48 protein-coding genes (1 of these 48 running past the window's edge) are annotated in these 57,671 nt (G+C 60.3%); 5 read left to right on the top strand and 43 right to left on the bottom strand.

The annotated features are described in order from the left end of the window. The 11 genes from HMPREF2836_RS01370 to infC form a co-directional block, all read right to left on the bottom strand. Positions 1–183 carry the start of a hypothetical protein gene (locus HMPREF2836_RS01370; protein WP_049345348.1) on the bottom strand. Its footprint begins 585 nt before the window's first position, so only the first 183 of its 768 coding nucleotides appear in the window; its start codon is at positions 181–183; its stop codon lies beyond the left edge, outside the window. Between the two features lie 192 nt (positions 184–375). Continuing rightward, positions 376–2,946, bottom strand: a complete 2,571-nt coding sequence (gene pheT, locus HMPREF2836_RS01365) for a phenylalanine--tRNA ligase subunit beta (RefSeq protein WP_070629143.1) — start codon at positions 2,944–2,946, stop codon at positions 376–378. A gap of 3 nt (positions 2,947–2,949) precedes the next feature. Next, entirely contained in the window at positions 2,950–4,077 is a 1,128-nt protein-coding gene (pheS, locus tag HMPREF2836_RS01360) for a phenylalanine--tRNA ligase subunit alpha (protein ID WP_070594156.1), read from the bottom strand. 237 nt (positions 4,078–4,314) lie between these two features. Further along, positions 4,315–4,836 carry a hypothetical protein gene (locus tag HMPREF2836_RS01355; RefSeq protein ID WP_049338512.1) on the bottom strand — a complete coding sequence of 174 codons (522 nt, stop codon included), beginning with the start codon at positions 4,834–4,836 and terminating at the stop codon, positions 4,315–4,317. A gap of 328 nt (positions 4,837–5,164) precedes the next feature. Beyond that, on the bottom strand, positions 5,165–5,647 hold the full coding sequence (locus HMPREF2836_RS01350) for a (deoxy)nucleoside triphosphate pyrophosphohydrolase (protein WP_070629141.1): 483 nt from the start codon (positions 5,645–5,647) through the stop codon (positions 5,165–5,167). A 16-nt stretch (positions 5,648–5,663) separates the two neighbouring features. Then, positions 5,664–6,479, bottom strand: a complete 816-nt coding sequence (locus HMPREF2836_RS01345) for a DUF421 domain-containing protein (RefSeq protein WP_049345309.1) — start codon at positions 6,477–6,479, stop codon at positions 5,664–5,666. 18 nt (positions 6,480–6,497) lie between these two features. Beyond that, a complete protein-coding gene (locus tag HMPREF2836_RS01340; RefSeq protein ID WP_005507873.1) occupies positions 6,498–7,418 on the bottom strand; it encodes a cation diffusion facilitator family transporter in 921 nt (306 codons plus the stop codon). 97 nt (positions 7,419–7,515) lie between these two features. Continuing rightward, positions 7,516–8,517: a TrmH family RNA methyltransferase gene (locus tag HMPREF2836_RS01335; RefSeq protein WP_005507128.1), complete on the bottom strand. Its 1,002-nt coding sequence runs from the start codon at positions 8,515–8,517 to the stop codon at positions 7,516–7,518. 116 nt (positions 8,518–8,633) lie between these two features. Further along, the gene (rplT, locus tag HMPREF2836_RS01330; RefSeq protein WP_005507127.1) at positions 8,634–9,014 is read right to left on the bottom strand and encodes a 50S ribosomal protein L20; all 381 of its coding nucleotides are present in this window, start codon (positions 9,012–9,014) and stop codon (positions 8,634–8,636) included. 114 nt (positions 9,015–9,128) lie between these two features. Next, positions 9,129–9,323, bottom strand: a complete 195-nt coding sequence (gene rpmI / locus HMPREF2836_RS01325) for a 50S ribosomal protein L35 (protein ID WP_004006287.1) — start codon at positions 9,321–9,323, stop codon at positions 9,129–9,131. 197 nt (positions 9,324–9,520) lie between these two features. Beyond that, a complete protein-coding gene (gene infC, locus HMPREF2836_RS01320; protein WP_005507875.1) occupies positions 9,521–10,222 on the bottom strand; it encodes a translation initiation factor IF-3 in 702 nt (233 codons plus the stop codon). A gap of 293 nt (positions 10,223–10,515) precedes the next feature. Here infC and HMPREF2836_RS01315 point away from each other — a divergent pair, with 293 nt between their 5' ends. Continuing rightward, the gene (locus HMPREF2836_RS01315; RefSeq protein ID WP_005507125.1) at positions 10,516–10,938 is read left to right on the top strand and encodes a DUF1844 domain-containing protein; all 423 of its coding nucleotides are present in this window, start codon (positions 10,516–10,518) and stop codon (positions 10,936–10,938) included. Between the two features lie 155 nt (positions 10,939–11,093). Here the strand turns inward: HMPREF2836_RS01315 and HMPREF2836_RS01310 are convergent, their stop codons facing one another. The 3 genes from HMPREF2836_RS01310 to HMPREF2836_RS09060 all read right to left on the bottom strand — a co-directional run bounded on the left by HMPREF2836_RS01310 (position 11,094) and on the right by HMPREF2836_RS09060 (position 13,419). Next, the gene (locus HMPREF2836_RS01310; protein ID WP_070614763.1) at positions 11,094–11,876 is read right to left on the bottom strand and encodes a HisA/HisF-related TIM barrel protein; all 783 of its coding nucleotides are present in this window, start codon (positions 11,874–11,876) and stop codon (positions 11,094–11,096) included. Then, positions 11,876–12,661 (bottom strand): type 1 glutamine amidotransferase family protein, encoded by a 786-nt coding sequence (locus tag HMPREF2836_RS01305; RefSeq protein WP_083309140.1) that lies wholly within the window; start codon positions 12,659–12,661, stop codon positions 11,876–11,878. The genes HMPREF2836_RS01310 and HMPREF2836_RS01305 overlap by 1 nt, the downstream gene beginning before the upstream one ends. Positions 12,662–12,780: 119 nt before the next feature. Beyond that, the gene (locus tag HMPREF2836_RS09060) at positions 12,781–13,419 is read right to left on the bottom strand and encodes a LysM peptidoglycan-binding domain-containing protein (RefSeq protein ID WP_083309139.1); all 639 of its coding nucleotides are present in this window, start codon (positions 13,417–13,419) and stop codon (positions 12,781–12,783) included. A gap of 817 nt (positions 13,420–14,236) precedes the next feature. Between HMPREF2836_RS09060 and lexA the strand changes: the two genes are divergently transcribed. Further along, entirely contained in the window at positions 14,237–14,911 is a 675-nt protein-coding gene (gene lexA, locus HMPREF2836_RS01295) for a transcriptional repressor LexA (protein ID WP_070614766.1), read from the top strand. A 150-nt stretch (positions 14,912–15,061) separates the two neighbouring features. On the opposite strand, the gene HMPREF2836_RS01290 is transcribed toward lexA, so the two are convergent. Beyond that, complete coding sequence (locus HMPREF2836_RS01290; protein WP_070614768.1) at positions 15,062–17,134, bottom strand: ATP-dependent DNA helicase; 2,073 nt, start codon at positions 17,132–17,134, stop codon at positions 15,062–15,064. 6 nt (positions 17,135–17,140) lie between these two features. Then, positions 17,141–18,853, bottom strand: a complete 1,713-nt coding sequence (gene hflX / locus HMPREF2836_RS01285; RefSeq protein WP_070614770.1) for a GTPase HflX — start codon at positions 18,851–18,853, stop codon at positions 17,141–17,143. Between the two features lie 143 nt (positions 18,854–18,996). Here hflX and HMPREF2836_RS01280 point away from each other — a divergent pair, with 143 nt between their 5' ends. Further along, positions 18,997–19,620: a class I SAM-dependent methyltransferase gene (locus tag HMPREF2836_RS01280; RefSeq protein ID WP_070629139.1), complete on the top strand. Its 624-nt coding sequence runs from the start codon at positions 18,997–18,999 to the stop codon at positions 19,618–19,620. Positions 19,621–19,744: 124 nt separating this feature from the next. Here the strand turns inward: HMPREF2836_RS01280 and dapF are convergent, their stop codons facing one another. The 4 genes from dapF to miaB all read right to left on the bottom strand — a co-directional run bounded on the left by dapF (position 19,745) and on the right by miaB (position 24,576). Continuing rightward, positions 19,745–20,680: a diaminopimelate epimerase gene (gene dapF / locus HMPREF2836_RS01275; RefSeq protein WP_070629137.1), complete on the bottom strand. Its 936-nt coding sequence runs from the start codon at positions 20,678–20,680 to the stop codon at positions 19,745–19,747. A gap of 161 nt (positions 20,681–20,841) precedes the next feature. Beyond that, a complete protein-coding gene (locus HMPREF2836_RS09055; protein ID WP_083309138.1) occupies positions 20,842–21,990 on the bottom strand; it encodes an acyltransferase family protein in 1,149 nt (382 codons plus the stop codon). A gap of 72 nt (positions 21,991–22,062) precedes the next feature. Beyond that, entirely contained in the window at positions 22,063–22,977 is a 915-nt protein-coding gene (gene miaA / locus HMPREF2836_RS01265) for a tRNA (adenosine(37)-N6)-dimethylallyltransferase MiaA (protein WP_070629134.1), read from the bottom strand. 84 nt (positions 22,978–23,061) lie between these two features. After that, positions 23,062–24,576, bottom strand: a complete 1,515-nt coding sequence (gene miaB, locus HMPREF2836_RS01260; RefSeq protein WP_005507114.1) for a tRNA (N6-isopentenyl adenosine(37)-C2)-methylthiotransferase MiaB — start codon at positions 24,574–24,576, stop codon at positions 23,062–23,064. 35 nt (positions 24,577–24,611) lie between these two features. On the opposite strand from miaB, the gene HMPREF2836_RS01255 reads away from it, so the two are divergent. Further along, positions 24,612–25,994, top strand: coding sequence for a hemin ABC transporter substrate-binding protein (locus tag HMPREF2836_RS01255; RefSeq protein WP_070629132.1), 1,383 nt, complete (start codon positions 24,612–24,614; stop codon positions 25,992–25,994). A 175-nt stretch (positions 25,995–26,169) separates the two neighbouring features. Here HMPREF2836_RS01255 and HMPREF2836_RS01250 read toward each other — a convergent pair whose 3' ends face one another. The 11 genes from HMPREF2836_RS01250 to dapB all read right to left on the bottom strand — a co-directional run bounded on the left by HMPREF2836_RS01250 (position 26,170) and on the right by dapB (position 40,599). Continuing rightward, complete coding sequence (locus tag HMPREF2836_RS01250) at positions 26,170–28,119, bottom strand: regulatory protein RecX (RefSeq protein ID WP_246822792.1); 1,950 nt, start codon at positions 28,117–28,119, stop codon at positions 26,170–26,172. Between the two features lie 229 nt (positions 28,120–28,348). Next, positions 28,349–29,452 carry a recombinase RecA gene (recA, locus tag HMPREF2836_RS01245; protein ID WP_005507111.1) on the bottom strand — a complete coding sequence of 368 codons (1,104 nt, stop codon included), beginning with the start codon at positions 29,450–29,452 and terminating at the stop codon, positions 28,349–28,351. Positions 29,453–29,841: 389 nt separating this feature from the next. Continuing rightward, a complete protein-coding gene (locus tag HMPREF2836_RS01240; RefSeq protein WP_005507110.1) occupies positions 29,842–30,063 on the bottom strand; it encodes a DUF3046 domain-containing protein in 222 nt (73 codons plus the stop codon). Positions 30,064–30,235: 172 nt separating this feature from the next. After that, complete coding sequence (locus HMPREF2836_RS01235; protein ID WP_005507109.1) at positions 30,236–30,643, bottom strand: helix-turn-helix domain-containing protein; 408 nt, start codon at positions 30,641–30,643, stop codon at positions 30,236–30,238. A gap of 283 nt (positions 30,644–30,926) precedes the next feature. Continuing rightward, the gene (locus HMPREF2836_RS01230; RefSeq protein WP_070629130.1) at positions 30,927–31,517 is read right to left on the bottom strand and encodes a CinA family protein; all 591 of its coding nucleotides are present in this window, start codon (positions 31,515–31,517) and stop codon (positions 30,927–30,929) included. A 100-nt stretch (positions 31,518–31,617) separates the two neighbouring features. Next, positions 31,618–32,265: a CDP-diacylglycerol--glycerol-3-phosphate 3-phosphatidyltransferase gene (gene pgsA / locus HMPREF2836_RS01225; RefSeq protein ID WP_049345100.1), complete on the bottom strand. Its 648-nt coding sequence runs from the start codon at positions 32,263–32,265 to the stop codon at positions 31,618–31,620. Between the two features lie 200 nt (positions 32,266–32,465). Next, a complete protein-coding gene (locus tag HMPREF2836_RS01220) occupies positions 32,466–35,663 on the bottom strand; it encodes an FtsK/SpoIIIE family DNA translocase (protein ID WP_070629129.1) in 3,198 nt (1,065 codons plus the stop codon). A 256-nt stretch (positions 35,664–35,919) separates the two neighbouring features. After that, positions 35,920–37,635: a ribonuclease J gene (locus tag HMPREF2836_RS01215; protein WP_070616866.1), complete on the bottom strand. Its 1,716-nt coding sequence runs from the start codon at positions 37,633–37,635 to the stop codon at positions 35,920–35,922. A 392-nt stretch (positions 37,636–38,027) separates the two neighbouring features. Beyond that, positions 38,028–38,963, bottom strand: coding sequence for a 4-hydroxy-tetrahydrodipicolinate synthase (gene dapA / locus HMPREF2836_RS01210; RefSeq protein WP_070629127.1), 936 nt, complete (start codon positions 38,961–38,963; stop codon positions 38,028–38,030). A 193-nt stretch (positions 38,964–39,156) separates the two neighbouring features. After that, positions 39,157–39,819 carry a tetratricopeptide repeat protein gene (locus tag HMPREF2836_RS01205; protein WP_070629125.1) on the bottom strand — a complete coding sequence of 221 codons (663 nt, stop codon included), beginning with the start codon at positions 39,817–39,819 and terminating at the stop codon, positions 39,157–39,159. 9 nt (positions 39,820–39,828) lie between these two features. Next, positions 39,829–40,599: a 4-hydroxy-tetrahydrodipicolinate reductase gene (gene dapB, locus HMPREF2836_RS01200; protein WP_005507897.1), complete on the bottom strand. Its 771-nt coding sequence runs from the start codon at positions 40,597–40,599 to the stop codon at positions 39,829–39,831. Positions 40,600–40,851: 252 nt separating this feature from the next. Here dapB and HMPREF2836_RS01195 point away from each other — a divergent pair, with 252 nt between their 5' ends. After that, positions 40,852–42,798: an acyltransferase family protein gene (locus HMPREF2836_RS01195; protein WP_070629123.1), complete on the top strand. Its 1,947-nt coding sequence runs from the start codon at positions 40,852–40,854 to the stop codon at positions 42,796–42,798. A gap of 240 nt (positions 42,799–43,038) precedes the next feature. Here the strand turns inward: HMPREF2836_RS01195 and HMPREF2836_RS01190 are convergent, their stop codons facing one another. The 12 genes from HMPREF2836_RS01190 to infB all read right to left on the bottom strand — a co-directional run. Beyond that, complete coding sequence (locus HMPREF2836_RS01190; RefSeq protein ID WP_070629121.1) at positions 43,039–44,370, bottom strand: M16 family metallopeptidase; 1,332 nt, start codon at positions 44,368–44,370, stop codon at positions 43,039–43,041. Between the two features lie 200 nt (positions 44,371–44,570). Continuing rightward, a complete protein-coding gene (locus HMPREF2836_RS01185) occupies positions 44,571–46,790 on the bottom strand; it encodes a polyribonucleotide nucleotidyltransferase (protein ID WP_005507901.1) in 2,220 nt (739 codons plus the stop codon). 392 nt (positions 46,791–47,182) lie between these two features. Further along, positions 47,183–47,452, bottom strand: coding sequence for a 30S ribosomal protein S15 (gene rpsO, locus HMPREF2836_RS01180; RefSeq protein WP_005507098.1), 270 nt, complete (start codon positions 47,450–47,452; stop codon positions 47,183–47,185). 283 nt (positions 47,453–47,735) lie between these two features. Beyond that, positions 47,736–49,145 (bottom strand): amino acid permease, encoded by a 1,410-nt coding sequence (locus HMPREF2836_RS01175; protein WP_070629119.1) that lies wholly within the window; start codon positions 49,143–49,145, stop codon positions 47,736–47,738. Positions 49,146–49,397: 252 nt separating this feature from the next. Further along, positions 49,398–49,736 (bottom strand): hypothetical protein, encoded by a 339-nt coding sequence (locus tag HMPREF2836_RS01170; RefSeq protein ID WP_005507096.1) that lies wholly within the window; start codon positions 49,734–49,736, stop codon positions 49,398–49,400. Between the two features lie 218 nt (positions 49,737–49,954). After that, complete coding sequence (mtnN, locus tag HMPREF2836_RS01165; RefSeq protein WP_070629118.1) at positions 49,955–50,848, bottom strand: 5'-methylthioadenosine/S-adenosylhomocysteine nucleosidase; 894 nt, start codon at positions 50,846–50,848, stop codon at positions 49,955–49,957. Next, positions 50,848–51,306: an S-ribosylhomocysteine lyase gene (locus tag HMPREF2836_RS01160; RefSeq protein ID WP_005507094.1), complete on the bottom strand. Its 459-nt coding sequence runs from the start codon at positions 51,304–51,306 to the stop codon at positions 50,848–50,850. Before HMPREF2836_RS01160 ends, mtnN begins: the two co-directional genes overlap by 1 nt. Before the next feature lie 240 nt (positions 51,307–51,546). Beyond that, entirely contained in the window at positions 51,547–52,563 is a 1,017-nt protein-coding gene (locus HMPREF2836_RS01155; RefSeq protein ID WP_005507093.1) for a bifunctional riboflavin kinase/FAD synthetase, read from the bottom strand. A 262-nt stretch (positions 52,564–52,825) separates the two neighbouring features. Then, the gene (locus HMPREF2836_RS01150) at positions 52,826–53,578 is read right to left on the bottom strand and encodes a DUF4345 domain-containing protein (protein WP_070629116.1); all 753 of its coding nucleotides are present in this window, start codon (positions 53,576–53,578) and stop codon (positions 52,826–52,828) included. 221 nt (positions 53,579–53,799) lie between these two features. Next, positions 53,800–54,897: a tRNA pseudouridine(55) synthase TruB gene (gene truB, locus HMPREF2836_RS01145; protein WP_070616845.1), complete on the bottom strand. Its 1,098-nt coding sequence runs from the start codon at positions 54,895–54,897 to the stop codon at positions 53,800–53,802. Further along, positions 54,898–55,338: a 30S ribosome-binding factor RbfA gene (gene rbfA / locus HMPREF2836_RS01140; protein WP_005507090.1), complete on the bottom strand. Its 441-nt coding sequence runs from the start codon at positions 55,336–55,338 to the stop codon at positions 54,898–54,900. 173 nt (positions 55,339–55,511) lie between these two features. Beyond that, positions 55,512–57,671, bottom strand: a 2,160-nt coding sequence (gene infB / locus HMPREF2836_RS01135; RefSeq protein WP_246822791.1) for a translation initiation factor IF-2, incomplete at its 5' end; no start/stop codon positions are given.

Raw genomic sequence — 57,671 nt, 5'->3', positions numbered from 1 at the left:
ATCCAGCTCTTCCTCACTCATCGCGAAAAGGGAGGAGTTCTCTTCCTCATCGTCGTAATCCTCGTACTCGTCGTACTCCTCATATTCAGAATCCTCGTACTCAGAATCCTCAAAGTAGGTTTCTTCGACCTCAGTAGACTGCGACAGCTCATCCTGTTCGCGCGAGTTCTCTCGATTAGCCATTACTCTCTCCCTCACTTCATCTATCTTCTAGGGTACCCATAACCACATGAGTTCACCACTGAAAGCGCTTATCAACGCTTCATAAACCAACCCAACAGGTAAACCCACCACGCAACGCCAAAAGCTACGGGGTGGGAGCCAACAACTCCCACCCCGTCAGCACTAGGCATTACGCCTTAGGGTTAGACCCGGTTAGACACGCGGTTCCGCACCCAGCTGCTCAACAGTCGCAGCCACAGCAGCCTCACGAGCAGCCGATGCCTCATCAGCAGTCAGCGTACGATCCGGCGCGCGGAAACGCAGAGCAAACGCCAAAGACTTCTTCGACTCATCAATACCGACACCGCGGTAATCATCAAAGACGCGGATGTCCTCCAGCAGCTCGCCAGCGCCCTCACGCAGAACACGCTCCACCTCAGAAGCAGGCAGATCGCGGTCCACCAGAAGCGCCACATCCTGGGTAGCAGCCGGGAAAGTCAGCACCGGAGTAGCCTGATGCGCCTCAACACGACCAGCAAACAGCGCCGAGAAATCCAACTCAAACGCGCAGGTACGCTCAGGTAGGTTCAGCTCCTGCAGAAGCTTCGGGTGCAGCTCACCAGCAAAACCAACACGCTCACCGGCAGCGTTCAGAACCTCAGCCACACGGCCCGGGTGGAACGCTGTATGCACACCGTTACGCACCTGAATCTCAGCCGAAACAGCATCAGCAACCAGACGCACAGCGTCCAGAGCGTCACGCCAATCGTAAGCGCGCGGAGTAGCACCCGGCATCGCCTCGTGCTCAGTACCTACAAACAGACCAGCAATGAAAGTGGGCTGCTGCGGAATACCGGCATTCAGATCAGCCAGAACCTCATCCGAGGGGCGAGCTCCCAGCGGCGGAATAGACTCGGAGCCCAGCTGCTCACCCGGAATGAACACATGACCCGACTCAAAAATAGCCAAGTTCTTGAAACCACGAGACAGGTTACGCTTCAGAACCTCAACCAGACCCGGCAGCAGCGAGCGGCGCATCCAGCCCTCAGCCGAAGAAATCGGGTTCTCCAGGCGAATCGAAGGAACCTCAGTCACCGGGTTCTCGGGGGTGCTCGCCCACGGAGCCGACCACAGGTTATTCGCATCAGCCGACACGAAGGGGTACGCAAACACCTCAGTCAGACCGGAAGCAGCCAGCGCGTTCAGCGCACGACGCTTACCCGCCTGCTCCGGAGTGTAACCGCGACCCGCAGGAGCCACCGGCAGAGTCGAGGGGATGTTCTCGTAACCGTCAATACGTGCGATTTCCTCAGTCAGGTCCTCCTTCGCACGCAGGTCAGTACGCCACGACGGGACAGTCACCGCGTAACCAGACTCGGTACGCTCCACCGAGCAGCCAATCTCACGCAGGCAAGACTCAATCTGCTCCGGCGAGTAATCCACGCCAATACGACCAGCAGTGTAATCAGCGGGCAGGTCAATCACGACCGGCTCGTAGCCCAGGGACACGTCGGTCACGCCCGGCTCAACCTGAGCGCCAGCCAGCTCAACCAGCAGCTCAACCGCACGCTGAGCGGCAGCAGCCTGAATCTGCGGATCCACGCCACGCTCAAAACGCTTCGAAGACTCAGAAATCAGCTTGTGACGGCGAGCAGTACGAGCCACCGACACCTCATCAAAACGAGCAGACTCCACCAGAATGCGGGTGGTCGAATCGGTCACCTCAGTCGAGGCGCCACCCATCACACCGGCAAGACCAATCACGCCGGAATCATCAGCAATAACAATATCCTCGGGGTGCAGAGTACGCTCAACACCGTCCAGGGTCACCAGCTTCTCGCCAGCAGCGGCGCGACGCACCACAATCTCACCCTGAACCTTGTCAGCATCGTAGAAGTGCAGCGGCTGACCGGTCTCCAGCATCACGTAGTTCGAAATATCCACCGGCAGCGACAGCGAGCGCACACCCGCCAGACGCAGACGCGAAGACATCCAGGTCGGAACCGGCGCGTCCGCCTTCACGCCCGACACCTCACGCATCACGAAACGAGTGCATGCGGGGTTACCGTGAATCGGGGCCTCATCACGCAGAGAAACCGGGTGACCGGACTCGTTCGCCTCCGGGGCGCGCTCGCCGTACGCCAGCACAAAATCCTCAAAGGAAGAACCGGTAGCGTGGCACCACTCGCGAGCAATACCGCGCAGAGAGAACGCGTAACCGCGGTCCGGGGTCACGTTCACCTCAGCAGCCTGATCGTACAGGCCCAGCAGCTCCATCGCGTCGGTGCCAAGCTCCGGGTCCAGGCCCAGGGTCGAAAGCACCAGGATGCCGCCGTGATCATCGCCAATACCCAGCTCACGAGTCGAGGCAATCATGCCAGCCGACTTGTGACCGTAAGTCTTACGAGCGGTAATCTCGAAACCGCCGGGCAGAACAGCACCGGGCAGGGTCACAACAACCTTGTCGCCGGGTTTGAAGTTGTGGGCACCACAAATAATGCCCTGAACGCCGGAAGGCTCAATGCCCTTACCGGTCAGAGTCTGCTCCTGGCCCTCCGGAACCACACGCACCTGGCACCAGTTCACGGTCTTGCCGTTCGAGTGGGTCTCCGGCTCCATAGAGAGCACCTGGCCAACCACAATCGGGCCGGACAGCTCATCAGAGGGGCGGTGAACGTCTTCTTCTTCCAGGCCAACCTTCACCAGGGTTGCCATCAAATCTTCAGCCGAAGCATCCTCGGCTACAGGCACGAACTCGCGCAGCCATGACAGGGGTACACGCATAATTTAGATCTCCATCCCGAACTGCTCAGAGAAACGGATGTCGCCTTCAACCATGTCATGCATGTCAGCGACGTTGTTACGGAACATGAGGGTACGTTCAATACCCATACCGAAAGCGAAGCCCGAGTACTCCTCAGGATCAATACCCGCAGCACGCAGAACATTCGGGTTCACCATGCCGCAGCCGCCCCACTCAATCCACTGCGGGCCGCCCTTAGCGTTCGGGTGCCACAAATCCAGCTCAGCGGAAGGCTCAGTGAACGGGAAGAAGTTCGGGCGCAGGCGAATCTTAGCGTCCTCACCGAACATGGCGCGTGCCATGTACTCCAGGGTGCCCTTCAGGTCAGCCATGGTCAGGCCCTTATCCACGGCAAGGCCCTCAATCTGGTGGAAGACCGGGGTGTGGGTCGCGTCCAGCTCATCGGTGCGGTACACCTGACCCGGGCACACAATGTACAGCGGCAAATCACGCGAAAGCAGCGAGCGCATCTGCACCGGCGACGTGTGAGTGCGCAGCAGCAGGTGAGCGTTCTTCGGCTCAACGTAGAAAGTGTCCTGCATTTCGCGTGCCGGGTGATCCGGCTTAATGTTTAGAGCGTCAAAGTTGTACCACTCAGACTCCAGCTCCGGGCCGTCAGCAACTTCCCAACCCATACCGACGAAAATATCAGTCAGGCGCTCCTGCATCAGAGCAATCGGGTGGCGGCCGCCCAGGGAACGGCGAGGCGAAGCAGCAGAAACGTCCACAGCTTCCTCAGCCAGGATGCGAGCCTCACGCTCAGCCTCCAGCTCAGCGGTACGAGCCTCAATAGCCTCAGTCAGCGCCGCACGAGCCTGACCCATCAGCTTACCCACCGGGCCCTTGTGCTGGTTCTGAAGATCACGCATCTGGCGGTTAGCGATGCTCATGATGCCCTTCTCACCGAAGAAGCTCAGGCGCACCTCCTTGAGGCTGTCAAAGTCCTTAGCCTTCTCGCGAATCTCCTGGCGGGCGCGCTCACGCTCAGCCTCAAAAGCCTCACGGATAGCGTCCAAACCGTTCTCGGGGTTCTCCTCCAGAACCTGCGCAATGCGGGCGAGAACCTGAGCCGGGCCGTTAAGACCCTCGTGTTCCTGCACGGAATCGGTCATTGTCACTCTTCTCTGCATACCACCGGCACTATGCCGGCTGGCTCGTTATACACCTTAGGTAGCACCGTCTGCTCTCCCCCGGCTACCCACACAGGGTGCGGAACAGGGGTAAGGCGACGGGCGCATATCCTATCCATTTTAGACCAGAGAAGGAAGCGCAAACAGCAGAACGCCCGGATAGTCCATCCGGGCGTTCTAGAGTATATCTTTTCAACAACAGGGTTGAAGAGGGTACTTCTACTTCAGAGCCTGCTTCACAGCCGGGTCAAAAGAAGCACGAATCCACAGCACGTTCGCAATGAACCATGCCGCGTACAGGGGCACGAAGCCGTAGCGCTGAGCGTCAATGACATTACCAATCAGAGACAGAATCGCCACGAACGCACCCAGAATCGCAAAAATCAGACCAACAGTCAGGCCCAGACGCTTGCCCTTCTGAATTGTGAAGTACACCCAAATGTACACAACCGCAGAAACAACCAGCAGGCCGATACCGCCTGCAACGCCGAACTCCGGCAGACCCTTCAGCGGGGACAGGTTATCCGGTGCGAACGAGGAAATAACACCGTGGATCAAGCAGAGCAGCGCGGAGACAATCATAATCTCCTGCAGACGCAGAATCTTCGGGTGCTTGGTCGGCGAGTGGAACAGAATTCCGCGCGGCTCAGCGCCGCCTTCCTGAATATAAATAGCTTGAGTGTCCGAGGGAACCGCGTCGGAGCGGTAGGCACCCGGATCAAACGGGGGTTGAGCAGTCATCATTGTCTCCCAATACGTATGTGATTTCTCCCTCAATACTACCCGCCTACCGATTGGTTTCCAAAGTATGTATCCGTGTCGAACCCATATATGACAAAATCCCCTCCCCAACAAATACACAAGTCAGAATCACCTGGCGCATAAATCACCCTCAAAATATGAATAAAGGCGGGACTCCCCACAGGGAATCCCGCCTTCAAACAGTGTCACAAAAGATAGAGAAAATTTATCCTGTTACCGCCGCGAACGTGTCACACAACGGCGAATTAGCCTCGCAACGAACTAACGCTGAGAACTAACGCAGAGTCTTAGCGCCACAGCACCAGGATTACGCCTCACCAGTGCCAGTGTCCTGCAGCTGCTGCAGGAGCGCTTCCACAATCGGCAAATCCGCCGGAATCCACGGCAAACCCAGCAGGTCATCGTGCGCCTGCGTGTCATCCTTAGACTTCGGCAACGGCATCCACCGCAGAGCACTATGATCTTCCAAAGTATCCGGAGTACCCGAAAGAATCTCCGCGAAGAACACGCGCATCGCCAGACGCTCGCTCAGACGCCAACCCTGCGGGTACGCGCCGGGCACCTCAGCACCCAAACGCGCCTGCACCCCCAGCTCCTCTTTCAGCTCACGCACCAGCGCCTGCTCGAAGCTCTCCCCCGGCTCGACCTTACCGCCCGGGAACTCCCACATACCGGCAACAGTCTGCGGCTCAGAACGCTGAGCCACCAGCATACGGGTCGGAGCCACCAAAGAATCGACCACGGCGGCGCCAACCACCTGAACCTCAAACGAGGGCGACACTTCACTCATCTTTCTCTACCTTCTTCTACGCTTTAGAATCCTTCATCGGATGCGCATCTTCAGCAGCGTGCTCCGCTACTTCCTTCTCTGCATCCTCAGTATCCTCAGGCTCAGGAGCTTCCTCCACGCCTTCCTGCCACTCTTCTTCCTCATCATTCATATTCGAGGCTTCTGCCACCTCACGGCGAATATTAGTGCCGTCATTCAGCAGAATCAGAAGGCGGTTACCGTTCTTGAACTCCATGAGGAAGACATCCTCAAGCTCGACCTCAGCGGCACGCAACTGTAGGTACACCCAATCCTCGGTCTTGTGCGCATCCGCGATATCGCGAGTGACCAAGCTACCCTTCACAATCAGAGCAAAGTTCGGCACACCGTCACCCTTACGGATCACGCTCAGCGCACCGTTCGGTTCAATCTGAGCGAACTCAATGTCTTCCAGGTCGTAAATACCCTGCGCACGAAGGTCAGCAATCAGGCGCATCGGATCAAGAACCACATCTGCCTGCTGGAAGCTCTTAATATCGATATCACCATCCGTAATGACCGGCACGCGCTGCTCACGCACCGCCATATGCAGAAAACGAATCTTCGTGGTCGCCACGTTCAGCAGCTGAATCATGCACAGCGTAAACACCATGTAGATGACAAAGTAGAACAGGCTAATCTGCTCGCTGTACAACACGCCACCGAACACACCACCGATGACAAAATTACCAATGGTGTCAATCGGGGTCTGGTGCCCCGCCTGAGAACGGTGAGTCAGACGCAGGTACACCAAAAGAATGATCAGGCCAACGAAAATCTTTAGCAAACGATAAACGATCATCTCAACGGTCATAACAAAAATCTCCTAGAGCTAGGCCCGGAAAATATCCGGTTCCAGATAAATGATGCGCGCCGCAGGAACAGCCTCGCGAATACGCACCTCAGCCGCGTCAATCTCATCAGCTACCGCACGACCAGTATCAGCATCATGAATACGAATCTTTGCCGCCACCAGAATCTCCTCAGGACCCAGGTGCACAGTCTTAATGTGGATAATGCGCTCGCTATCGCCGTCCTCAATCGCCGCACGAATCTTCGCCAAATCCTCCGGCGAAGCAGCCTCACCCAAAATTAGGGACTTCATCTCCACCGCAAGGAACACAGCGATAAAGACCAGCAGCACACCAATAGCCAGAGTGCCGAACGCATCCCACAGACCATTACCGGTCAACAGAGTCAGACCCACGCCAAAAAGCGCGAAAATCAGACCCAGCAACGCACCCGCATCCTCCAGCAGAAGCACCGGAAGCTCCGGGTTCTTCGAAGTACGCAAGAAACGCATCCAGCTCTGCTTGCCCTTCAGATCACGCGACTCCTTCACCGCCACGCGGAACGAATTACCCTCCAGCAGAATCGAACCCACCAGAACAGCCACCGGAACCCACTGCCACTCAGTAATACCGTGCGGGTCATGCAGCTTCTCATAACCCTCATACAGAGCGAACAAGCCACCCAGGGCAAAGATAATAATCGAAACAATAAACGCGTAAATATAGCGGTTACGGCCATAACCAAACGGGTGCTCCTCATCAGCCTGCTTCTGCGAAGCGCGACCGCCCAGAAGAAGCAAAAGCTGATTACCCGAGTCAGCCACCGAGTGAATAGCCTCCGCCAACATCGACGAAGAACGAGTCAGCGCAAAAGCCAAAAACTTCAGCACCGCAATACCCAGGTTCGCACCCAGCGCGGCAATAATCGCGCCCGAACCCGAATGACCAGAAGGAGCAGACATAATTTCCCTTTCTCAGCCCTAAACTAAAACTCTAAAACCATGAGGCGAAGGCGGCCCGCCGCTGCACAACAGCCGTGAACCGCCCAACCTAGAAAAACTAGCGGGACACGCCGCGCTGAGCCATCGCCGAAGCATACAGGCACACAGCAGCAGCCGTACCCACATTCAAAGACTCAGCCGAACCATAGACAGGAACAGCCACGCGCATCGTAGCGGCAGCCTTCTCTTCAGCGTTCAAGCCCTGCGCCTCATTCCCGAAAAGCCACATCGTCGGCTTAGAAAGATCAAAATTACCCTTCACACCGGAAGGAGCACTCGCCTCCACACCGGCACGACGAGCCGCAGTGTACTCGCTCAGCTCCTGCAGATTCACCGCACCATAGCCGTCAGCAGCCAGCACAGCAGTACCCTGAGACTTCACATCCTCCGCGAAATCCTCCAGCTGCACGCCCTGAATAATCGGCACATGGAACAGCGAACCCGCAGTAGAACGCACCGTCTTCGGGTTATACAAATCCACCGAGCCCTTAGTCGTAATCACCAAGTCAGCACCGGCTGCATCAGCCACACGAAGAATAGTGCCCGCATTACCCGGATCCTGCACACGAGACAGCACAGCAATCAGCTTCGGGTTCAACGCGCCCTCACCCCACAGCAGCGAGAACGACGCATCCACCATAAAGGAAACCGCAATAATACCCTGCGGGCTCACCGAATCAGCCATCGCCTCCAGCACTTCATCGGTCACCACACGCATAAAGACGCGGCGGCCCTCCTCCGGGGTGGGAGTGCCATACACCTGCTCCAGCAGCTCAGCAATATCCTCATGACGGTCAAAAGCCGCCTCCGTAACGTAGACAGCATCCAGAATCGGCTTCTTCAGATGCGCCTTCAACGCCTCACGCACAGCCTGCGGGCCTTCCACCAGGAACTGGCCCTTCTTCGTGCGGGCAGCGCGGGTACGCAGCTTCGCAATATCGCGGACACGATCTGCCTGCGGATTGGACATCACAACGGGGGTACTAATACGTTCAAAAAAGTTCACTCTTAAAGGGTACAGGCAAAGGCACACCCAAAAACACGGAACAGCCACAAGCACAACCCCAGATACGCAGAAAGCGGCCGCCCACACTCAAAGTGCAGACGGCCGCTCACGACGCTTAAGCATCCTACCCCGAACCTAGATTTTCGAGGTAAGAACACAACCTAGGCTAATTAAGCCTTGGGAGCCGAGGTGTCCTCGGGCAGGTTGTTCTTAGCAATCTCAACCAGTGCGTTGAAGGCAGCGGGCTCGTTAACAGCCAGCTCAGCCAGCATACGGCGGTCAACCTCAACACCAGCAGCCTTCAGGCCCTGGATGAAGCGGTTGTAGGTCAGGCCCTGTGCGCGGGAAGCAGCGTTGATACGCTGAATCCACAGGCGACGGAAGTCACCCTTCTTCTTACGACGGTGGTCGTAGCTGTAAACCAGCGAGTGAGTGACCTGCTCCTTAGCCTTACGGTACAGGCGAGAACGCTGACCGCGGTAGCCGGATGCACGATCGAGAATAGTACGGCGCTTCTTGTGCGCGTTAACCGCGCGCTTCACACGTGCCACGTGTGTCTCCTTCGTCTTATGTCCTGAACAGCTCACATATCACGCTGAACAGGAGCGAGTCTTTAATCAGTGCGCACCACTATCGGTGCGCCAGGTGCAGAGAGTAAGCGTTGCTTACTTACCCAGCATCTTCTTGACAACCTTTGCCTGGCCGCCGGTAACGATCTGGTCAGAAGCCAGACGACGGGTCAGACGAGAGGACTTGTGCTCCAGGTAGTGGCGACGGTTCGCCTGCTGGCGCTTAACCTTGCCGCTACCGGTGAGCTTGAAGCGCTTCTTAGCACCAGAGTGGGTCTTCTGCTTCGGCATAGCTGCCGTTCTCCTTACATTCATCCCCCGCCACAACGGCGGGGTAGCTTAGTGGGGTTGAGCGATACACGCATCAGCCCCAAGGACCAAAGGTGAGGCACCCCCAACGAGGTGCCTCGGAACCGGCACCGGGTGAACCCGCAACACCCACCCAACGGTGGAGGCGCGTGCCCATCCTAAAGTGACGACCCGGTTCCCTACTCGGCGGAAGCCTGTGCCTTCAACTCGGCAGGCATAGCGTCTGCCAAAGAATTAGTTACGGGCTTCGCCTTGGTCGTGTCAATACGCTCGCGACCCTTGCGACCGCCGGCGCCCTGCTCACGGCGAGCCTCTGCCTTACCGCGAAGCGGAGCCAGAACCATCACCATGTTGCGGCCATCCTGACGGGGGCGAGACTCAACGGTGCTCACCTCAGCCAGCTCAGCCGCCAGACGCTCCAGCAGACGCACACCCATCTCGGGGCGCTGCTGCTCACGACCACGGAACTGAATCATTGCCTTGACCTTGTCACCACCGGAAAGGAAACGACGAGCGTGTCCAACCTTGGTTTCGTAGTCGTGGGTATCAATCTTCAGGCGGAAACGGATCTCCTTCAGAACGGCATTAGCCTGCTTCTTGCGGGATTCACGAGCCTTGATTGCGGCTTCGTACTTGTACTTACCGTAATCCATGAGCTTGCACACGGGCGGCTTCGCGTTCGGGGCAACCTCGACCAGGTCGAGTTCGGCGTCCTCAGCCAGACGCAGAGCGTCCTTCAGAGGGACAACGCCTACCTGCTCGCCACCGGGACCGACAAGACGGACCTCGGGAACGCGGATACGATCGTTAATGCGTGGTTCGCTAATGACTAGCTCCTGTGCTCTGTGGGTTTCCCCGTGAATACTATCCGTTGCGGGCACTAAAAAAGCCCCCGCAGTTACACAAGCGGAGGCACAAACCAGCGTACGCCGAAAGCGGCGGACGAACCCGTTCACCTCAAAACTCGCAAACAAACGCCTGCGGCGGTCAACCGGGTGGGAGGCATGCTCCACTTGCAAACTGCCTACAACCATACCGCAGAATCCCCGACAGACGCAAGGAAATAGACGCAAAACACCATAAAAATTGCGGGGACTCCTCCAGAAAGTCCCTAGAAGTGCCCACTCTTAAGGACGCATTTACCGAAACAAACGAAATATGAGATTCTAAGACTATGAGCACTGAAAACACGAACTTCCGCTTCACCGCGGAAGAAGAAACCCCCGTACACGGCCACACCGAACTCACCGAAGAGCAGGTCGAAGCCGTCAACGAACAGCTGCGCGACATCGCAGACGTACCCGCCATCGAAATCATCAGCTCCGCAGCCATCCACATGATGAGCGCTGCAGCCGTCAAGTGCGGCCTAGCAGCAGACGAAAACGCCGACGACCTCAAGGACCTCGACGAAGCACGCAAGCTTATCACCGCACTGGCAGGCCTCGTCACCGCCGCAGCACCCGAAATCGGCTCCCAGCACGCAGCGCCCCTACGCGACGGCCTGCGCACCCTGCAGCTCGCATTCCGTGAAGCATCCCCCTTCCCGGACGAGCCCGGCAAGGGCCCCGGCGAAAAGCTCACCGGCCCGGTCTACTAAACCAGCACGTGTACTAAACCAGGACGCACGCTAAACCAGCTGGTCCACTAAACCGCCCCTGGTTTATGTCATCACGAAGCCCCGTCTCCCTCACGCTGAGGAAGACGGGGCTTCGTCATATATAAAGTCCGTTCGGGTTAGCGGGAACGGTAGCTTTAGCGGAAGCCAGCAGCCTCAAGAGCCTGCTCAAAACTAAAGTTACCCACATACAGCGCCTTGCCAAGCACCACACCCTCCAAACCATGAGGCACCATGGAACGCAGCTTCTCAAGATCAGCCAGCGACGCCACACCACCGGACGCCACCACCCGGCAGGCAGTCTGCGCCAGCACCTCATCCAGCAGCTCCGCACCGGGACCCGCCAGAGAACCGTCCTTGCTCACATCCGTGACGATATAGCGGCGCACGCCCGCGCCCTCCAGCCACGCCAGCGCCTCCGCCAGATCAGGGCCCGACCAGTCGGTACCGCGAGCCACCGTCACCCAGCCCCGCTCAGGGTTATAGCGGGCATCGAGACCAAGAGCCAGAAGATCAGAATCGGCGTAACGAGCCAGAGTGCCTTCAAGCCAGGAAGAATCCGTCAGCGCCGCACTGGTCACGTTCACGCGGTCCGGATTCAGACTCAGGGCACGCTCCAGACTCTCAGCATTGCGCACACCGCCGCTGACCTGAATACGAACCGGAGCGGAGCCGCGGGCATTCTCTGCACGGACGGCGGCAACCACCTCAGCCAGAACCTCAGTATTCGTGCCGCGACCAAATGCCAAATCAAGGTCAACCAGGTGAATCCAGCGGGCACCAGACTTCACCCAGGTCAGAGCCGACTCAACAGGGTCGAGGCGCTGCTCACCACCGGACAGGGTGCCACCCACCGGGCGCACCGCGTAGCCTTCAGAAATATCAACAGCGGGCAGAAGTTCAAGAACGGGTGCAGACATTAGTTACCTCCCGCAGCAGTAGCGGAGTCTCCAGAAGACAGAGACTCAGAAGACAGGCGACCGGTCACCGCCAGGGACGCAACCCAGCGGCGCATAAACTCCGCCCCCAGCTCGCCAGAGCCCACCGGGCAGAACTGCACCGCCGTCAGCGGACCGTTCTCAACCGCCGCGATATAGGCGGGCTCGGTGACAGTCCAAGTCACCGCCGGAGGGGCAATATATTCAATGCTCTGATCAAAAGCCCACTCAAAAACGCCGTGCTCAGATTTGAAGTGAGCCTCGCCCTCAAGATCCTTGAGCAGCGTACTATCGGCGGACGGGCGCAAAGTAGCAACACCGGGAGTTACCTCGCGGGTAGAAAGCTCCACGCCCTCGCCGGGCCACTCCCCCATGCCCTGCACCTGAACCTGCCCCATCTGCGGATGCTCCACCATAATAGAGTCAAAGAGGCAGCTCAGTGCCGCACCGGCAACCAGCACCGGACGACCACCGGCAACGCGGCGGCCAATCACACGCTCAGCGTCCTTAGCTTTCAGGTCTTCGTACGCCTCAAGAGAGCTCGCACCGCCGGTAACCACCATGCCGTCAGCCTCACGCAGCTGATCGGGCACAGCGGTTACGATCACGTCCGCCCCCGCATCCTGAAGAAGCTTCACCAAGGCGCCACGAGTTCCGGGTTCCCCCAAAACAGCAACCACAGGACGAGCAGTCTGAGCATTCTGTACAGATTCAGTTTCCTGTGCAGATTCAATTTCGGTGAGTGTGGGTTCAACGGGAACAGGCATCGGTGCGCTCCTATTTCATAGGCTCAAGAATTCGGCTCAAGCGCTCTAGCTTGAGAGATGAAGGATTCGGAGTCAAGACATCAACCTCATGCAGAAGCCAACCACACACGGGTCCGTACTTAGCGCTGAGTCTGAGGGATTTCCAGACGCTGACCGGCATCAACAGAGGTGCTGGTCAACGAGTTCAACTCCATAATACGAACCACAGTATCACGGGTGTCACCTTGCGGATTCACCGCCTGAGCAATATCCCACAGGGTCTCGCCGTGCTTGACCACAATGACGGTTCGAGTCACCGAAGCGTTCTCCACGGAGGCAGAAGCCGCCGGGCCAAAGAAGCTAATAGCGCCGAGCACAATCAGTGCCGCCAAGGTCAGCAGAGGCAGGCCCTTCAGAAAACCGCGCACAGTGCCAAGACGACGAATAGAACCGGGAACCGAGCGCAGAAGCTCGCCGCCCTTAGCCAGAAGAACACTCTTCGCACTAGGCGCCTGAGCCGCAGAAGATGCCTGAGTAGAAACAACAGGGGTAGAAACGGCGGGAGCGTGAGCGGGCTGAGCCTCCTGCGCGGGACGGGGTGCATGAGCCGCACGAGAAGAGCGAACAGACTGCGAAGACGCAGGCACACGAGAACGCCCCTGCACGGTGCTGGCGGACACGGTGCTGGCGGACGCTGTGCGGGCGGGGTGAAGTACCACCAAACCTGCCGGAAGGTGTGCAGAAGTGCCGTGAGAAGCAATAGGTGCTGCAGTAGTCATTGTGGTTCCTTTCTCTCAGCTCGCCCGGGGTTGCCCCGCGGGTCTAGCAATGCCGAGCGATACCCGCTCGGAGGTCCTAGTTGAGTGATAACTATGGAGTGGTGATTGTTAGGCGATAACTATTGGGTAGCTAGTCCCTAGTAGTTAGGTCAGAGCATTCGGATGCACCGGGTTGATTTGGGTACCCCAGTTTTGAGCCCCCCATCCCCCGCGCTCTCTCTTCGCCAGATGCTTCCTAGAGCATCCGAGGTAGATCATGCGAAGAGAGAGGCAGAGGATTCGAATACATTCGAACACTCATTCGCTCTCGTCTCCCGGAAGACTCCGGGTCGAATCTTCGAATATTTTTCGAACATTCGCCCGCAAATCCCGAATTTCAGGAGAGATTCAAGAGTATATACGAACTCTTGTTCTAAAGTCTAGCAGAGATGTGCTAAAAATTTCTTCGAGTTTCGAAGAAAAAATCTAGAATATTTGTTTGAGTTTTTCGGTGCAGTGTTCTACACTGGTGTCAAGAGACGTTCCACACGCTCCTGATGAGTCCTACTCACAGCAGGTTTCTGTACCCGTTACAGCTTGGTTCTGTATCGAATGCAGGTGCTGCTGGCTGAGTTTTATAGGGCGGAGGCGCATACTCGTTGCCTGTGTATCGCTTCGGTATCGCTTCGGCACGGATAGAATTCCTCCACCCCCTGACGAGATAAGACCCATTTCGGCAGAACCAAAAAATTTTTAGGACACCATCAGAAAACGTGTGAAGCACCCATCCGTGCCCCGACCGGGATACAAGGTCGGAGTACAGACCGAAGGAAAAGAAATGGCAACAGCACCCCGTCCGGCGCTGACCGCGCGCCAGCAGAAGATTCTTGACGCGATCCGCACCGAGATTGAACAAAAGGGTTACCCGCCGTCCATGCGCCAGATTGGTGACATGGTGGGTCTTGCGTCCCTATCCTCGGTCACTCACCAGCTTGGTCGCCTCGAGACTATGGGCTATATTCGCCGCGATCCCAAGCTCCCCCGCGCCATTGAGGTGCTGGATGAGAACGGCGTCGGCATCCACGGTAGCTCCTCCTCGTCCCTGCCCGAGCTGCCGAACTTCGAAGTTGGCGATGAGGACCTCGTACCCGTTCCCCTGGTTGGACGAATTGCAGCGGGCGGTCCCATCACTGCCGAGCAGTCCGTGGAGGATGTGCTCGCCCTGCCCCGCCAGTTGGTCGGTAACGGCAAGCTGTTCATGCTCAAGGTCAAGGGCGATTCCATGATTGACGCCGCAATCTGCGACGGCGACTGGGTGGTTGTCCGCGAGCAGCACACCGCGGACAACGGCGATATCGTTGCTGCTCTGCTCGACGATGAAGCAACCGTGAAGGTGTTCCGTCAGGTCGACGGCCACACCTGGCTCATGCCGCGCAACTCCAACTACGAGCCGATTATGGGCGACCGCGCAACCGTCATGGGTAAGGTCGTCTCCGTGCTGCGTAGTCTCTAAAAGATGCAGTCTCTAGAGACATAACCGCTAGGCTTTTAGCTCTATATAAAAATCACCCCGGTGACACGTGAATGTTCACGTGTCACCAGGGTGATTTCTATATTTCCAAAGCGGAAGGTGCGGTGCAGCCAGGAATGGAATCCACCCGAGCTAACGCTCAATACTCGCCGAAAGACGAGCCAGCGCGCCAATTACGGCTGCCTTATTCTGGGTCGACCACATCGGCGGCATAGCCTTCATCAAGAAACCGCCGTAACGCTTGGTTGCTACACGAGAATCCAGCACAGCCACCACGCCGCGGTCAGACACCGAACGGATTAGGCGACCGGCGCCCTGCGCCATACGAATCGCCGCGTGGTGAGCAGAAACCGCCATAAAGCCGTTACCGCGGTGACGGTTCACTGCCTCCGTACGAGCCTGCGCAATCGGGTCATCCGGGCGGGGGAACGGGATGCGGTCCATCACCACCAGGCGGCAAGAGTCACCGGGAACGTCCACGCCCTGCCACAGGCTCATCGTGCCGAACAGGCACGAATCGACGTCCTCGCTGAACTCTTCCACCAGAGCCTTGAGCGAAGACTCGCCCTGCAGAAGAATGTTCAGGTCGCTGTGCTCACGCATGTATTCGGCGGCACGCTCGGCGGCACGCTTCGAGGAGAACAGGCCCAGGGCACCGCCTTCCGACGCCTCGCACAGCTCACGCAGACGCTCCAGCTGACCTTCATGCACACCGAATCCCGGAGGTTTCAAATCCCCGGCGACGTACATGATGCCCTGCTTGCGGTAGTCGAAAGGCGAACCTACGTCGATGCTCGTCCAGCGCGGCGCGCCCTCACCCTGCAGTCCCAGGGCACCGGCGGCAACGTCAAAAGAGTCACCCACTGTCAGGGTCGCACTCGTCAGAATCACGGTGCGGTCAGCGAACAGACCGTCACGTAGCTGCAAACCGACGCTCAAGGGGGCGATGTTCAGGGTCGCCGGGTCGGTATCGGAAGCAGCCACATAGCGGCCGTTCTCCCAACCACCCTGACGAGAAATCCACAGCACGTCCTGCTCGCCCGAAGCCTCCAGGATGCGGCTACTCATATCGTGTACCTCAGAGACACGCGAGCGCGCCATCTGCAGGCCGGCGTCAACGTCCTGACCGTCCGGTTTGGTATCGGACAGGGCGGTGCGGGCGGCATCATTGACCGCAGAAATAGCAGTCAAAAGGCGACCGTCCAGGCCCTTCAGCAGGCCTTCGGCAAGACCCTCGAACGCGGTCTCCAAGGTGCCGGCAGCCATTTCCAGTGCGCCGGAATCAGCCTTCGAATGCTTCTTTACGCTACGCGCCGCACGGCGAACCATCGCAACCGTCAAAGAACCAGACACGGCACCGGTCACGCGGTCCACCAGCTCATGAGCCTCATCAATAATGACCGTCTCATGTTCGGGCAGAACCTTCATGCCCTCGAAAGCGTTAATCGCCAGCAGGGCGTGGTTCGTGATGACGATATCAGCTTCAGCGGCACGGCTACGCGCCATCTCGCTAAAGCACTCTTCCACCAGCGGGCAGCGGCGGCCCAGACACTCGGCGGCGCTCACCGATACCTGAGCCCATGCGCGGTCAGAGACGCCGGGCTTCAGCTCGTCACGGTCGCCGGTCTCCGTGCGGTCGGCCCACTCGCGCAGGCGCACCACTTCCTCACCCACGCGGGAGGTCGAAGAAGGCATGTCAAAGAGAGCATCCGGCTCGTCTTCCGGGTAGCCGCCCTCCAGCTTGTGCAGGCAGAGGTAGTTATTGCGGCCCTTGAGCAGAGCCACCTGCGCCTGCGATTCAGGGCGCGGCTCCAGCGCTTGTAGAAGACGCGGAATATCGCGGTTCACGATCTGCGCCTGCAGGGCAAGGGTCGCCGTCGCAACCACAATCGGCTGGTCCGACTCCCCCACCCGCGCCAGGGCAGGAACCAGGTAGCCCAGGGACTTACCGGTACCGGTACCCGCCTGGACCAGCAGGTGACGCTGCAGTTCAAGAGCCTGCGCCACATGCGCCGCCATGGTGCGCTGACCGGCACGATTCTGACCGCCAGTGGCGGCAACCGCCTCATCCAGCAGGGTCAGGGCGTCCTTCGCACCGGGCAGGGTCTCAAGCTCCTGCCCGGTAAATCGGGTGCCGTCGGTTGCCGGTTCGGGTGCAGTTCCCGGGGCGTTTTTAGGCGCGTTGATGCTCTCGGTCACGCTCATCCGCCCTTAGAGAGCCTCAGAGGTAGAGGGCTGCTCGGAAACAGATGCGGTCGCTTCAGCCAGGGCGTGTGCCTCCGCAAGTTCCTCTTCCAGAACCTCCAGCAGGTCGCCCTCCAGCACATACTCGGACAGTTCGGAGGCGACATCCTCACGAACCAGCGCCACCACGAAGGTGCCGTCCGATACGAAATCGGTGCTCTTAATTTCGGCGTCCCACTCGTGCAGGCGCGAAATAATCTCACCGTGCGAGTACGGAATCAGCAGCTTCACCTCAATGGAGGGGCGCGGAATGGTGTCCGCAATCTTCTGCTTCAGCTCCTCAATACCCTCACCGGTACGCGCCGAAACAATCACGTGCTCCGGCTCGCGCTGGCGCATACGCTCCAGCACGAACGGGTCGGCGGCATCCGCCTTATTCAGCACAATGATCTCGGGGATATGGCGGGCGTCGACCTCCGCGATGACCTCGCGGACAGCACGAATCTGCCCCTCCGGGTCCGGGTGCGAAGCATCCACCACGTGCAGGATAACGTCAGCGTCAGCGACCTCTTCCAGGGTGGAGCGGAACGCCTCCACCAGCTGGGTCGGCAGCGAACGCACGAAACCCACCGTGTCAGAGAGGGTGTAGCCGATACCGTCCGGAGTCTGAGCCTTACGGACGGTCGGGTCCAGGGTCGCAAACAGCGCGTTCTCCACGAGCACGCCGGCGTCGGTCAGGCGGTTCAGCAGGGAGGACTTACCCGCGTTCGTGTACCCGGCGATAGCCACCGAAGGCACGCGGTTACGGCGACGGTTCAGACGCTTCGTCTCACGCGCCGGCGCCATCGCAGCAATCTCACGCTTAAGCTTCGCCATGCGAGCGCGCAGGCGGCGGCGGTCCATCTCAATCTTGGTTTCACCGGGACCACGCGAACCGATACCCTCACCGGCTGCGGCGCGGCCACCCGCCTGACGGGACAGGGAGGCACCCCAACCACGCAGACGCGGCAGCATGTACTCCAGCTGAGCCAGCTCAACCTGCGCCTTACCCTCGCGGGACTTAGCGTGCTGAGCGAAAATGTCGAGAATCAGGGCGGTGCGGTCAATGACCTTGACCTTCACGATATCTTCGAGGGCACGACGCTGCGAGGGAGCCAGTTCGGAGTCGACAATGACGGTGTCGGCGCCGGTCGCCTCGACAATGTCCTTGAGTTCCAGCGCCTTACCGGAGCCGAGGAAGGTGCCGGGGTCCGGCTTGAGGCGGCGCTGAACCAGGCCGTCCAGAACCTCGGAACCTGCGGTTTCAGCCAGTGCCGCGAGCTCACGCAGGGAGTTCTCTGCGTCCTCTACGGTGCCTTCAGTCCACAGGCCAGCCAGCACCACGCGCTCCAGGCGCAGCTGGCGGTACTCGACCTCGGTGACGTCTTCAAGTTCGGTGGAGAGGTTCGCGATACGGCGCAGTGCGCGGCGCTCAGCGAGATCTTCCTGGTCACCGTCATATTCGGAGTGCTCGCGCTGAACGTCAGAAATTTCGCGCGCACGAGTATCCAGCACACGGCGGCTATTGTTGCCGTGGGTGCTGGAAGAATTATCGCTGTGATGCGCGGTACCGGCGGCGTCATACGTCGTGACAGAGGCGGCCGCCTGGGAGCGGCCCAGAACGCGGTCTACGGTGCGGCGTAGCTGCTCATCGCTGGGCAGCTTTTCGGTATCAGATACGGGGGTGTTCTTAGAATTCATACGACTCTAATTCTACCGCCGTTGCCCGCATCGGGTAGGGGGTTCGGTCGCCTGTGCGCTCAGGGCGTGCAAGCTGCTGACCTGCCCCGTGCATTCTCTGCCCGTGTGCGGCGGGTTCTTGCCCTACCGGTACACTGGATAGCATGAGCGAGCAGCATTATTTCTCTGAAACCCCCGAGACCGAGTTCAAGCCCCGCCCCGTGCAGGTGGAGCTTGCCGGCCGCAAGGTCACCGTCACCACAGCTAACGGCATTTTCAGCCCCTCCGGCATTGATAAGGGCACCGCTATTTTGCTGCAGGAAGCACCCGACCCGCAGGGCGAACGCATGCTCGACATCGGCTGTGGGTGGGGACCCATCACCCTGACTTTGGCGATGCTCGCCCCGCAGGCGCAGGTGCACGCGGTGGATGTGAACTCCCGCTCCATTAGCCTGACCGAACGCAACGCCGCCGCTCTCGGCCTGTCCAACGTCACCGTGGGAACCCCCGAATCGGTTGACCCCGAACTGCGTTTTGACACCATCTGGTCGAACCCGCCGATTCGCGTGGGCAAGGAGGTTCTGCACGAGATCCTGCTGACCTGGCTGCCTCGCCTGGCGCCCGGTGGTAACGCCTACTTGGTGGTTCAGAAGAACCTGGGCTCCGATTCTTTGCAGAAGTGGATGGACGCGCAGCTTGAGGAGCTGCACCCCGGCGAATTTGAAGTGTCGCGCTATGCGACCTCGAAGGGTTTCCGTATTCTGCAGGTGCACCGCTACGAGGACTAAAACCTCTAGCGCTAACTGCTTAAAACATAAAAGCGGCGGGTGTTTTCTGAATGTGTTGTCAGAAAACACCCGCCGCTTTTGTCTATAAAATCTCTGGTCTAGGACTGCTCGCTACCGCAGCAGACTATCGCAGCACGACGGTCGAAACCATCTGCGCCGGACCAGCCAGAACAACATGCTCCAGGTCGTCCGGACCCAGCACGAAAGTCACCGCGAGGGTACCGCCGGGCACATGCACCAGCCACTCATCCGGTGCTTCCTCGCCGCCCCAGAAACGGGTCGCCGCAGCCGCCGCACACGCGCCGGTACCGCACGACAGAGTCTCGCCCACGCCGCGTTCGTGCACACGCATACGGATAGCGCCCACATGCGCGCCGCTCTCAACGTCCAGGTCGACCGGCACCACAAACTCAACGTTCGTGCCGTTGACCGGGGCGGGGTTCACCTGAGGCAGGCTGTGCAGGTCCAGGCCGTCCAGCTTACCGTCGGAGCCGAGCATCACCACGGTGTGCGGGTTACCCATCGAAATGGACAGGCCAGCACGCGGAGTCTTCAGACCGCGAGCAGACACCAGGCAGTCCTCGCCACCCTCGCGGGCAGCCTCACCGTGAATGAAGCTCCACGGACCCATATCAATCGCGTAACCCTCTTCGGTGCGCGCCACAGTCTTCACGCCGGCACGGGTACCGATCTTGACGGTCTCGCCCACCTCAAGCTCAATCAGGCCCTCAGTGCGCAGGTACTCCACGAACGCGCGCACACCGTTGCCGCACATTTCAGCGATAGAGCCGTCACCGTTGCGGTAGTCCATAAACCAGACAGCGTCCGGGTGCTCCTCGAGCAGCTTCTGGCCCGCGCGGGAGGCGGTGCTGCGGGCAGCACGAATGAAGCCGTCCGCACCAATGCCGAAGTGTCGGTCGCAGGCGCGGGCTACCAGCTCGGGGGTGAGAGCAATTTCTGCGTTCTCGTCCGTCAGAAAGATGAAGTCGTTACCGGTGCCGTGACCCTTGGTGAGGGTCAGGCCTGCCAGCTCGCCCCAGGTGGAAGGGTTCTCGCTCATATGCTGTCCTTAAGGTTGGTGACCTGTCCGTTTATGATTTTACCGCGCCAGATGGTGAACCAGGCATTCTTCCTCGGAAATACTTCTGCGGCTCCCGGTTCACTTGATGAGTTCGTCAAGATTACCGAAAGCCGCAGAAATAGGCGGGATACTTTACCGGTTTATGAAGATGCCGCTACGGTGTCTGTGGGACGATCGCGACGAATGCGCAGAAGCTTGCGATCCTTCAAAGCCAACGCAGGTTTCTCAACATACAGCCAAGACAGCCACGCCAGACCAACGGTGATAGCAAAAGTGATGATGGCGTTCAGAACCCAGCCCAGCGATGCACTACCGAAAATTGTCAACAGAATCTGCACCGGGAATGCATAGATGTACACGCCGTAAGAAATATCGTTATGTCGGCACAGGTCGGTCTTAATCGCAGCGCTGAGAGCCAGGATTCCGTAAGCCACGGGCAGGTGCATGTACTGGGCAATACCAGGTGCAAACCATTGCAGAGCAAATCCTAGAATCGTGACCGCAATAGCCACAGTAGCGTTATAGCGAATACGCTTACCCCACATGTAGAGAATGACACCTGCGAAAAAGTAAGGATGCAGGCGAAGAATATGCTCTACAAAACGATTAGGTTCACGCCCCATCAGTTCAAAAATCTGGTGCCCGAAAAATAGCCCAGCATAGATGACAGGAACCAACCATTTTGCGTTCTTACGAATAAACCCAATGTAGAAAATCGGGATAAGTGCTAGGTAGGCGAGGAATTCAAAACCCAGGGTCCAGGCTGACCCATTCCATGCGTGGGTGAAAGGGATGCCAATGGGACCGCCAAAAAGGGGGTATTGCAGATTGAAAAGGTCAAAATTGCGCGCTATGTATCCGCCTGCGCCCTTCAGTGAATAGGGCTCTGCCGTGTGTCCGGTGGCTACAGCAATCGGTGCACACAGGAAGACAACAAACAGGATAGATACCCAGTAGCCGGGGAAAATTCTTAGGGCACGACGCTTAACATAGCCGGAGATAGTACCCCGTTGCGCGCTATGAGCAATCAGGAATCCTGAGATACAAAAGAACATGTTCACAGCCCATTCACCCAAAGTGCCGATATGTTCGGGAACAGGAATTCCGAGAATTCCAGCGTTAAAACCGACAAGAGGGGCAGCATGGGCCACGATAACTAACGAGGCCAATGAGAGGCGAAGAAAGTTCAGTGAATTCGTTCCGCCCAGAATGGCATCGTAGAGGGAACGCCGAGTGGATTCTGCCGCGGACAGAGTGGCAGAATTTTTCGTATGTGATGTGAGTGACATATTTCCTCTATAGTTGAGTTCAATATGTCCCTAGAGTAACCTCAATTTCCCAGCTTTAGTACGTCCATTTGCTTATTTTTGCAAAATTGTAGCCAACGCCTCATCTGCAAGGGTGGGTGAGAGCGCATCTAGCCACTGCACGCGCGGGTCCGCACGGAACCAGGTCAGCTGGCGGCGCGCAAACTGGCGGGTCGCAATGGTCGTATCCTCAATCGCCTGCTCCACGCTGTAGTCTGCATCCTCAAGGGCGCGAGCGAACTGCGCGTAACCAATCGCGCGGGAGGCAGTCTTACCCTCCTGCAGTCCCTGCTCGTTCAGGGTACGAATCTCATCGAGCAGACCCTGCTCGTGCATCAGCTCCACACGGCGGTGCAGACGCTCGTGCAGCAGGGCACGATCCATATCCAGACCAATCTGAATACTCTCCGTCACGTACTCGCGCACCGGCATGAACGCCGAGAACGGGCGGCCCGTCACCTCGAACACCTCCAGGGCTCGAATAATGCGGCGCTCATCCTTCACGCGCGCCGCCGACTCCGGGTCGACCTCCGCCAAGCGGGCGTGCAGAACACCAATACCCTCGGTACGCGCTTGCTCCTCCAGGCGCTCACGCACCCGCGCATCCGTGCCGGGAAACTCCAACTTATCCAGGGCGGCACGCACATACAGACCGGAACCACCCACCAGAATCGGGTAGCGGCCGCGGGCGCGAATCCGCTCGATCAGCTCGCGGCTGCGCTCCTGAAACTCCGCTACGGAGGCCTCGTCCCGCACGTCCATGATGTCCAGCAGGTGGTGCGGAACACCGCGCATCTCCTCCGCCGTGATTTTTGCGGTGCCGATATCCATGCCCCGGTAGAACTGCATAGAATCAGCGTTAATGCACTCACCGTTCAGACGCAGAGCCAGCTCAATGGCGAGCGCGCTCTTACCGGTGCCGGTCGGGCCCACAATAGCGATAACGGGCAGAGTTTCGGAGATAGTCATGCGCCCCATTCTACCGGTTCCCCCACCCCCACTTGCGGTGGCGGCAAGAGCCCGAAGAACAGGGCGCATGATTCGATATAGGTTTTAGGGGCGCAGACCGATGGTCGGCATGCCCAGACCCACCGGCGCACCGGGCACCTGGGTGGTGCCGGTACCGCAAGAGTCAGCCTGGGAGCGGTCCCACGCGTCACCGGCACGGGTGCGGCGCAGCTGATACTGCTCGGCGGTCGGGTCAGAAATCAGGTGGAAGGAACCAGCCTCGGTAATCGGCACGGTGACCATGTCGCCGGGGCGGGGAGTCTCGCAACCCTCGGGCACAGAGAAGTGCACGAGGCGCTGGTCCGGGCCACGACCGGAGAGGCGGTGAGTCTGGTCAGCCTTACGACCTGCCTCCGCAACGACCATCAGCTCAACGGTCTTACCGAGCTGCTTGCGGTTCTCTTCACCGGCGATGCGGTCCTGCAGGGCAATCAGACGCTCGTAGCGTTCCTGCACGACCTCCTTCGGGATCTGGTTCTCCATGGTCGCCGCCGGGGTGCCGGGGCGAATCGAGTACTGGAAGGTGAACGCGGAGGAGAAACGAGCCTGCTCCACAACCTTCAGGGTGTCCTGGAAGTCCTCTTCAGTCTCGCCGGGGAAGCCCACAATGATATCGGTGGTAATCACGGCGTTCGGGATGCGCTCGCGCACCTTGTCCAGAATGTTCAGGAACTTTTTGGAACGGTAGGAGCGGCGCATGTCCTTGAGCACCTTGTCGGAGCCGGACTGCAGCGGCATGTGCAGCACGGGCATGACGTTCGGGGTCTCCGCCATCGCGTCAATCACGTCGTCGGTGAACATTGCCGGGTGCGGGGAGGTGAAGCGTACACGCTCCAGGCCCTCAATCTCACCGCAGGCACGCAGCAGCTTGGAGAACGCCTGGCGGTCGCCGAACTCCACACCGTAGGAGTTCACGTTCTGGCCGAGCAGGGTCACCTCAATAGCGCCATCATCGACCAGCGCCTGAACCTCAGCGAGAATGTCGCCGGGGCGGCGGTCCTTCTCCTTACCGCGCAGAGACGGCACGATGCAGAAGGTGCAGGTGTTGTTACAGCCAACCGAGATGGACACCCAGCCGGAGTACACGTGGTCGCGCTTAGTGGGCAGGGTGGAGGGGAAAACTTCGAGGGATTCAAGCAGTTCTGCCTGCGCCTCGTGGTTGTGGCGGGCACGCTCCAGCAGGGTGGGGAGGGCACCAATGTTGTGGGTGCCGAACACGACGTCCACCCAGGGCGCCTTCTCAATGATGGCGTCCTGGTCCTTCTGCGCCAGGCAGCCGCCCACAGCGATCTGCATGCCCTTGTGGGCGCGCTTGACCGGCGCCAGCTGACCGAGGTTGCCGTACAGGCGGTTGGAAGCGTTTTCGCGGACCGCGCAGGTGTTGAAAACCACCAGGTCGGGCTGGGTGCCTTCCTCAGCGCGAACGTAGCCGTTAGCCTCCAGCAGGCCGGACATTCGTTCGGAGTCGTGCACGTTCATCTGGCAGCCGAAAGTGCGCACTTCGTAGGTGCGGGGGCTGGTTTCGGGGGTCTGGGCGGAATCGCTGAGGGTCGAAGTCATGCCCTATAGGGTATCCGATGGGGGATAATGGCTCTATGCAGGTTTCCCTTAGTAGCAACTTTCCGGCTCTGTCACCGAACGATTCTTCCGCCCCCACCCCTGACGGGGAGCTTCTGAACACCCTCATTGAGGAGGCGATTGCCGCCTACTCCCCCGTGCCGCCTCAGGCGAGCGCTGATTCTGCCTCGATGCGTCAGACCCTGATGCAGCTGCTCAGCTGGGCGTATTCTTTGGAGCAGGTGGCTGGCCGCGCGGTGGAGCGTGTGCAGATTCTGGGCACCGGCATGCGTTCCGTTGTGGTGCGTGTAGCGTATGAGCCTGCCGCCGAGTCTGCGCAGTCTTTCGAGTCTACACAGTCTTTGCCGACCTCGATTATTGTGAAGCGTTACCGCCGTAAGGATTCGACGGTGAACGCCGGCGGTTTCGGGTACCTGCGTGAGCGCTACGGTTTGGAGGCGCTGAACCGGCAGGTTCCGGGTCTGTTCCCGCAGCTCTATGGCGCGGACGCTGAGCTGCGCGTGCTGGCGCTGGAAGATGTGAGCGCCGGAACCGTTGAGGGCGAGCAGTATTCGGTCGCCCACGCCCTACTGGAGGGCACCGAACAGCAGGCGCTGGACGCGCTGAACTACTACATTGAGGCGTACCGTTCCCTTGCCGCCAGCGGCATTATGGGTGAGGCGGTGGAGGATTACCGCCTGAACCTGGCGCGTGCCGACCGCAAGGCACAGTTCCCGGGCGCTATTGCCTCGCCGGGTTTGGCCGAGCGCGGTTTGAAGAAGCTGTACGGTGTGGCTGACGAGGCGCGCACCCCCGAGCACGATGCTGACAGCCCGGCTTCCAGCTCTGCCGCGCATGAGGACGCGCCCGTTCTTCCCGCCGCCGTTGAGGAGCTATCTTTCCGTTTCCGCCGCGTTCTGCAGCCTTTCTTTACCAAGCGCCCGCCGGTACCTGAGCAGTTCAAGCTCAACCGCGGCAGGGTATATATGCTCTCTTCGGGTGATTTTTCGCCACAGAACGTGCTGATCGGTTCGGCGGACGGCGCGCAGGTGCGCATGGTCGATGCGGAGGGTACCTGCCTGCACCACCGCGGCTTCCCCTTCGTTGAGGCGATGCTGGGCTTCCCCTCCTCGCCGGAGTACCCGCGCTACCGGGTGGAGCGCAAGAAGGCGCTGCCTGCGCTGTACTCTGCCCTCTTTGAGGACGCCCCGCTGGATGAGCACCTGGCGGAGGATTTGGCGGTGTGCACGGCGGTAACCGTGTGTGCCCTGCTGGAGCTGTACTCTTCTTCGGCGCGTTCCGATCTGTTGCCTCGTATTCGCCGTGAAGGTGCGCAACTGATGCGCCTGCTGCTTGAGATTGCCGGTTCTCAGGATGCAACCCTCGCCGAGTTCGCGAACCGTCTGGGAGCCGCTGAATAAGCAGCAGAGTAAACAGCGGATATAGCCTCCGACAAGGCTTTTTATAAAGATCAAAAACATAAGGGTGAGCCCGCCACAGAGTATGTCTGTAGCGGGCTCACCCTTTATTGTGCCTATTTTTACGGTCACCCCAGCATGGGTCTATCCGTGCGTGCGGACCGTCTTTATTCACCCTCTACCAGAGCTCGTCCTCCGCACCGTAGGCGGCAAGTTCTTCACGAATCACCGACATCGACACCGAGGAGGAGTACCCGCGGCGAGCCAGCATCCCCAGCAGTCGGCGGGTCACCCTATCCTTTTCAGCGCGGTCACTCAAATCCATGCCGGGGCGCAGCTTCTTACGCACCAGCTCGGCGGCGTCCTCACGTTCCTGCTCGTCGGTGCGCTGAGCCAGCGCGCTCTCCGCCTCTTCACCACGCACCCCGCGTTCAGCGAGCTCACGGCGTAGCGCGGCGCGGGAGAGCTTCTTGGTGCGGCTCTTCTGCGCCACAAAGCTTTGGGCGTATTCGGCATCGTCAATGAGTTTTGCAGCCTCGAACTTATCGAGCAGCGGCTCAATGAGCTCCGCGTCGAATCCTTCTGCCTGGAGCTTCTTACGCAGCTGACCTCGGGTTTTTGCCGAGTACGCCAGCTGGTTGTACACGATGGTTTTAGCGCGCGTGTAGGGGTCTGTTTCTTCCGCGGCTCGGGCGGCACGTACCTTCTGCTTCCAGGAGGTCACAGCGCCTTCCGCCTGTGAGGAAGCGCTTCCCTTCTGAAAACCGCGTGTCGGAGAACCGCCCTTTGGGGATCCAGCCGAAGCGGCACGGCGCTTTCCGGTACCGTCGCCCTGCGCCTCCTCCTCGGCAATACCGCGAATGAGTGCTTCTTCGGCGGGGGTGAGTTCTTCGTTCAAGCTACTTCCCTCCCTAAATAGGTTGCTCCCCGAGCCGCGGCCCGCAGGACTCTTGCGGGTTTCCTCGTCGTCACTTCGAGCCCCGAAGGCGGGCGCGTAGGGCGAACGGCTCCGCATTTTCTCTTGCTGCGCCGCACTCATGCGGCGGAACCCACGCTTGTAGTCGGTGTTCTTGGAGGCACGCGAAGACTTGCGTTTCTTCTGCTTAGCCCGCTGAGCGGCTTGCCTCTCGATCTCTTCCTTCTCTTCGGCAGTGAGCCCCGATCCGATGGAGGCGGCACCCGCTCGACTCATACGGCCAGCCGCCATAGGGCGCGGCTCGGCACCGCCGGGGGTGAAGGCACGAATGGGCGCTTCGTCAATGGAGACGGCGGGCAGGTTCGGGTCAACGAGCAGGCTGCGGCGCGGCGATTCGCCGCCTTCCTCAGAACTGCCATCTTCAAAGTTGGCGGGCACAGCCTGCAGGGGCAGCTCGGGTACGCGGAACTCCCCGGCGTAGTCGCCGCCGTTATCGCGGGCGATGCTTTCTTCAACAAAGCCGTGCGCGGCGGGGTGCCAGTCCGGGAACTCCTCAGCGGATACCGAATCCGCGGCCCTGTTCCGCACCCACTTTTTGGGTGCGTTTTCTGTGGCCGCTGACTTCTTCTTAGGCGCTGGCTTCTTCTTATGTGCGAGCTTTTCAGCCTGCCGCGCTTTCGGCTTGGGTTTCTGGGGTGCGGTTTCTTGGCCCCCACGCTGCTCCGCTATCGCTTCTGCGGGTGCCGCTTCGTCCGAGGGTACCCAATATTCCCCTGCATAATATTCCCCTGCGTACTCTGTTTCAGGGTACAAAGGCTCTGCCAGATACGGAGGTTCATCCTCGTAGGGAGGTTCGCCCTCATAGGGAGGCTCATCAGGGTATGGGGGTTCATCAGGGTATGGGGGCTCATCCTCATACGGGGGCTCTTCAACAGAAGGAGGTGCAACAGCGGCAGGCACCTCCCAGCTGAGGGTGGGCTCAGCCAGGGGCGCGGGTGCCTCAAAATTGAGGGCCTCGAAGCCGTCTACCTCAACCGGCGGGGCAACAGGCTCAAAGGAAACAAAGTTACCAAGCGCTGAGGAACCGAAGTGCGGTTCGGTCGCCTCCAGCGCCGCAAAACCGGCGTCGCCGTCACGCGCGCTGTTTTGCTCACGCTCTTCATGACCGTTCTGTTCCGTCATGCGCTGTTCCATCATGCACTGCTCCGTCATGTTCAGTTCCTCCTCTCCCCTGTGTTGGCGCTCGCTTGATGACCCGTGCGCCCGGCTATACAGCGCTCCCCCATTGTAACGAGGCGTTGTCCCGGCGCCCCCTGATACTCCCCTTAATGCGCACCCGTTAACGTGTTTCTTCCGTTAACGACAGATTGCCGTGCACCGTGCGGAATGCACAGCACACGGCAATCAGTCGTGGCGTTAGCAAGAAGCTACGCGAGCCGGTTTAGAACTCCTCAGCCAGCTCGTCCAGCGGGTCGTTACCCTCGGACTCAGCAGCTGCCTGCTCGTCAGCTTCTTCCTCAATGATGCCCAGCTTCACCAGAACCTTGTACTGCAGTTCTTCGGTGAGCTCGGGGTTGTCCTTGAGCAGCTTACGAACGTTCTCGCGGCCCTGGCCCAGCTGCTCACCGTCGTAGGTGAACCATGCGCCGGACTTCTTGACGATGTCGTTCTCCACCGCCAGGTCCAGGATGCCGCCCTCAACGGAGATGCCCTCACCGTAGAGGATGTCGAACTCAGCCTGCTTGAAGGGCGGAGCCATCTTGTTCTTCACGATCTTGGCGCGGGTGCGGTTACCGATCGGGTTAGCGCCGTCCTTGAGGGTCTCAATGCGGCGGATGTCGATACGAACCGAAGCGTAGAACTTCAGCGCCTTACCACCGGTGGTGGTTTCGGGAGAGCCGAAGAAGACACCAATCTTCTCACGCAGCTGGTTGATGAAGATTGCGGTGGTGCCGGTTGCGGAGAGGCGGCCGGTAATCTTACGCAGAGCCTGGCTCATGAGGCGAGCCTGCAGACCCACGTGGGAGTCACCCATGTCGCCTTCAATTTCGGCGCGGGGTACCAGTGCGGCAACGGAGTCGACGACCACGATATCAACGGCGCCGGAACCAACCAGCATGTCCATGATTTCCAGCGCCTGCTCACCGGTGTCGGGCTGAGAGACCAGCAGCTGGTCGATGTCCACGCCCAGCTTAGCCGCGTAGATCGGGTCCAGTGCGTGCTCGGCGTCGATAAACGCTGCCACGCCGCCTGCCTTCTGGACGTTCGCTACAGCGTGCAGTGCAACGGTGGTCTTACCGGAGGACTCGGGGCCGTAAATCTCGATGACGCGGCCGCGGGGCAGACCGCCAATACCCAGAGCGGCATCCAGAGCGATAGCGCCGGTGGAGATAACCTCGGTCTTGGTGATTTCCTTATCGCCCAGGCGCATGACTGCACCCTTGCCGTAGTTCTTGTCGATCTGTGCCATCACGGCTTCAAGTGCCTTGGCGCGACCCTCTTCGGGAACGCGAGCTACGCTCTGAGACTTGGTGTTCTTAGCCACGGTAGTACCTCGTTCTTTGTGTTGTCAGTGGTTGACGGGAGTAATGTTTCTTCGGAATCGGTGGGACTCGTGATCGAGACCTTGAAGGTTTTGGCCTACCGGTTCCTTCTGAGACTACTCTAGGGTCACAGCCTGACAGGATAAGGCCATTTTTTAAAATCTGTGGAAAACTTTGAAGATTTTCCGAAAAATTCCTGATGTGGAAAAGTCTAGCACGAGTCGAACAAAATTACGACCCTGTTTCGAATAAATCGGATAGGGTTTCGGCATATATTTTCGAAAAACCCCGGATTATCGGCTAATTATTCGAAAATACCTCCCGCGCAGGCGCTAGCACTCGAACAAACGGCAGGCCCCGCCCCTACGCGAGAAAGCGCCAGACTTACCGACTAGCGCAACGGCTCCTTATCGGGTCCCAGGCGGCGCTCCTGCGGAATCTCCTGCTCCTCACAGATCGCAAGCCACACATCCTTCGGGTTAACGCCCTGGTCCAGCGCCTCCGCAGCGGTCACATGACCCAACGAGCCCAGCACCAAATCACGCGCCAGCACCGGAGCATACCCGGCACCGAACTCATACTCCATGCACGCCCAAAATTCGCTCAGCTTCACAAGCACTCCTTACGCTTCACCGCTAGTTCGCTTCATAATTCGTCACATCGCCCACATCTCGCCCGAGAGTACCCCCCCCCAGAATAAACCCGAGAATAAGCGATGCCGCACACCCACCTTACGGGGATGCACGGCATCGCTTCACGTTTAGCGCGGCATGTGCCGCTTCTCGTTACTTCGAGAGAATGTAGTAATCGCTCTTGTACTGCTCAGACATTTCAGCCGGAACAGTATCCGGAATCTGAACGCCCTCGAGAACCGCCATACGGTCGGCGACCTCACGCAGCATCTGGGACATCGGAATGTCCAGAGCCTGGCAAATCCACGCCAGCAGTTCGGAGGATGCTTCCTTCTGACCGCGCTCAACTTCGCTCAGGTAACCGAGGGAAACACGGGCACGCTGGGAAACCTCGCGCAGGGTGCGGCCCTGACGCTGGCGAACATCGCGAAGAACCTCACCGATTGCCTGTCGCAGGGGAACAACCTTAGCTTCCTCAACGACCGGGGCGACCTGTCGGGGGGTCTCCTCGATTTCCTTCCACTTAGTAATGCCATTAATCGATACGCGCTGCTTAGCCATGAGCTTCTATATCACTTTCCTGAGTAGGTATTCCCGACCTGCGGGACTGTACAGAGTTAAGCCTAACTGATTTTTGGAGCGTGAGCTAGGGGCCCCGCCATTTTCGTCCTCTTCTTATGGCTTGTATCTATTCAAACAGGCGAACCTATGCCTTTATTCCTGCGGAGCTGAAAGAACCCTGTGAATATATTTGAACCGTAAATTTTTTTAGGTAGGCGCCGCACCGACGACGACACAGCCGTTCCAGGCACCGCACAGCCCAGCCCAGCCCAGCCCTAGCACGCTACGCCAGCTCGTCCTTCAGAACCCCACCGGCGCCGCCGCGCACCGCACGCGCCAGCAAAGCAATCGCATCCGCGCTCGCCGCCGCACGAATCTGCGCCCGATCTCCCGAATAGTGGCGCTCAAACACCTCAGAACCGCCAGGGGAACACACGCCGATATAGACCGTACCCACCGGCTGGCCATCCGCAGGATCAGGACCGGCAACACCCGTGGTAGACACCGCATAATCGGCACCGCACACACGCGCCGCACCGACCGCCATCTGCACCGCCACCGCAGGATGCACCGCACCCTCACGCGCCAGCAGCTGAGCGTCCACGCCCAGCACCTGAGCCTTCACCTCGTAGGCATAGGAAATCACGCCGCCGCGGTAATACGCGGATGCGCCCGGCACCGTACAAATCGCGCCGCCCACATCCCCGCCGGTCAGCGACTCAGCTGTAGCCACCAGCACCGGGCCCTCCTGGGCGGCGCGCAACTGCACCGCATCACGTAGCAACAGCGCCGCCGCCTCCGGGGTACCGGAGAAAACCTCAGCGGAGGAAAGCTCAAGGGACAGAGCATCTTCAAGTACGAGGGGAACCATTATTCTCTCCTTTCAGCGGCGAACCGCCGCTCAAAACCTCACGCGGCACACAACGCACCGCAGGTACAGCGAAGGGGAGCAGCACACGCCACTCCCCTCGCCTCTAATGACCGCCGCCCTGGGAGGCCTGAGCCTGCAACCAGTTACGACGCAAAATATACGCATCACGCACATACACCAGGCCGGTCCACACGGTAATCGCGGTGACCGCGCCCATCAGAACCCAACCAGGAATCAGCCAGCCAAGACCCAGCTGGCCCAGCGGCAGAAGCATCAGCACCAGCGCCACCGTCTGCAGAACGGTCTTAATCTTGCCGCCCTTACTAGCGGCCATCACACCGTACTTAATGACGAACAGACGCATGATCGTAATGCCCCACTCGCGCAGCAGAATCACAATCGTGACCCACCACCACAGCTCGCCCAGCGCCGACAGCACAATGAACGCCGCGCCAGTGAGGAACTTATCGGCAATCGGGTCAGCAATCTTACCGAAGCTCGTAATCAGGTTACGCGAGCGCGCCAGGTAGCCATCCGCCCAGTCCGTGAGCATAGCAAGAATAAAAATAATCCACGCCAGCCAGCGGTGCGTCGGATCAGCGGCACCAAAAGTACCGCCCGCAACCAGGGCAACAATGAAGAAAGGAACCGCAATAATACGCAGAACCGTCAACACATTCGGCACATTCCAGTTCGAAGGCTTCGCTGTGCTGACCGCACCGGCGGGTGCGGAATTGCGAGCTTCACTCATAACGGCTCCTTACGGGTAGATGGCTTTCGACGGTGAGAGACTGCGTACGCACCGACACCTAAACGTATCGGGGATACGCAAACACCCCGTACCGTCCATTATACGTGTGCCGTAGCAGACATCACAGGGATGATACGGGGTGCATGTCGCACGCTCACTCAGCTGAGTGGACTCAGCCGAATGGATAGGGCGCTGAGGGGCTAGCGGCCGGTCAGCTGCCAGGCGTCCTCCGAGCCCTCATCATCGGGCTCATCGAAATAGTCGGTGACCGGCTCGCCCGGGTCCACGGCATTCGCGTAAGGGTCAGCAGCCGGAGGCTCCTCACCGCGAATACGCGCCAGGGTCGCCTGCAAGTCATCCGGGCGGATGAGCACCTCACGTGCCTTCGAGCCCTCCGAGGGGCCCACCACGCCCTGCGACTCCAGCAGGTCCATGATGCGGCCAGCCTTCGCGAAGCCCATGCGTAGCTTACGCTGCAGCATCGAGGTCGAACCGAACTGGGTCGTAATCACAATCTCCGCCGCCTGCAGCAGATCGTCGAGGTCATCGCCGATTTCCTCATCAATCTGTTTCTTCGCGGCAGAGACCATCACGTCCTCACGGTAGATGGTCGGCGCCTGCTTCTTCACGTGCTCAACCACGGCGTGAATCTCAGACTCAGACACCCACGCACCCTGAACACGCATCGGCTTCGAAGCACCCATCGGCAGGAAGAGCGCATCACCCTGACCGATCAGCTTCTCCGCGCCGGGCTGATCCAGCACCACGCGAGAGTCAGTGACCGAGGAGGTCGCAAACGCCATACGAGACGGAACGTTCGCCTTAATCAGACCGGTCACCACATCCACCGACGGACGCTGGGTCGCCAGCACCAGGTGAATACCCGCCGCACGCGCCAGCTGCGTAATACGAACAATCGCCTCTTCCACGTCACGCGGGGCGACCATCATCAGGTCGGCGAGCTCGTCAACAATCACCAGCAGGTACGGGTACTCGTGCACCGTGCGCTTGCTACCGGGATCGGGCTGAACTTTACCCTCACGCACCGCCTTGTTGAAGTCGTCCACGTGCTTGTAGCCGTAGTGGGCGAGGTCGTCGTAGCGGGCATCCATCTCACGAACCACCCACTGAAGAGCCTCAGCAGCCTTCTTCGGGTTCGTAATGATGGGCGTAATCAGGTGCGGAATACCCTCATAGGCAGTCAGCTCCACACGCTTCGGGTCAACCATCACCAGGCGCACTTGGTCCGGGGTTGCACGCATCAGAATCGAGGTAATCATCGAGTTCACGAACGAGGACTTACCGGCACCGGTCGCACCGGCGACCAGCATATGCGGCATCTTCGCGAGGTTCGCCAGCACGAAGCCGCCCTCAACGTCCTTACCCACACCCATGACCATCGGGTGCTGGTTCGCGTGAGCCTGCGGGGAACGCAACACGTCGCCCAGGGCCACGGTCTCGCGGTCCGTATTCGGAATCTCAATACCGATTGCGGACTTACCCGGAATCGGGGACAGAATACGAACATCCGGGCTCGCCACAGCGTACGCAATGTTCTTGCTCAGCGCGGTCACGCGCTCCACCTTCGTGGCGGGACCCAGCTCAATCTCGTAGCGGGTCACGGTCGGGCCGCGCGAGAAGCCGGTGACCTGCGCATCCACCTTGAACTGCTCCAGCACGTTCGTCAAAGCTTCAACCACGTGCTCGTTGACTTCGGAGGATTCCTTAGCGGGCGGGCCAGAAACCAGCATCTCCTCAGAAGGCAGCACGTACGCGCCGCGGGAGGACTGCACAACCTGCTCGCCGCGCGCCCGCTCGGTGGTCGCCACCTGAGTATTGTTCTGCAGCGGGCGGGATGCGCCAGCCTCGGGCGCTCGCGAAGCCGCGGGAGCCGCGTTCTTCGGGTGAGCACCCGGCGAGTGCATGCGGGTCGGAATCGGAGGCTGAGCCGCGGGTGCGGCAGGAGCCTGGGATGCGGAAGCCGGAGCGGCAGACTGCGCAGGGTTCACCACTTGGTGAGGCTTCGTCTGCGGTGCAGCTTCCTCAGAAGCGCCGAAGCCGTCATATGCCTCAACATCAAAGAGAGGCTCCTCGCCAGGAATACGGTTCACGCGGCCGTTCGCCACGGCGGCACGCTGCACCTGATCCAGGCGGGCAGCGGGCGCATCCGACGCCTCAACGTCGAAGAGGTCAGGGCTGCTCGAATACGCACCGTTCTGCGCATAAGTGCCCTGGGCGGACGCACCCTGCGCGGCCGGCGCCTGGTTGAGGCGACCGGGCAGACGGGACAGACGGTTCGGCTTAGCCGCCGGGCGCGTCTGCTGAGCGGATCCCTGCGCAGAATCCTGTGCAGGGTCCTCCGGCTGTACCGGCATCTGCGTGGTCTCCGGGTGAGTCTCATCCACCACGGCACTCACGAATGCTTCATCACCGGCATACTCGTCCAGGGAAGAATCGGTCGACGCAGCGGGAGCAATGCCCAACCAGCCGCGCAGACGAGCGAACAGGCCACCAGACTTCTGAGCCGAGCGCGCCGGCTTCTCATCGTCACCGTACAGGTAGCTGCGGTCGTGCTCCTCAGCGTTCAGGTCCACGGTCTGAGTCGCATCCGAAGGGCTATCCTTCGCGGAGGTTCGAGTCGTGCCGTTCGGCTTCTCCCCCAGAGCCAAACCAACCAGGTGCAAAGTACGCGGCACCACCTGACGAATCGGAGTGTTCGTCAGAACCATCAGACCGGCAATACCCAGAAGCAGGTGGATCAGAATCTCAACGAACGCAATACCGCCGCTCACACGCACAATGGGGGTGCCCAGCAGCACGCCAGCCACACCACCACCAGCCCAGACGGCGTCAAAACCATCCGCGAAGGTCGGGTGACCCACATGGCGAGCAAAGAACAGGGAGGTCGCCACCAGGATGATGAAGGAGCCCAACGCCACGCGGTTATTACGTTTAATCAGGTCGGGTCCACGGAAAACGCACCACGCCATGATGAAGCAGAGCACCGGAATCAGCAGGGCGCCCTGACCGAAAATACCGCCCAGCATCGTGTGCCAGGCGTCCAGGGGCGCACGCAACAAACCAAGGGAGGTGTGGGCACGCCAGTTGTACCACTCCACCCCGGCGCTAATCAGGCCGAACAGCAGGATGGTGAGTGCGCCACCGTCACGACGGTCTTCGGGTGCAAGGTCGGTGCGCACCGCGCCAATGGAGCGGAAGAGCCCACCGATAGCGTGAGCGATGCTCAGCCAGACGGAGGAGATAGCGCCCGCTACAGGGTTCGCCGCGTTGGCACCGCGCTGGGCACCGCCTCGGGAGGTGGTGCGCTTGCGGGTGGTCTTCTTAGTGTTTGCTTTAGTAGAGGTCGTGTTACAACCCTTCGTGGTCCGTGGAGCCATACCTTTTAGGGTATCAACCTTCCCGTTAATGTACCGATTCTTTCGTTATCAGTGAGCTAAAAAGTGCGCCCCGCCCTGTGTCTATGAGGGCACTGATAGGGCGCTGATGAGGCGCTTCTCCCCTACCGCGTTCGCTTTCGCGTAGCTTTCGCGCAGCTTTCGCGCAGACGTTCGGCAGATACACAGCAGGCGGGGCCGACACAACGGATCGACCCCGCCTTTTCGCTATGACAGGCGACTAGCCTCGCGCAGAGTATTAGTTCTTCGCGGCCTTTGAGGAGTTCTCAACAACCACGGGAACAATCATGGGCTTGCGGCGCAGACGGCGAGAAATCCAGGCACCGATGGTGCGGCGCACAATCTGCTGCAGCTGCTGCACGGTGTGCACCTTCTCGGGTGCGCGGTGCAGAGCATCCTCCAGGGCGGCGGTAATCTTCGGAACAATCTCGTCAAATACCGCGTCGTCCTCCGCGATACCGCGAGCGTGAATATCCGGGCCGGTCACCACGCGCTTGGTTGCGCGGTCAATGACGGTCACGATGGACACGAAGCCCTCTTCACCCAGGATACGGCGGTCCTTCAGATCGCTCTCGGTGACCTCACCGACGGAGCGGCCGTCAACGTACAGGTACTCGCAGGGAACCTCGCCCACCACGGACGCCACGCCATCGCGCAGATCCACGACGGTGCCGGACTCGCAGAGCAGCACGTTCTTCTTCGGAACGCCGGTCTCCATCGCCAGGTCACCGCTAGCAATCAGGTGGCGAACCTCGCCGTGAACCGGCATAACGTTCTTCGGCTTGAGAATGTTGTAGCAGTACAGCAGCTCACCCGCGGCAGCGTGACCGGAAACGTGAACCTTCGCATTGCCCTTGTGCACCACGTTAGCCCCCAGCTTCATGAGGGCGTTAATGATGCGGAAGACGCTGGTCTCGTTACCGGGAATCAGCGAGGAGGCGAGCACCACGGTGTCGCCGGGCTCAATCTGAATCTTGTGGTCACCGTTCGCCATGCGCGACAGTGCCGCCATCGGCTCGCCCTGCGAACCGGTGCACATCATCACGATCTGGTCGGGGCGGTAGTCGTCAACCTTCTTCAGGTCCACCAGCACGTTGGCGGGGACCTTCAGGTAGCCCAGCTTCTCAGCGATGGTCATGTTACGCACCATGGAACGGCCCACGAGCACGACCTTGCGGCCACGCTCAGCGGCTGCGTCCAGTACCTGCTGCACGCGGTGAACGTGCGAGGAGAAGGACGCCACAATGATGCGGCCGCTTGCGTCACGGAAAACGTTCGACAGCACCGGACCGATGTGCTTCTCGGTCGGGGTGAAGCCGGGAACCTCAGCGTTGGTGGAGTCCGGCAGGAACAGGTCCACGCCCTCCTCGCCCAGGTGAGCGAAGTGGCGCAGGTCGGTGATGCGGCCATCCAGCGGCAGCTGGTCCATCTTGAAGTCACCGGTGTGCAGAACCTTGCCTGCCTTGGTGCGGATGTAGACAGCCAGCGCATCCGGAATCGAGTGGTTCACAGCAACGAACTCACACTCGAACGGACCGAAACGCTCCACCTGGTGCTCCTTCACCGCGAGGGTGTAGGGCTTGATGCGGTGCTCGGCGAGCTTCGCCTCAACCAGTGCAAGGGTCAGTTCGGAACCGACCAGGGGGATATCGGGGCGGCGGCGCAGCAGGTAGGGAACCGCGCCGATGTGGTCCTCGTGGCCGTGGGTCAGCACCATGGCAACCACGTCGTCCAGACGGTCGACAATGTAGCTGAAGTCGGGCAGGATCAGGTCCACGCCGGGCTGGGACTCTTCGGGGAAGAGCACGCCGCAGTCAACAATCAGCAGCTTGCCGTTGATTTCGTACACGGTCATGTTACGACCGACTTCGCCCAGGCCGCCCAGGGGCACCACGCGCAGGGTGTCCTTCTTCAGGCGGGGAGGGAGGGGAAGATTCGCTTCAAAGACGCTCATCGTGTGTCTCCTCTTTCTTCTATGTTTTCTTGTGATGTCTGTGATTCGTAGGCGACGCTTCGTACCGCAAGCGCTCCCGCCGGTTCGGCTCTCACATGCCGAGGAGGTGGGGTGCTGCCGGTGCGTCCAAATCACCGAAAGTATTCAAAAGTATTCGGGGGGCGTAGTGCGCGGGTGCTTCTACCTAAGCTGGGCCCCTGTCTGAGTGGGTGGCCGAATCATCGACGGTAAACCGCGGCAATACGCCAGAGCGGACCCCTCACCTAGTGTTAGGTGTGGAGTCCGCATCCGTTGGCTACATCATGCGCCCCAAAAGCGGGGTGTAACGGTAGCCGAAGTCCTCTATATATACGCGCTCTGCACGATAAGTTGTGCAGGTTCTGCGTTAAAGTTTAGGCATTCTTCAGGGTGTGAGCGATGCTCGAGGAGAGCAGGTCAACTCGCATAGCCTGGGCAACCTCCGGTTCGGAGAGTACGTGCGGCAAGCGAACGACGGGCTCATCCAGCACACCCTGCCAGGAGAGAATTTCCTTGGCAGCAACGCAACCGGGGGCACGGCCCATGGTTGCTCGGACAATCGGAGTCAGTTCCAGGTGAAGACGCTGAGCCTCCACCAGGTCCTGTGCAACGACAGCATCAATCAGGGCACGGAAGAGTGCGGGTGCCACGTGTGCGGTCACCGAAACGAGGCCGACGGCACCCATTGCCATCCAGGGAAGGGTCAGTCCGTCGTCGCCGCTGTAGTAGTGCAGGTCGGTGGTTGCCATGACCTCGGTTGCGGCACCGAAGTCTGCCTTGGCGTCTTTCACCGCTACAATACTATCAATTTCTGCAAGGCGACGGTAGGTTTCGGGTGCGATGGGGATGCCCGCACGACCCGGAATATCGTAAAGCATGACGGGGGTCTCAGTTGCCTGCGCAACGGTCGCAAAATGGGCGTAGACACCCGGCTGAGTCGGCTTGTTGTAGTAGGGAGTCACGACCAGCAGGCCGTCCACGCCAACCTTTTCGGCACGGTGCGCCAGCTCAATAGTATGCGCGGTGTCGTTCGAACCAACACCGGCAATAATCTTCGCGCGAGAGCCAACGGTATCCTTCACAATCTGGAAAACGCGCTCGTTCTCGTCATCGGTCATGGTGGAGTACTCACCGGTGGTACCGCAGACCACCAGGCCGTCGTGGCCGTTCTCCACAAGGTAGTTCGCCAGGTCTGCGACCTGCTTTTCATCAACGGAGCCGTCCTTCGCGAAGGGGGTCACCATTGCGGTCAGGAGGCGACCGAAGACAGGCTCAACAAAAGTACCGGGGTTCGAAAGGTTCTCAGACATATGTCTAGAGTACGCCCGAAATGCAGATTTTTCCGTTAGAACGCATAAGTTTTCATACATTTTCTACTATTCGGACTCTTTCAAACCCGCGGTACTTCCACGAGAGCCTATGAAACCGGGCACATAGCCTCGGCGTTATCAGTCTCATACCGAAAATAAATGTGACATTGACTAGGAATCGCAGGGTCAGAGCCTAACGCATACCCTTCGCCTGGCCACCCGAACGCAACGACCACGCGTTACGCATCGCTGCACGGGCACGCTTGCGTTCACCACCGGCATCGTACATGCACGCCAGGTTGAACCACGCCTTCCAGTTCTCGGGGTCCTGCTCAACCGCCGCCGCGAAGCTCTCAAACTCCACCGCCGCGGCCTCACGGTCCACACGACCCGCCGGGGTGCGAGGTAGAGTATCCTCCGCCAGTTCGCCTGACGCAGCCAGCTCCTGAGCCATACGCTGAATACGAGCACCGAAAAGCACCTCACGCACCAGCGCCCACGCACCCAGAATCGGCAGCAGAATCATACCCGCGCCGAGCACCATGCCAGCTGCCGAACCGGAGGTGAGCATCACAAAACCCTGCTGCGCAATATGCACCAGGTACAGTGCCAACAGTGCGCAGGTCAGCGCCGCGAAAGTCTTACCCCAGCCGCCTGCATCCACCGTCACGAAGACAGCGCTAAAAATCAGCACACCCAAAATAGAGGCACGCGCCGCCAAAGGCAGCGGCAGAATCAGCACGGTCAGCACCATCAGCACGCAGGCGCAGACAGTCCACAGACGCAACGAAGTCCACCAGGGGCTACGAGCCTCGGAAGGTACCGGCGAGGCGTCGGGTGAAGTCTGTTCAGACAATACTCTCTCCTAGGACAAATCCATGTAGGCGTCCAAGCCCACGCTCAAACCCGGATGCGCCGCCACCTCACGCACACCCAACAGTACGCCGGGCATGAAGGAGGCACGGTCAAAGGAATCGTGACGAATCACGAGCTGCTGACCGGGATCGCCCAGCAGAATCTCCTGATGCGCCACCATGCCGCGCAGACGCACCGCATGTACGTGAATATCGTCGATTACGGCGCCGCGCGAACCCAAAGGGTCGGAGGTGGTGGCGTCCGGGCTTGCACCCACGCCAGCCTCCGCGCGGGCGGCAGCCACCTTACGGGCGGTGTGCACAGCGGTACCGGAGGGGGCGTCCACCTTATTTGGGTGGTGAATCTCGATAATCTCTACAGACTCGAAGTAGCGTGCCGCCTTCGCCGCGAACTCGGTGGCGAGAATCGAACCAATCGCAAAGTTCGGGGCGATGAGCACACCCACCTCGGGGTGCTCAGCCAGCAGTTCGCGCAGGGAGTTCAGACGCTCGGGGGTCCAACCGGTCGTACCAACCACCGCGTGCATACCGTGCTCCACCGCGAAACGCACATTCGCCTCGCTGGATTCGGGAACGGTCAGGTCAATAACAATCTCTGCGCCGGCATCGACCAGCTCCTGCAGGTCGTCGCCGCGGCCCAGCGCCGCCACCAGGTCCATGTCTGCGGAGGTGTTGACGGCGCGCACCGCCTCAGAGCCCATGCGGCCTGCGGCACCGAGTACCGCTACCTTCCAGATTTTTTCGTTACCCTCGCGGGCCATCTTCTCTCCTCCGTAACTTATGAGCACCCCGACGATGGGGCAGACGCTGTGACGTACAGCCTCTATTATCCCCGTGTGAACGCGGTACACGCCATCGCACACGCTGGGTGAGATGCCCTGCGGAACCTCAGCGGCATGAAAAGCGAAGTAATCTAACCGTCATACAAGCCGTTTAATACGTTATCTAAAGTTAGCAACCATATAATTAGGAAGTATTTCTATAATTTCCATCCTACGGAGTGCTTTGACAGTATGAAGTCCCTCTTTACCTCCTCCGTGCGTCCAGATGAGGCTAACCGGCGTTATATTCTGCCGGGTCTGGACGGTCTGCGAGCAATCGCTGTGCTCCTCGTGATGGTGTACCATTTCTGGCCCACCGTACTACCCGGCGGCATGATCGGCGTGGATATTTTCTTCGTCATCTCCGGTTTCCTGATTACCTCCCTGCTTCTGCGTGAAGGTGCTCTCACCGGCAAAATTGCCCTGGGCAACTTCTGGATTCGCCGTGCCCGCCGACTACTTCCCGCCATTACCCTGCTGATTCTGGTCATGGGACCGGTCAGCCTGCTCATTGGCGGCGATATTCAGGTGAACCTCGGCCGACAGCTCGCCGGTGCGGCGACCTTCTCGTCCAACTGGATTTCCATTTTTGCCGGTAATGACTACTTCGCGCAGACCTCCCCGGAGCTCTTCACAAACTTCTGGTCCCTGGCAGTGGAAGAACAGTTCTACGTGGTGTGGCCGCTGCTCATTGTTGGCGCCGGCGTGCTGTTGCGCCGTTCGTGGCGTCGCTTCAGCGTGGTTATGGTGCTGGGCATTATTGCGTCACTGAGCGTTGCTACCGCTCTTCTGATGTCCGGCGCACCCATTAGCCGCGTCTACTACGGCACCGATACTCACCTGTACGGCCTGCTGCTCGGCGCCCTGCTGGCGTTTGCGCGCCCCTGGTCGCTGTACCCGCCGCTGCAGCAGTCCGTGCTGTACCGCGTGGCTCAGCCCTTCGGCCTGGTCGCGTTCGCCCGCGTCATGATTAGCTGGCTGTCCCTGTTCGCGCTGATTCCCTACGCAATTCTGGTTCCCGAGTCGGCACCCGGCGCGATTCCCTGGGGTCTGTTCGGCGCCTCCCTGCTGGCGCTGGGCGTGATTCAGGGTATGCTGCCCGACATGCTCGCTGGTGCCTCCGAGATGCTGCGCCGCCTGCTGAACTTCGCGCCCCTGCGCTGGGTGGGCGAACGTTCCTATGGCCTGTACCTGTGGCACTGGCCGCTCGCCGTGGTCATGCACTACCTGATGGGTGCGGACCGCTCCCCGCTGGTAAATGTGGGCGTTTTGGTGGCGACCTTCGCGATTGCGGAGATGTCGTACCGCTGGGTTGAGACCCCGATTCGCCGCTACGGTTTCCGCGGTAGCGCTAACCGTGTGGTGGCGGCTTTCCAGTCTTCACGCACTAGGCTCCTGCCGGTTTCGGTGGCTCTTGCCGTTGTTGTGGCTGCTGCTTCGACCGGCCTGGCGGTGCACACCGCTCCGGCGATGACTACCGCCCAGCAGTCCGTTGAGGACGGCAAGCGTGCCGCCGCTGAACGCCTGAAGGCTCGTCAGGAGGCGCAGGCTGCGAGCGCATCGGCAAGCCCGAGCGCTGCGGGTAAGGACGCGAAGGCTTCGGCAAGCCCCTCGGCATCGAAGGCTGCAACCGGTTCGGTTGACTCTTCGCAGGTGACCATTGTGGGTGACTCCATTGTGGTGGCGGTATCCCCCGAGCTGTACGACAAGATGCCCGAAGCAACTATTGACGCGCAGGAAGCACGCACCATCGCTAAGGCCCTGCCGATTATTAAATCCATGGGTGCCAACGGTCAGATTCGTAAGACCTTCGTGCTATCGGTGACCGCTAACTCGACCATTCTGGACGGTCAGCTCGACGAGGTTCTGGCGGCTATGCCTGCCGATTCTAAGCTGGTGCTGGTCACCGGTTACGGCCCGCGCAACCTGACTTGGATTGACTACTCGAACGGTAAGATTCGTGAGTTTGCGGCTCAGCATTCTGATCGCGTGATTATTGCGGATTGGAACTCTGCGATCCGCCAGGCTCTGCAAACTCAGAGCGGTCTGCTGGCCTCTGACGGCGTTCACCCGGAGGCTGCCGGTCAGGAACTCTACGCCCAGGTGCTGATGGAAGCTATTGCCAAGGCACAGAAGTAGTAGCTCTCAGCAGTAGCTCTCAAAGGTAGCTTTTCGGGTGCTGCCGCTCATGCTGAGCGTCAAGAGTATGGGCGGCAGAGCCCCCGGAAGCACTTCTTGGAGGCATCTCTTTGACTTGGAGGCATCTCTTCGATAGGTGCCGATACATACAAAATGCCCGTTCCCTCCCCCGATTTGGTGGGGTGTGGGAACGGGCGTTTTTATGCCTTATCAGCGTTGTGCGTTAGGGATGTTCAGGGGTTAGCGCACGATGGTGGTGATCATCTGCTGCTGCCCCAGGTACGCCGCCAAGTCGCGAACCTCCTCCAGGGAGACCGCGCGGATCTTCTCCAACAGCTCATCGGTGCTCGTGAACAGTCCAGAGTCCAGCTCGGCGCGACCCAGGCGGGACATGCGCGAGCCCGAATCCTCGCTACCGAGCACGGTGGACCCAGCCAGCTGTCCGCGGACCTTCGTCAGCTCCTCCTCGGTAATACCGGCGGTGGCGAGCTTATCGAACTCGTAGCCCATGACCTCGCGCACTTGCTCGGTCTTAGCGGGCAGGCAGCCCGCGTACATGCCGAAGTAGCCGGCATCCGAGTACGCACCGGAGAACGCGAACGTGCTGTAGGCCAGGCCGCGCTTCTCACGAATCTCCTGGAACAGGCGCGAGGACATGCCCGCACCGAATGCGCTGGTCAGCACGCTCATTGCGTAGCGGCGGTCGTCACCGGCGATAATGCTCGGGCAGCCCATCACAATGTTGGTCTGTTCGAAGCCCTTCTCCACCTCACGCAGCTCACTCAGCGGAGCAATGCCGCTGTCGGTGCGTACGCGACGCGGTGCCGGGGCCACGCCCTCCTGCAGGTTCCAGCCGTAGCGGGTCAGCGCCTCCAGCACGAGGCGGACCATGGTGCTGTGCTCCAGCGAACCTGCGGCAGAAATGACCAGGCGGTCCGGGGTGTAGTAGCGCTTGTAGTGCTCCCACACGGCGTCACGCGGCACCTCGGTAATCTCCTGCGGGGTACCGCCGATGGGGCGGCCCAGCGGGTTCTCACCCATGAGCTGCTCCACGAAGTTCTCGAAAGCAACGTCGGTCGGGTCGTCCTGGTCCATGGCGATCTCTTCGAGGATCACGCCGCGTTCCTGTTCCAGGTGAGCCGGGTCCAGCAGGGCGTTGGTGACCATGTCGGTGATGACGTCCACCGCCATGGGTGCGTCATCGTCGAGCACGCGCGCGTAGTAGCAGGTGTGCTCCTTAGCGGTCAGGGCGTTGGATTCGCCGCCTACCGCGTCGAAGGAGGATGCGATGTCCAGGGCGGTGCGGGTGCCGGTGCCCTTGAACAGCAGGTGCTCCAGGAAGTGGGTGGAGCCGAGCATGCCGGGGGCCTCGTCACGCGAGCCCACACCCACCCAGAAACCGATAGACACGCCGCGGGTACCGGGCATTTTTTCGGTAATCACGCGTACGCCACCAGGCAGGATGGAGCGGCGCACCTCGTTACCGCCTACACCCTCGTAGATGAGGCGGCCGTGCTCGTAGTTGAGCTCTTCGGCGATGGCCTCAAGCTCGACGGGCAGGGAAATAGACATAGAGAGAAGAACCTTTCAACAGGTACGTCTGAAGGTAAGCATTCCCGCCCCACTACCTGTAGGCAGTCCCACAGTTGGTGGGGCGGGTGAGCATCAAAAGATGCAGGGCAAGCACAGCGAAGGGGCGCCCGGCACACCCGGCGGGGAGTGAACCGCACCGGGTGCGCCGAACGCCCCTCATCACTTAGCGGGGGTTACGACTACTCGTCGTCGCCACCCTCAACGACCGGTGCCAGCGAGAGCTTGCCGCGGTCATCAATCTTGGTGATCTCCACCTGGACCTTCTGGCCCACGGAGACAACGTCCTCGGCGTCAACCACGCGCTTGCCGCCGTTGAGCTTACGCATCTCGGAGATGTGCAGCAGGCCGTCCTTACCGGGGGTCAGCGAGATGAACGCACCGAAGTCGGTCACCTTCACCACGGTACCCAGGTAGCGTTCGCCCACCTCGGGAACCTGCGGGTTAGCGATAGCGTTCACTGCCGCACGGGCAGCCTCGGCGGAGGGGCCGTCAGCTGCGCCGATGTACACGGTGCCGTCGTCCTCAATGGAGATGTCTGCGCCGGTGTCTTCCTGGATCTGGTTGATCATCTTACCCTTGGGGCCGATGACCTCACCGATCTTGGCAACCGGGATCTTCACGGAAATAATGCGCGGTGCGAACTCGCTCATCTCATCCGGTGCGTCAATCGCGCTGACGAGCACCTCGAGGATGTGCAGGCGAGCCTCACGTGCCTGGGTCAGTGCGCCAGCGAGCACGGATGCGGGGATACCGTCGAGCTTGGTGTCCAGCTGGATAGCGGTCACGAACTCGGAGGTACCTGCAACCTTGAAGTCCATATCGCCCAGCGCGTCTTCCGCGCCGAGGATGTCAGTCAGGGCTGCGTAGCGGGTCTCGCCGTCAACCTCGTCAGAGACCAGGCCCATTGCGATACCTGCAACGGGTGCGCGCAGCGGCACACCGGCGTTCAGCAGGGACAGGGTCGATGCGCAGACCGAACCCATGGAGGTCGAGCCGTTGGAGCCTAGAGCCTCAGAGACCTGACGGATTGCGTAGGGGAACTCTTCGCGGGAGGGCAGCACCGGGGTGATTGCGCGCTCTGCGAGTGCACCGTGGCCGATTTCGCGGCGCTTGGGCGAACCCACGCGGCCGGTCTCACCGGTGGAGTACGGCGGGAAGTTGTAGTGGTGGATGTAGCGCTTGGACTTGACCGGGTGCAGGGAGTCCAGCTGCTGCTCCATCTTGAGCATGTTCAGGGTGGTGATACCCATGATCTGGGTTTCACCGCGCTCGAAGAGAGCGGAACCGTGAACGCGGGGCAGGATTTCAACCTCAGCGGTGAGCTGGCGGATGTCGGTCAGGCCGCGGCCGTCGATACGAACCTGCTCGGTGAGGATGCGCTGGCGAACCACGTGCTTGGTCAGGGCGGCGAATGCTACGGAGACCTCGTTGGAGCGCTCTTCGAATTCCTTACCTTCGCCGGTGAGAGCTTCCATGAGCTCTTCCTGCAGCTCGGCTGCTGCTGCTTCGCGTTCCTGCTTGCCAGCGATGGAGTAGACCTCTGCCAGGCGGTCTGCTGCGAATGCTTCAACTGCTGCGTCGACGTCTTCGCCGTGGCCGCCGAAGAAGGGCAGTTCCAGGGCGGGCTTGCCTGCGCGAGCCACCAGGTCAGCCTGCGCCTTGCACAGTGCCGCGATGAAGGGCTTAGCTGCTTCCAGGCCCTCCGCGACGATCTCTTCGGTGGGGGCAGTCTGGCCGTCTTCCTTGATGAGCTTCCAGGAGTTGTCGGTTGCTTCTGCCTCAACCATCATGATGGCGACGTCTTCGGTACCGTCAGCCTTGGTGACGATACGACCTGCTACAGCCATGTCGAACACAGCGTTTTCCAGCTGGGAGTACTTGGGGAAGCAGACCCACTGGCCGTCGATCAGTGCCATGCGCACGCCACCGATGGGGCCGTTGAACGGCGCACCGGACAGGGAGGTCGATGCGGATGCAGCGTTGATTGCGAAGGTGTTGTAGATTTCGTCCGGCTCGTAGGTCAGGACGGTCACAACGACCTGAACCTCGTTGCGGATGCCCTTGGTGAAGGCGGGGCGCAGCGGGCGGTCAATCAGGCGTGCAGCCAGGATTGCCTCGGTGCTGGGGCGGCCTTCGCGGCGGAAGTACGATGCGGGAATCTTGCCGCCTGCGTACATGCGCTCTTCCACGTCCACGGTCAGCGGGAAGAAGTCGAAGCCCTCACGGGGAGACTTGCCGATTGCGGTTGCGGAGAGCAGGGTGGTCTCGTCATCGATGGTGACGAGGACGGAGCCAGCAGCCTGCTTTGCGAGGCGGCCGGTTTCAAAGCGCACGTGGCGCTTACCGTGAATGCCGTTGTCGATTTCGACTTCAGCAAACTTGATTTCGGGACCTTCCACGGTTCCTTCTTTCTTCTTGGCAGGCCGTACGGCGCACGAGTCGGCCTTCGATAGGAAACCACGGCACCTCTCCCCCGCCTTTTCGTGTGCTCGACGTGTGTCGGCGCGGTTGTGGGGGTGGTGTTGTTCCGTAATTCGCTACCGAGGACCGCGGCGTGTGTGCCGGTACGGCCTTCTGTTCTTTCTTTCAGGTGGGGCGGTGTCTTCTACCGATTTCTCGCTGTGAATCTAGCGTTGGAATCTACGGATAGAAGATGCGCCCCTCAACGCGGCAGTACGGACGCGCTGGCGCTACCCGCCTCCGAGATGGAGGGTTGGTAGTGCTGACAGCACGTCCGCACACACCGCCTAAAGGCGATTAATCACCACAAAAGCGTCAAGACGCTCCTGTTTTATCGGCGCAGACCCAGGCGCTCGATCAGCGAACGGTAACGCTCGATGTCGACGCTCTTCAGGTAGCCGAGCATGTTGCGGCGACGACCAACGAGGATCATCAGGCCACGACGGGAGTGGTGATCGTGCTTGTGGAACTTCAGGTGCTCGGTCAGGTCGGCGATACGACGAGACAGAACTGCAATCTGAACCTCGGGCGAACCGGTGTCGCCCTCGTGGGTTGCGTATTCCTTGATGATTGCCTGCTTGACAGCGGGATCCAGTGCCACTTTTAACTCCTAGAGTTAGTACCGCATACGTCCCGTACGGACGGTTGCCGCCGGGTGATGGGCTTACGCCCTGTAATACACGTCGTCTACTGCGGACTGCAGACGCGTTCTTCCCATTCTACGCTACCGGGGCGCTTTCGTGGAAGGGTGAGCAGAAGCCCGGCGACAGGTAGCTCATCACACTACCGGTCTCCGGGCTTCACAGCCGGGTTCTCACGCAGGGTTCTCACGCCGAGTCCTCGCACCGGGCTCTACGTTTATTCGGTGTCTGTGCTTCTGCTCCCTATGCTTCTGCTACTTCAGCGCGAGCGCGCACCACCACGAGGCGGTAGTAGCCCAGCAGGAACAGGCACCAGATTGCGCCCATCACCAGCGCCAGCTGGGTGTCGGCGAAGCAGCCAAAGAGCACCACGATAAAGATCATGAACGCCAACGCCAGGTAGCTCAGCCACAGGGGCTGGCGCACCGGCTGCGCTTCGGTATCGGCGCCACTGCGCTTGAACGCGATGTGCGCCAGCAGAATCATGACCCACACGAATACGGTCGCGAAGGTTGCCAGGGAGGCGACCACCTCGAACGCGTTCTCGAAGAGCACGTTCACGATCACGCCGACCGCCATGACCAGCACCATGATGAGGGTGGTCATCCAGGGCGCACCGTTCTTGGTAACCTTCGCAAAGGAAGCCGGCGCCAGGTTCTGCTTCGCCAGGCCGTACATCATGCGGCCGGCACCGTACACGTCCGCGTTCAGCGCAGAGATGGCGGCGGTAATGATGACCACGTTCAGAATTGAAGCAGCAGCCGGAATGCCCAGACCTTCAAAGATCTGCACGAACGGCGAGTTCGCCTTGGTCACCGAGTACCAGGGGTACAGGGACATGATGACCGACAGGGTCAGAATGTAGAAGATGAGGATGCGGAACGGCACCGTGCGAATCGCCTTGGGAATCGAGGTGCGCGGGTCCTTCGCCTCACCGGCGGCAATACCGATGTTCTCAATACCGCCGAACGCAAACATCACCACGGTAAAGCAGGCGAGGAAGCCGGTAAAACCGTTCGCGAAGAAGCCACCCTCAAGAGCCCAGAGGTTCGTGACGGAGGGCGCCACGGAGTCGTGTGCCTGCACACCCACGAAGAGCAGGGCGATACCGCCAACAATCATGGCGATAATGGCGCTGACCTTCACGAGCGTGAACCAGAATTCGGTCTCACCAAACGCATTGACCTTCGCCAGGTTAATAGCGAGCAGAATCAGCAGGACCGAGACAATCCAAATCCAGGAGGGGCTGTTCGGGAACCAGAACTTCATGTACACGGCAAAGGCGGTGACGTCCGCAATGGCGACCAGCGCCATCTCCAGGGCGTAGGTCCAGCCGGTCACAAAACCAGCCCAGCGTCCGAGGTAGCGGGTGGCGTATTCAGAGAACGCTCCGGAGACCGGGTGCGCCAGGGCGAGTTCGCCCATTGCGCGCATCACCATGAACACTGCCGCGCCGCCAATAACGTAGGCAAGCAACACGGAGGGGCCGGCCAGCTGAATGGCGGATGCCGAGCCGTAGAACAGGCCGGTGCCGATGGCGGAGCCGAGGGCGATGAACATGATGTGACGCAGGGAGAGTCCACGCGCTAGCTGCGGGCTCTCGGAAGCTACTGCTCCCTGCTGTACCGGGGATGAGTCCGGAGTGGTATTCATCTTCTTCTTGTCCTTTACCTCGTGGGGTGTACCCGCCGGTGGCGGGGAAACTTATCGGGAGGTGCCGCAGCGTAGCAGGTGGCTGAGAGCGGTACCGGTTGATGCACTCCCCATCGAGTGATGGGGCGTTACGCGGAAGATGTTGCCTTCGCGCGTCGCCCCGTCGCATCCCCACCCAACCGGTACGGTGGGTGGGAATACAAAAGACGGCGGGAAGGCAACGTTGCCTTTCCGCCGTCTTTTCGTCAAAGACTACTTCTGTCGCTTACGTCCAATGACGATAGAGCACAGAGCGGTTGCAGCAGTCACGGTGTAGACTGCAGGCCACGCGCCAAGCTTCTTGGCGAGCGGATGAGCGGCGCCAAAAGCGCCGAGGTAGACAGCGGTGAGGAAGGTGGCACGGCCTGCGCCAGCCTTACGCTTCCAATTCTTGTAAGCCACGGCACCGCACAGTGCCAGGACAGCGCCACCGAGCGGGCGGATGCCGGTGCTAGATGCAACCTTGTAGCCACCGAGCAGACCGGTGACGGAGGCGAGAGTCGGGCAGAACTTCACGACGTACTCCTCTGTGAGATCGGACAGTTTCCACATTCATAGTACTCCACGACACACAGAATGTATATTCACCACGGTTAATATTTCTGCATTTCTTACGGACCGGGTACATCAAAGTGCCTGATCGCTAAAAGACTGGGGTACAAAACCAGTGCAAAAAGACCGGCATAAAAAGACCGGGACGCAAACCCGTCAGGTTCACGCCCCGGCACTTGCCGCATGCGAGCTCACTCCGTGCCGCATGCTCTAGAGCTTTAGAGAGCCAGCTCCAGCGCCTCCAGCTGCGCTTCGGTCCACAGCTCTGCAGCCAGCTGCAGCGCGTAACGAGCCGAACGAGGAGCCACCACGTCCACGGAGAGGTGGAAGTCCTGGTCAGCCTCCGGGCCGCACAAATCAGACACGCAACGCACTCCGATAAACGGAATCTCGTAGTTGTGGCAGACCTGCGCAATAGCGGTGGTCTCCATGTCGGTGCTGATGGCGCCCTCGAACGCCTCGCGGGTGTCCTTTACGTTGTGGGCGGTTACGAAGGAGTTACCCGCCAGCATCTGGCCGCGGCGCACCTCCCACGGGCTCTCAGCCTGCTCACGCACCGGCTCCAGCGCGGCGAGCGCATGCTCCAGAGCGTCCTGCCACTCATCCGCCTGACCGTCGTAGCTTTCGGGCATGCCCGGAACCTGACCGCGCGAGTAACCAAACGCGGTCGCGTCGGCGTCAGTGTAGGTGTAGTTCTCGCCAATCAGCACGTCGCCCACGTTAATGCCACGAGCCAAACCGCCGGCGGTACCTGCGCTAATGACGCCCAGGCAGTTCGAGGAGTAGCTAATCGCCTCGGTGACGGCGCTCGCCGCGTTCACCAGACCAATCTTGGAGCGAACCAGCAGCAGCGGAACCTGGTCCTCGCCCACCTGCAGGTAGCGCGGGTGGAACTGCGCGGCGCCCTCGGTGAAGGAGGGCTGCAGCTCCTCGGTCACCTTCAGGAAGGGTGCGAGCTCCTCGTCCATAGCCACCTGAATGATGATGGCGTTAGACATGCCGTCCATCAGCTCAAACATGCTGTTGAATGCCTCAGCCGGGTCGAAAGCATTCGGGTCAAAGTCCACCGGGTTGAAGGCGGATGCGAAAGCGTCAGGAATCTGTGCGCTCATTATGCCATCACCTGCGCCCACTCATCGCGTGCCGCGAGGAACTCGCGAGCCGCAGCCTGCGCACCTTCGAGGGTGTGGTTGGCGCCCCAACCGCACTGCACCTCGTTCGCTGCCGGAACCTCGGTTGCGTTGAGGATATCGTTGAGGGTTGCTTCCAGGATGGGGAAGAACTCCTCGGGCTCCAGGCCCAGGGTCAGCGCATAGAAACCGGTCTGGCAACCCATCGGGGAGAAGTCAATCAGACGGTCGGTGTGGTTGCGCATGTGCTCGGCGCTCAGGTGCTCGATGGAGTGCACGGTCGGCATTTCCAGGTGCGCGGTGTTCGGCTGGGTGAAGCGGATATCGTACTTGATGAGGGTGTCGCCACCGGGCAGGACCTTGCGGTCTGCGATACGCACGTAGGGTGCTGCTACGGCGCGGTGGTCGAGGTTGAAGGATTCGACGTTCATTTTTTCCATGACTCTATCTTCTCTTAAAACGGGGACGACTAAAACAGGGGTGCCTCACGGAAGGCGCAGGACATCAAGGCGTGCGGCGCGGGTTGTTTCTTCGGAGGCGCTGGCGGCCAGGTGCGAAGAAGGTGCCCGCTTTTGCTCATCCGGTCGGGCACGCAAAAGCCCCGGCGGCAGATCCGAAAATCTTGCCGCCGGGGCTTCAAAGCCGTTAAAGGCAAAAGCTATGAGCGCAGGATGTCGCTCTTAGAAGTGGGGATGCTTCACTTCCGCCTGCACCGGGCACTCCGGCGGGCAGTAGTTCTTCGCGTCCTCAGCCAGCACCTCTCGGGTCTGCACCACGTCATCGTTAATCTGCTCAATCAGCGCCTCAACACCGGTGTACGCCACCATGGGGCGCAGACGCTTCACGAACTCAATCAGCACACGCTGACCGTACAGGTTGAAATCCTCCACGCGCTCTTCCGGGCGGTCAATCACGTGCGCCTCAACCTGGCGGTGCTCAATACCGTCAAAGGTCGGGTTCGTACCCACTGAAATAGCGGAGGGGTGACGGTTACCGGATTCGTCCACGAGCCAGCCGGCGTACACACCGTCTGCGGGAATCAGGCCGCGCGCCTCAAGCTCAAGGTTCGCGGTTGGGAAGCCCAATTCGCGGCCGCGCGCCAGACCGTGCACGACCTCACCAGCCATCATGTGGTGGCGGCCCAGCAGCTCGGTTGCGGCGGGCATATCGCCCTCTAGCAGTAGCTGGCGGATGCGGGTCGAGGAGCAGCGGGTGTTCTCATCCACCATCAGATCCTCAACGACAACCACCTCAAAGCCGTACTTCTCCCCCAGCTCACGCATGGTGTTCAGGTCGCCGGAGTTGTTCTTACCAAAGCGCACGTCGTCACCGATGACCACGAAACGCGCGTTCAGCGCATCCACGAAGGTGGACTTCACGAACTCCTCGGGGGTCTGTGCAGCGAACTCCAGGTTGTAGTTCAGCAGCAGGTAGTCGTTCAGACCCAGCAGGCACATGAAGTAGCGTCGCGAACCCTGACCCATAATGTCGTGGTGGGCCGCCTCGGGACGGTGCACCTGCATCGGGTGCGGGTCAAAAGAGACCGCGATAGAGCTCAAACCGTGCTCTTCAGCAAGGGAGACCACGCGCGAAATCACGCGGGCATGTCCACGGTGCACGCCGTCAAAATTGCCGATGGTCACGACCGAGGGGCCGTAGCCGGCGGGGACCTCGCTCAAAGCGGTGTAGAGGGTCACGGGCTCTCCTGAAAAAGATAAATGTACCTAACCATCCTAGACCACAGGCGGCAGGATGCAGAATTCAAAACGGGAATCAACAGGGAATGGAACGGCACCCCTCGCAGGCGGTGCCTTCTCCCCTACCTTTGCGGATGCGGCGGGGTATCTGACACGCAACTGTGCAGCCTCCGCACCTGGAAAATCCATGCGCAGCACCCGCCCATAAGAAAGCCCGGGCAGGCACCCCACCGTGCGGCAGGAACCTTCCCGGGCGTTACGACTACTTACGAGCCTGGTTACGAGAAGCCTTCAGCATCTCCTCGCGAATCTTATTGGACTTGTTAATCCAGCCGTACCACACCAGCAGGCACGGAGGAATCACAAGCTCAGTCACCATCAGCACGATTAGCGACCAGTGTGGGGTGCCGAAGAACGCCCACGACAGGATACGACCCACGCCGCCCAGGAAAACCACCAGGCAGGAGAACACGAGCATGTTCACCCACTTGAACTTCAGGGCAATGAACACGAAGGACAGGCCCACACCCACATAGGCTGCCGCGAAGAACACGTAGTTCGACTGCACCGAGGGGTTTGCGAAATCCTGAGGCGCATCCGGGATGACGCGGATACCGCCCAGAACCTGCCACACACCGTACGCAATCATGAACAGACCGTACAGCGCCACCGCCGCGCGGAACGCCGCACGGTTCTGAGGCTTAGCCGCCTCCTCAAGGCTCTTGGGGCGGGCAAACGCCTCGCGGGTTGCCTTCTTCTCAGCCTTCTTATCGGCCTTCTGCGACGCCTTATCGCCGGACGCCGGTGCTGCTACGCGAACACCCTCGGGTGCCTTCGCCGCAGAAATGGGCTCAGCGCCCTTAGCACCGGCAACCTTCGCGGCACCGCCCTGAGTAGCAGCTCCGGTCGCAGCAGCCCCGGTTACGGTAGCTTCGGCTTGTGCAGACTCCACGCGGGGTACCGGCGCGGTACGAGGCTCACTCGCCTTCTTAGCAGAGCTCTGGTTCTCGCTCATCTTCTCTCCTTCAGCAGGGCCGGGCGGCACCCGCACGAGTAGTCATGTGTGTTCAGGGGTTGTTTACGTTAGCGTGTTGAATGAATAGGGGGCGCACATTCGGTAGGGCGCATATTCAATAGGCACTGGATCAATCAGGCTTGAGGAATCAGGCTTGAAGGAATCAGGTGTGGGCAGGCGCAAATGCCGAACCCTCTTCGCCCATCATAAGCCCTCAACGCCTAGTTGAAGGAACGATTCGCCTCAAAAACCAGCACCGGGGCGGCCTGCACCTTCCCGCGCTGCTTTTTATTCTCCAGGAGGGCAACCAGGGTACCGTCCGGGGCGAAGCCCGCCACAATACCCTCAACGCTGGCATGCTGCACCGCGCCGGACTCATCCGCGCTCGCGTGCACGGAACGCTTCACCACAGAACCGTCACCGCTGGGGCTAATACGGCGACCGTAAGAAATATCGCTCGCCTCCGCGGCAGAGAGCTCACGCGCACCAAAGATGCGGCGTGCCGCCTCCTCCAGGGGAAGCAGCGGCAAATCTTCCAGCGGTGCCTCGGACTCTTCACGGCGCTGCTTCAACTGCGCCAGATCGGCGGCATCCTCAAGCACCACCGCACCCACACGGGTACGGCGAAGAGCCGTCAGGTGGCCACCGGTGCCCAGAATTTTGCCCAGATCACGCGTCAAGGCACGAATATAGGTGCCCGAAGAGCACGAAACCGTCACCTTGCAGTCAATCACGGGAACCGAGGTTGCCGCGTGTTCGCCCTCGTTCTCGGGGTCCTCAATCACGTACTCGGCAAAACCAGGGTTGATGGAATGCACCGTGAACTCGCTAATCGTCACCGGACGCGCCGCCAACTCAACCTGCTCACCGCTACGCACACGGGCATACGAACGAACACCGTTAATCTTAATAGCGGACACCGCAGAAGGAACCTGCAGAATATCGCCGCTGAGCTGCGCCACAGCCTCCAGGATGCGCGCACGCATCTGCTCAGCGTCCAAACCGGTCAGCGCCTCAACGGCATCCGGATGCGCGGCAGTGTGCTCACCCTCGGCGTCCTCCGTCAGCGTCTCAATGCCCAGGCGAATCGTCGCGTCATAGGTTTTATCCTGACCGACCAGGTAGGTCAGCAGCTTCGTCGCCTTATTGATGCCCAAAATCAGCACGCCGGTCGCGGCGGGATCCAGCGTACCGGCGTGACCAACCCGCCGGGTGCCAGCAATACGACGCATCTGAGAGACTGCGTCGTGGCTACTCATCCCGGCGGGCTTATCAATGACCATCAGGCCGGACGGGCCCTGAGGTTGCTTCTTCGCCACTTAGGCGTCCTCACCCTCGGCAGGCTCGTCCTTCTTGTAGGGGTCAGCCTCACCAGCGTACTCGGCACCCTCAGCTGCAGCAGCCAGGGCGGCGTCGCGCTCGCGAGTCTCACGCAGAAGCGCCTCAATGTGGAAGGCGTTCTCGGGAACCTCGTCAGCGACGAAAGTCAGGGTGGGGGTCAGGCGGGCAGTGATGTTCTTACCCACCTCGGCGCGCAGAATGCCCTTAGCGGATTCCAGCGCCTTCTTAGTGTTTGCGGCGTCCTCTTCGGAGCCGAACACGGTGTAGTACAGGGTTGCGTGCTGCAGGTCGTTGGTCACGCGGGCATCGGTAATGGTCACAAAACCGAGGCGGGGATCCTTAACACGACGCTCCAGCGCCTTCGCCACAATTACCTTGATGCGGTCGGCAAGTCGTGCCGCGCGGGCTGCATCAGCCATGTGTTTCTCCTTGAAATATCGTGGCGCCTTCCGCGAACACTCGGGGTGTTACGGAGGCGTTCCAGGTAATGCGGAAGCGCCCGCCCCGCCAGCGTCCGCCCCGCAGGCTCCAGTTTTAGAAGCCTACGGGTGCGGGAACACTAGCGGGTGACGGGCGCATCAGCGTGTGAGTCTTAGACACGCGGCTTTTCGCGCATCTCCCAAGTCTCGATAATGTCGCCTTCCTTGATGTCGTTGAAGGAGCCGAGGCCAATACCACACTCGAAACCTTCGCGAACCTCGGTAGCGTCGTCCTTGAAACGGCGCAGCGACTCGATGGTGAGGTTGTCTGCCACCACGGAACCGTCGCGCACCAGGCGTGCCTTGGCGTTGCGCTTGATGATGCCGTTCTTGACGATCGAACCTGCGATGTTGCCCCACTTGGAGGAGCGGAAGACCTCGCGGATCTCTGCGGAGCCGAGCTCCACTTCCTCGTACTCGGGCTTGAGCATACCCTTGACGGCCTGCTCAATTTCCTCAATCGCACGGTAGATGACCGAGTAGAACTTCATCTCGACGCCTTCGCGGTCGGCAAGTTCTGCAACGCGCTCTGCCGGGCGGACGTTGAAGCCGATGATGACCGCGTTGTCCACGGTAGCCAGGTTCACGTCGTTCTGGGTAATAGCACCCACACCGCGGTGGATGACGCGCAGCTGAACCTCGTCGCCACCGGCGTCGATCTTCATCAGGGACTCTTCCAGCGCTTCGACAGCACCGGAGACGTCACCCTTAATGATCAGGTTCAGGGTGTCCATCTTGCCCTCAGCCACAGCGGCGTCGAAGGACTCGAGGGTCACGCGCTTACGACGCTTAGCCAGCTGAGCGTTACGATCAGCAGCCTCACGCTTCTCAGCAATCTGACGAGCAGTGCGCTCTTCCTCGGTGGAGAGGAAGGTGTCGCCTGCACGAGGAACGGTGGACAGACCCAGCACCTGAACGGGGCGGGACGGGCCAGCTTCCTTCACAGCCTGACCGTTCTCATCGAACATTGCACGAACGCGACCGTGAGCAACACCGGCAACGATAGCGTCACCGACGTGCAGGGTACCGGACTGAACCAGGACGGTGGAAACCGCACCGCGGCCCTTGTCCAGGTTTGCTTCAATAGCAACGCCGCGTGCTTCCTTGTTCGGGTTAGCGGTCAGTTCGAGCACGTCAGCGGTCAGGGTGACAGCCTCAAGCAGCTCGTCGATGTTGGTGCCGTTGCGAGCGGAGACGTCCACGAACATGGTGTCGCCACCGTACTCTTCGGGGATCAGACCGTACTCGGTGAGCTGGCCGCGGATCTTGTCCGGGGACGCGCCTTCCTTATCGATCTTGTTCACAGCAACCACGATCGGCACGTTAGCTGCCTGTGCGTGGTTCAGTGCCTCAACGGTCTGGGGCATAACGCCGTCATCAGCTGCGACCACGAGGATTGCCACGTCGGTGACCTTCGCACCACGGGCACGCATAGCGGTGAACGCCTCGTGACCGGGGGTATCGATGAAGGTAATCGCGCGGTCTTCACCCTCAACGGTGGTGTGGACCTGGTATGCACCAATGTGCTGGGTAATGCCGCCGGCCTCACCCTCAATGACGTTGGTGTTACGGATAGCGTCCAGCAGGCGGGTCTTACCGTGGTCAACGTGACCCATGACGGTAACAACCGGGGGACGAACCTCCAGGACATCCTCGCCCTCAGCTTCTGCTTCGGCTTCGAGGTTGATGTCGAAGGACTCGAGCAGCTCGCGCTCCTCATCCTCCGGGGAAACGATCTTGATGACGTAGCCCAGTTCGGCACCCAGCAGCTCGAAGGTCTCCTCGTCCAGGGACTGAGTCTGGGTAGCCATCTCACCCAGGTGGAAGAGAACCGTAATCAGCGATGCCGGGTTTGCGCCAATCTTCTCAGCGAAGTCCATGATGGACGCGCCACGGCGCAGACGAATCTCGGTCGAGCCGTCGCCGCGAGGAACAACCACGCCACCGGGTGCCGGTGCGTTCAGCTGCTCCTGCTCATGGCGGCGAGCTGCCTTGGACTTGCGGCCCTTACGCTTGGAGCCGCCGCGACCGAACGCACCCTGTGCATTACCGCGACCGCCGGGGCCGGGACGACCCGGACCGCGGTTGAAGCCGCCGGAACCGCCGCCGCGACGTGCGCCGCCGCCGTTACCGCCACCGTTGTTGGAACCGGACGCGCCGCCACCAACGTTGGAAACCTTGGGCATCATCGAGGGGTTCGGGCGTGCGCCGCCGCCACCAGCCGGACGGGGTGCACCGGGACGTGCGCCACCTGCGGGGCGGGGACCGCCGTT

It is taken from the genome of Rothia sp. HMSC065C12 (genome assembly GCF_001812085.1).
Lineage (GTDB): Bacteria > Actinomycetota > Actinomycetes > Actinomycetales > Micrococcaceae > Rothia > Rothia mucilaginosa.
The sequence above is the reverse complement of the archived record's forward strand: the minus strand, read 5'-3'. Positions and strand labels throughout refer to the sequence as shown.

Coding starts and splice junctions, on each gene's coding strand:
- pheT (WP_070629143.1), bottom strand. CDS start 2,946: ATGCGTGTACCCCTGTCATGGCTGCGCGAGTTCGTGCCTGTAGCCGAG.
- pheS (WP_070594156.1), bottom strand. CDS start 4,077: ATGACCGATTCCGTGCAGGAACACGAGGGTCTTAACGGCCCGGCTCAG.
- HMPREF2836_RS01355 (WP_049338512.1), bottom strand. CDS start 4,836: ATGACTGCTCAACCCCCGTTTGATCCGGGTGCCTACCGCTCCGACGCG.
- HMPREF2836_RS01350 (WP_070629141.1), bottom strand. CDS start 5,647: ATGAGTGAAGTGTCGCCCTCGTTTGAGGTTCAGGTGGTTGGCGCCGCC.
- HMPREF2836_RS01345 (WP_049345309.1), bottom strand. CDS start 6,479: ATGACCGTTGAGATGATCGTTTATCGTTTGCTAAAGATTTTCGTTGGC.
- HMPREF2836_RS01340 (WP_005507873.1), bottom strand. CDS start 7,418: ATGTCTGCTCCTTCTGGTCATTCGGGTTCGGGCGCGATTATTGCCGCG.
- rpmI (WP_004006287.1), bottom strand. CDS start 9,323: ATGCCGAAGCAGAAGACCCACTCTGGTGCTAAGAAGCGCTTCAAGCTC.
- HMPREF2836_RS01315 (WP_005507125.1), top strand. CDS start 10,516: ATGAGCACTGAAAACACGAACTTCCGCTTCACCGCGGAAGAAGAAACC.
- HMPREF2836_RS01310 (WP_070614763.1), bottom strand. CDS start 11,876: ATGTCTGCACCCGTTCTTGAACTTCTGCCCGCTGTTGATATTTCTGAA.
- HMPREF2836_RS01305 (WP_083309140.1), bottom strand. CDS start 12,661: ATGCCTGTTCCCGTTGAACCCACACTCACCGAAATTGAATCTGCACAG.
- HMPREF2836_RS09060 (WP_083309139.1), bottom strand. CDS start 13,419: ATGACTACTGCAGCACCTATTGCTTCTCACGGCACTTCTGCACACCTT.
- lexA (WP_070614766.1), top strand. CDS start 14,237: ATGGCAACAGCACCCCGTCCGGCGCTGACCGCGCGCCAGCAGAAGATT.
- HMPREF2836_RS01290 (WP_070614768.1), bottom strand. CDS start 17,134: ATGAGCGTGACCGAGAGCATCAACGCGCCTAAAAACGCCCCGGGAACT.
- hflX (WP_070614770.1), bottom strand. CDS start 18,853: ATGAATTCTAAGAACACCCCCGTATCTGATACCGAAAAGCTGCCCAGC.
- HMPREF2836_RS01280 (WP_070629139.1), top strand. CDS start 18,997: ATGAGCGAGCAGCATTATTTCTCTGAAACCCCCGAGACCGAGTTCAAG.
- dapF (WP_070629137.1), bottom strand. CDS start 20,680: ATGAGCGAGAACCCTTCCACCTGGGGCGAGCTGGCAGGCCTGACCCTC.
- HMPREF2836_RS09055 (WP_083309138.1), bottom strand. CDS start 21,990: ATGTCACTCACATCACATACGAAAAATTCTGCCACTCTGTCCGCGGCA.
- miaA (WP_070629134.1), bottom strand. CDS start 22,977: ATGACTATCTCCGAAACTCTGCCCGTTATCGCTATTGTGGGCCCGACC.
- miaB (WP_005507114.1), bottom strand. CDS start 24,576: ATGACTTCGACCCTCAGCGATTCCGCCCAGACCCCCGAAACCAGCCCC.
- HMPREF2836_RS01255 (WP_070629132.1), top strand. CDS start 24,612: ATGCAGGTTTCCCTTAGTAGCAACTTTCCGGCTCTGTCACCGAACGAT.
- HMPREF2836_RS01250 (WP_246822792.1), bottom strand. CDS start 28,119: ATGACGGAGCAGTGCATGATGGAACAGCGCATGACGGAACAGAACGGT.
- HMPREF2836_RS01235 (WP_005507109.1), bottom strand. CDS start 30,643: ATGGCTAAGCAGCGCGTATCGATTAATGGCATTACTAAGTGGAAGGAA.
- pgsA (WP_049345100.1), bottom strand. CDS start 32,265: ATGAGTGAAGCTCGCAATTCCGCACCCGCCGGTGCGGTCAGCACAGCG.
- HMPREF2836_RS01220 (WP_070629129.1), bottom strand. CDS start 35,663: ATGGCTCCACGGACCACGAAGGGTTGTAACACGACCTCTACTAAAGCA.
- HMPREF2836_RS01215 (WP_070616866.1), bottom strand. CDS start 37,635: ATGAGCGTCTTTGAAGCGAATCTTCCCCTCCCTCCCCGCCTGAAGAAG.
- dapA (WP_070629127.1), bottom strand. CDS start 38,963: ATGTCTGAGAACCTTTCGAACCCCGGTACTTTTGTTGAGCCTGTCTTC.
- dapB (WP_005507897.1), bottom strand. CDS start 40,599: ATGGCCCGCGAGGGTAACGAAAAAATCTGGAAGGTAGCGGTACTCGGT.
- HMPREF2836_RS01195 (WP_070629123.1), top strand. CDS start 40,852: ATGAAGTCCCTCTTTACCTCCTCCGTGCGTCCAGATGAGGCTAACCGG.
- HMPREF2836_RS01190 (WP_070629121.1), bottom strand. CDS start 44,370: ATGTCTATTTCCCTGCCCGTCGAGCTTGAGGCCATCGCCGAAGAGCTC.
- HMPREF2836_RS01175 (WP_070629119.1), bottom strand. CDS start 49,145: ATGAATACCACTCCGGACTCATCCCCGGTACAGCAGGGAGCAGTAGCT.
- HMPREF2836_RS01170 (WP_005507096.1), bottom strand. CDS start 49,736: ATGTGGAAACTGTCCGATCTCACAGAGGAGTACGTCGTGAAGTTCTGC.
- mtnN (WP_070629118.1), bottom strand. CDS start 50,848: ATGAGCGCACAGATTCCTGACGCTTTCGCATCCGCCTTCAACCCGGTG.
- HMPREF2836_RS01160 (WP_005507094.1), bottom strand. CDS start 51,306: ATGGAAAAAATGAACGTCGAATCCTTCAACCTCGACCACCGCGCCGTA.
- HMPREF2836_RS01150 (WP_070629116.1), bottom strand. CDS start 53,578: ATGAGCGAGAACCAGAGCTCTGCTAAGAAGGCGAGTGAGCCTCGTACC.
- rbfA (WP_005507090.1), bottom strand. CDS start 55,338: ATGGCTGATGCAGCCCGCGCGGCACGACTTGCCGACCGCATCAAGGTA.